The 57,671-nt window shown below is 60.4% G+C and carries 41 protein-coding genes, 1 tRNA gene and 1 pseudogene (2 of these 43 cut by a window edge); 15 read left to right on the top strand and 28 right to left on the bottom strand.

The window, feature by feature from the left end; translation table 11 throughout:
- The 10 genes and pseudogenes from IC235_RS02905 to IC235_RS02855 form a co-directional block, all read right to left on the bottom strand.
- Nucleotides 1-305: the 5' portion of a hypothetical protein gene (locus tag IC235_RS02905; protein WP_191003658.1), read on the bottom strand. The gene continues 118 nt to the left of window position 1, outside the view; only the first 305 of its 423 coding nucleotides appear in the window; the start codon lies at nucleotides 303-305; its stop codon lies beyond the left edge, outside the window.
- A 228-nt stretch (nucleotides 306-533) separates the two neighbouring features.
- Nucleotides 534-884 (bottom strand): annotated as a pseudogene (locus IC235_RS02900) (Tn3 family transposase); the annotation flags it as partial.
- A 276-nt stretch (nucleotides 885-1,160) separates the two neighbouring features.
- Nucleotides 1,161-2,141 carry a class I SAM-dependent methyltransferase gene (locus IC235_RS02890; protein ID WP_191003656.1) on the bottom strand — a complete coding sequence of 327 codons (981 nt, stop codon included), beginning with the start codon at nucleotides 2,139-2,141 and terminating at the stop codon, nucleotides 1,161-1,163.
- A 199-nt stretch (nucleotides 2,142-2,340) separates the two neighbouring features.
- Nucleotides 2,341-2,799, bottom strand: coding sequence for a peroxiredoxin (locus IC235_RS02885; protein WP_191003691.1), 459 nt, complete (start codon nucleotides 2,797-2,799; stop codon nucleotides 2,341-2,343).
- Between the two features lie 665 nt (nucleotides 2,800-3,464).
- Nucleotides 3,465-6,341, bottom strand: a complete 2,877-nt coding sequence (locus tag IC235_RS02880; protein ID WP_191003655.1) for a T9SS type A sorting domain-containing protein — start codon at nucleotides 6,339-6,341, stop codon at nucleotides 3,465-3,467.
- A gap of 317 nt (nucleotides 6,342-6,658) precedes the next feature.
- On the bottom strand, nucleotides 6,659-9,076 hold the full coding sequence (locus IC235_RS02875; protein ID WP_191003654.1) for a T9SS type A sorting domain-containing protein: 2,418 nt from the start codon (nucleotides 9,074-9,076) through the stop codon (nucleotides 6,659-6,661).
- Nucleotides 9,077-9,393: 317 nt separating this feature from the next.
- Nucleotides 9,394-11,832, bottom strand: a complete 2,439-nt coding sequence (locus IC235_RS02870; RefSeq protein WP_191003653.1) for a T9SS type A sorting domain-containing protein — start codon at nucleotides 11,830-11,832, stop codon at nucleotides 9,394-9,396.
- 284 nt (nucleotides 11,833-12,116) lie between these two features.
- Nucleotides 12,117-14,816, bottom strand: a complete 2,700-nt coding sequence (locus tag IC235_RS02865) for a fibronectin type III domain-containing protein (protein ID WP_191003652.1) — start codon at nucleotides 14,814-14,816, stop codon at nucleotides 12,117-12,119.
- A 291-nt stretch (nucleotides 14,817-15,107) separates the two neighbouring features.
- Entirely contained in the window at nucleotides 15,108-17,534 is a 2,427-nt protein-coding gene (locus tag IC235_RS02860; RefSeq protein ID WP_191003651.1) for a T9SS type A sorting domain-containing protein, read from the bottom strand.
- A 287-nt stretch (nucleotides 17,535-17,821) separates the two neighbouring features.
- On the bottom strand, nucleotides 17,822-20,545 hold the full coding sequence (locus tag IC235_RS02855) for a fibronectin type III domain-containing protein (RefSeq protein ID WP_191003650.1): 2,724 nt from the start codon (nucleotides 20,543-20,545) through the stop codon (nucleotides 17,822-17,824).
- A gap of 515 nt (nucleotides 20,546-21,060) precedes the next feature.
- Here IC235_RS02855 and IC235_RS02850 point away from each other — a divergent pair.
- Genes IC235_RS02850 through IC235_RS02840 form a run of 3 tightly spaced genes read left to right on the top strand, consistent with a single transcriptional unit; the run spans nucleotide 21,061 to nucleotide 24,659 of the window.
- Entirely contained in the window at nucleotides 21,061-21,759 is a 699-nt protein-coding gene (locus tag IC235_RS02850; RefSeq protein WP_191003649.1) for a glycosyltransferase family 2 protein, read from the top strand.
- Between the two features lie 57 nt (nucleotides 21,760-21,816).
- Nucleotides 21,817-23,271, top strand: a complete 1,455-nt coding sequence (locus tag IC235_RS02845) for a cellulose synthase family protein (RefSeq protein ID WP_191003648.1) — start codon at nucleotides 21,817-21,819, stop codon at nucleotides 23,269-23,271.
- A gap of 20 nt (nucleotides 23,272-23,291) precedes the next feature.
- The gene (locus IC235_RS02840; protein ID WP_191003647.1) at nucleotides 23,292-24,659 is read left to right on the top strand and encodes a hypothetical protein; all 1,368 of its coding nucleotides are present in this window, start codon (nucleotides 23,292-23,294) and stop codon (nucleotides 24,657-24,659) included.
- A gap of 44 nt (nucleotides 24,660-24,703) precedes the next feature.
- Here IC235_RS02840 and IC235_RS02835 read toward each other — a convergent pair whose 3' ends face one another.
- The 5 genes from IC235_RS02835 to IC235_RS02815 all read right to left on the bottom strand — a co-directional run bounded on the left by IC235_RS02835 (nucleotide 24,704) and on the right by IC235_RS02815 (nucleotide 28,878).
- The gene (locus IC235_RS02835) at nucleotides 24,704-25,597 is read right to left on the bottom strand and encodes a hypothetical protein (RefSeq protein ID WP_191003646.1); all 894 of its coding nucleotides are present in this window, start codon (nucleotides 25,595-25,597) and stop codon (nucleotides 24,704-24,706) included.
- A gap of 374 nt (nucleotides 25,598-25,971) precedes the next feature.
- Complete coding sequence (locus IC235_RS02830) at nucleotides 25,972-26,310, bottom strand: arsenosugar biosynthesis-associated peroxidase-like protein (RefSeq protein WP_191003645.1); 339 nt, start codon at nucleotides 26,308-26,310, stop codon at nucleotides 25,972-25,974.
- A 206-nt stretch (nucleotides 26,311-26,516) separates the two neighbouring features.
- Nucleotides 26,517-27,215 carry a hypothetical protein gene (locus IC235_RS02825; protein ID WP_191003644.1) on the bottom strand — a complete coding sequence of 233 codons (699 nt, stop codon included), beginning with the start codon at nucleotides 27,213-27,215 and terminating at the stop codon, nucleotides 26,517-26,519.
- A 177-nt stretch (nucleotides 27,216-27,392) separates the two neighbouring features.
- Entirely contained in the window at nucleotides 27,393-28,310 is a 918-nt protein-coding gene (locus IC235_RS02820) for an anti-sigma factor (protein ID WP_191003643.1), read from the bottom strand.
- Between the two features lie 7 nt (nucleotides 28,311-28,317).
- Entirely contained in the window at nucleotides 28,318-28,878 is a 561-nt protein-coding gene (locus IC235_RS02815; protein WP_317173520.1) for an RNA polymerase sigma factor, read from the bottom strand.
- A gap of 196 nt (nucleotides 28,879-29,074) precedes the next feature.
- Here IC235_RS02815 and IC235_RS02810 point away from each other — a divergent pair, with 196 nt between their 5' ends.
- Complete coding sequence (locus IC235_RS02810) at nucleotides 29,075-30,469, top strand: NAD-dependent succinate-semialdehyde dehydrogenase (protein ID WP_191003642.1); 1,395 nt, start codon at nucleotides 29,075-29,077, stop codon at nucleotides 30,467-30,469.
- Between the two features lie 166 nt (nucleotides 30,470-30,635).
- On the opposite strand, the gene IC235_RS02805 is transcribed toward IC235_RS02810, so the two are convergent.
- Both IC235_RS02805 and IC235_RS02800 read right to left on the bottom strand, forming a co-directional pair.
- Nucleotides 30,636-31,403: a YdcF family protein gene (locus tag IC235_RS02805; protein ID WP_191003641.1), complete on the bottom strand. Its 768-nt coding sequence runs from the start codon at nucleotides 31,401-31,403 to the stop codon at nucleotides 30,636-30,638.
- Nucleotides 31,404-31,874: 471 nt separating this feature from the next.
- The gene (locus IC235_RS02800) at nucleotides 31,875-33,641 is read right to left on the bottom strand and encodes a DUF885 domain-containing protein (RefSeq protein WP_191003640.1); all 1,767 of its coding nucleotides are present in this window, start codon (nucleotides 33,639-33,641) and stop codon (nucleotides 31,875-31,877) included.
- Between the two features lie 377 nt (nucleotides 33,642-34,018).
- On the opposite strand from IC235_RS02800, the gene aspA reads away from it, so the two are divergent.
- Nucleotides 34,019-35,425 carry an aspartate ammonia-lyase gene (gene aspA, locus IC235_RS02795; protein ID WP_191003639.1) on the top strand — a complete coding sequence of 469 codons (1,407 nt, stop codon included), beginning with the start codon at nucleotides 34,019-34,021 and terminating at the stop codon, nucleotides 35,423-35,425.
- Nucleotides 35,426-35,616: 191 nt separating this feature from the next.
- Here aspA and IC235_RS02790 read toward each other — a convergent pair whose 3' ends face one another.
- The 3 genes from IC235_RS02790 to IC235_RS02780 form a co-directional block, all read right to left on the bottom strand.
- A complete protein-coding gene (locus IC235_RS02790) occupies nucleotides 35,617-36,330 on the bottom strand; it encodes a hypothetical protein (protein WP_191003638.1) in 714 nt (237 codons plus the stop codon).
- 95 nt (nucleotides 36,331-36,425) lie between these two features.
- Complete coding sequence (locus IC235_RS02785; protein WP_317173519.1) at nucleotides 36,426-36,947, bottom strand: Crp/Fnr family transcriptional regulator; 522 nt, start codon at nucleotides 36,945-36,947, stop codon at nucleotides 36,426-36,428.
- 1,068 nt (nucleotides 36,948-38,015) lie between these two features.
- Nucleotides 38,016-39,434 carry an RtcB family protein gene (locus IC235_RS02780; protein WP_191003636.1) on the bottom strand — a complete coding sequence of 473 codons (1,419 nt, stop codon included), beginning with the start codon at nucleotides 39,432-39,434 and terminating at the stop codon, nucleotides 38,016-38,018.
- 416 nt (nucleotides 39,435-39,850) lie between these two features.
- On the opposite strand from IC235_RS02780, the gene IC235_RS02775 reads away from it, so the two are divergent.
- Nucleotides 39,851-40,513: a DUF4159 domain-containing protein gene (locus IC235_RS02775; protein WP_191003635.1), complete on the top strand. Its 663-nt coding sequence runs from the start codon at nucleotides 39,851-39,853 to the stop codon at nucleotides 40,511-40,513.
- 436 nt (nucleotides 40,514-40,949) lie between these two features.
- Nucleotides 40,950-42,254 (top strand): esterase-like activity of phytase family protein, encoded by a 1,305-nt coding sequence (locus IC235_RS02770; RefSeq protein WP_223847041.1) that lies wholly within the window; start codon nucleotides 40,950-40,952, stop codon nucleotides 42,252-42,254.
- 440 nt (nucleotides 42,255-42,694) lie between these two features.
- Here the strand turns inward: IC235_RS02770 and IC235_RS02765 are convergent, their stop codons facing one another.
- The 5 genes from IC235_RS02765 to IC235_RS02745 form a co-directional block, all read right to left on the bottom strand.
- On the bottom strand, nucleotides 42,695-43,219 hold the full coding sequence (locus IC235_RS02765) for a hypothetical protein (RefSeq protein WP_191003634.1): 525 nt from the start codon (nucleotides 43,217-43,219) through the stop codon (nucleotides 42,695-42,697).
- Nucleotides 43,220-43,255: 36 nt separating this feature from the next.
- On the bottom strand, nucleotides 43,256-43,828 hold the full coding sequence (locus tag IC235_RS02760) for a 1-acyl-sn-glycerol-3-phosphate acyltransferase (RefSeq protein WP_191003633.1): 573 nt from the start codon (nucleotides 43,826-43,828) through the stop codon (nucleotides 43,256-43,258).
- Between the two features lie 110 nt (nucleotides 43,829-43,938).
- Complete coding sequence (locus tag IC235_RS02755; protein WP_191003632.1) at nucleotides 43,939-44,703, bottom strand: patatin-like phospholipase family protein; 765 nt, start codon at nucleotides 44,701-44,703, stop codon at nucleotides 43,939-43,941.
- A 201-nt stretch (nucleotides 44,704-44,904) separates the two neighbouring features.
- Nucleotides 44,905-45,753, bottom strand: coding sequence for an MBL fold metallo-hydrolase (locus IC235_RS02750; protein ID WP_191003631.1), 849 nt, complete (start codon nucleotides 45,751-45,753; stop codon nucleotides 44,905-44,907).
- A gap of 98 nt (nucleotides 45,754-45,851) precedes the next feature.
- On the bottom strand, nucleotides 45,852-46,799 hold the full coding sequence (locus tag IC235_RS02745) for an acetyl-CoA carboxylase carboxyltransferase subunit alpha (RefSeq protein WP_191003630.1): 948 nt from the start codon (nucleotides 46,797-46,799) through the stop codon (nucleotides 45,852-45,854).
- A 288-nt stretch (nucleotides 46,800-47,087) separates the two neighbouring features.
- Between IC235_RS02745 and IC235_RS02740 the strand changes: the two genes are divergently transcribed.
- Nucleotides 47,088-47,161: transfer RNA gene (locus IC235_RS02740), tRNA-Asp, on the top strand.
- Nucleotides 47,162-47,327: 166 nt separating this feature from the next.
- On the opposite strand, the gene IC235_RS02735 is transcribed toward IC235_RS02740, so the two are convergent.
- Nucleotides 47,328-49,349 (bottom strand): nuclease-related domain-containing DEAD/DEAH box helicase, encoded by a 2,022-nt coding sequence (locus IC235_RS02735; RefSeq protein ID WP_191003629.1) that lies wholly within the window; start codon nucleotides 49,347-49,349, stop codon nucleotides 47,328-47,330.
- Nucleotides 49,350-49,644: 295 nt separating this feature from the next.
- On the opposite strand from IC235_RS02735, the gene IC235_RS02730 reads away from it, so the two are divergent.
- Together IC235_RS02730 and IC235_RS02725 are read left to right on the top strand one after the other, a co-directional pair.
- Nucleotides 49,645-49,947 carry a response regulator gene (locus IC235_RS02730; RefSeq protein WP_191003628.1) on the top strand — a complete coding sequence of 101 codons (303 nt, stop codon included), beginning with the start codon at nucleotides 49,645-49,647 and terminating at the stop codon, nucleotides 49,945-49,947.
- Between the two features lie 150 nt (nucleotides 49,948-50,097).
- Nucleotides 50,098-51,501, top strand: a complete 1,404-nt coding sequence (locus tag IC235_RS02725; RefSeq protein ID WP_191003627.1) for a chloride channel protein — start codon at nucleotides 50,098-50,100, stop codon at nucleotides 51,499-51,501.
- A gap of 74 nt (nucleotides 51,502-51,575) precedes the next feature.
- Here IC235_RS02725 and IC235_RS02720 read toward each other — a convergent pair whose 3' ends face one another.
- Both IC235_RS02720 and IC235_RS02715 read right to left on the bottom strand, forming a co-directional pair.
- Nucleotides 51,576-52,934, bottom strand: a complete 1,359-nt coding sequence (locus IC235_RS02720; protein WP_191003626.1) for a DUF389 domain-containing protein — start codon at nucleotides 52,932-52,934, stop codon at nucleotides 51,576-51,578.
- Nucleotides 52,935-53,076: 142 nt separating this feature from the next.
- The gene (locus IC235_RS02715; protein WP_191003625.1) at nucleotides 53,077-53,343 is read right to left on the bottom strand and encodes a hypothetical protein; all 267 of its coding nucleotides are present in this window, start codon (nucleotides 53,341-53,343) and stop codon (nucleotides 53,077-53,079) included.
- A 285-nt stretch (nucleotides 53,344-53,628) separates the two neighbouring features.
- On the opposite strand from IC235_RS02715, the gene IC235_RS02710 reads away from it, so the two are divergent.
- From IC235_RS02710 to IC235_RS02690, 5 genes are all read left to right on the top strand, one after another.
- A complete protein-coding gene (locus tag IC235_RS02710) occupies nucleotides 53,629-53,805 on the top strand; it encodes a hypothetical protein (protein ID WP_191003624.1) in 177 nt (58 codons plus the stop codon).
- Nucleotides 53,806-54,383: 578 nt separating this feature from the next.
- On the top strand, nucleotides 54,384-55,367 hold the full coding sequence (locus IC235_RS02705) for an aspartate carbamoyltransferase catalytic subunit (RefSeq protein WP_191003623.1): 984 nt from the start codon (nucleotides 54,384-54,386) through the stop codon (nucleotides 55,365-55,367).
- A gap of 79 nt (nucleotides 55,368-55,446) precedes the next feature.
- Nucleotides 55,447-56,724 carry a dihydroorotase gene (locus IC235_RS02700; protein ID WP_191003622.1) on the top strand — a complete coding sequence of 426 codons (1,278 nt, stop codon included), beginning with the start codon at nucleotides 55,447-55,449 and terminating at the stop codon, nucleotides 56,722-56,724.
- Nucleotides 56,725-56,868: 144 nt separating this feature from the next.
- Nucleotides 56,869-57,396, top strand: coding sequence for a 5-(carboxyamino)imidazole ribonucleotide mutase (purE, locus tag IC235_RS02695; RefSeq protein WP_191003621.1), 528 nt, complete (start codon nucleotides 56,869-56,871; stop codon nucleotides 57,394-57,396).
- On the top strand, nucleotides 57,393-57,671 hold the start of the coding sequence (locus IC235_RS02690) for a 5-(carboxyamino)imidazole ribonucleotide synthase (RefSeq protein ID WP_223847040.1). The gene runs 972 nt beyond the window's last position; 279 of the gene's 1,251 nt are visible here — the first part of the coding sequence; the start codon lies at nucleotides 57,393-57,395; its stop codon lies beyond the right edge, outside the window. Before purE ends, IC235_RS02690 begins: the two co-directional genes overlap by 4 nt.

Raw genomic sequence — 57,671 nt, 5'->3', positions numbered from 1 at the left:
GCATTCACCGGACTTAGGGTCTTGGCTACACCAAGTTTAGCCAGTTCTTTGGCCGAGGCAGCTTTCGTCATCGCATCGGTTAGGTCATTGGGGACGAATACAATCGCTTTGTTCGTATAAGTGGGCATGATGCTCATTACCCGCTGGCCGTTGGCTTTGCAAATGGCACACCAATTGGCGCGGTTGATGACGCCAATTACTTTGGGGCTCGGCTTGTCACCAGACTTAGCGAATACGTTGTTGGTTAACAAGTTGCTTATGAACAAAATGGCCAGTGCTGACAAAACTGTTTTGAGGGTTTTCATGTGGAATGGGGCTAAACGTAAATTTTAAAAAGATGAGGTTACGCCTTTAATACCCACTCGGCCGGCCGAATCACCCAGCACTTCCTAGTATTTTGTTGATCTAATTTAAGAGAGCCTAGAGTAAGAAAGTTATGTTTATTACGCACAACTGTTTACGCAGCCTACAACTCATCAAGTCGCTCTATTAACTCCTGATTCTTGGGGGCTGTTAAAACCTGCGACTCAGCCCTACCCGGGTTTAGCCGGTGCCCAGGCGATAATCAACTCCCTATTAAACGGGGCTTCGGCCGGCAGTCGGGCCAAGTGCGGGGATAAGTGCAGGTAGTTCCGGCAGATGATGGCGTTCAGCAGCGGGCGCTTGCAGGTATCGGCTACCAACTGCTCGGAGCGGGTGGCGGCGTGAACCTTCTGGTTGCGCCTGTGCCAGACGGCGTGGGCTAGGCGGTGGGTGCTCTCGCCCTTATTGAGCTGCTTCTGGATGGGTTGGCGCAGCTCCACCTAGTCGATGTAGCGCAGCAGGAATTCGGTTTTGACCAGCCGGCCAGGTTCTTTCAGGGCGCGGTAGAGCAGGCGCCGGCGGGCGTAGGAACTGCATAAGTAATGACCTCTATCAGCACGTCCTGCTCATCTGGCGTCCGCGAAGCCGAAGCCTCTCTAGCGCTTCGTAGCACAACGCTGGCCAAGCAGTAGAGAGGCTCCGCTCGGTAGACCTTTTTCTAGACTAGTACTTGTGACCGGCTTTAGTCGCCTAAGGCAAATAGAATGCCTCAGTCCGCAGCGGATTACCCCAAAGTCAAGCGCCGGCAAAACGCAAGTTCAAACAAATGCTTTCCGAAACCGGGGGCTATTCCGCCCTCAGCCGGGCAGCGGCCGGTACACGCCGAACAGCAAGTCGCTGGGGTGTTTTTCCAGGAAAGCGTCTTCCAACTCGCACAGGGTGGCCAGCAGTTGCTGCGTTTCAGGGTCGTCGTCACGCATAAAATGGTGGGCAATGTCCTTGAGCACCAGCGTAAGAATGTTGCCGCCCAGCGCGACTTCTTCCAAGGGAGCGAAGTGCTGATGCAGCCCGGGCACGATGCGGTCAGACTCGGCTGCTTCCGACGGATCGGCCAGACGCATGCGCCACAAGCCGGGGCCGCTCACGCCCGTTTTAAGCTGCCGCGACAGGTAGCGGACCCGGAACCGGGCGGGCACCACCTCTCGCAGAATGCGGTTGGCTTCGGCCAGTTGGGCGGCCGTCCACTGCAGGCGGGCGGGGCCCACGTAGTCGTTGAGCACCAGCAAGCCATCGGGCCGCAGGACCCGTCGCATGCGCGCCAGCACCCCGGTCACGTCGTTAAAATGGTGCAGGGCCGAATGAAAGAGCACCACGTCGTACGAGGCCGGTGGGAGGTCGAGCGTGTTCACGTCGGCCACTTCCGGGCGGAAGTTGGTGAGGCCCTCGCGCTGGGCCGTCGCCGCGGCCTGGGCCAGCAAGCGCGCCGCGATGTCGACGCAGTGCACCTCGGCAAAGTGGGGAAGCCGGGCAAACGCCAGTTCGTGCGAGGCCGCCCCACTGCCCAGCGACAGCAGCCGGAGCCCGGTGCGGCCGGCCAGGTATTTTTCGGCCACGTAGGCCTCATAGGCTCGGGCTGGCTGGCCGGTGATGCGCTGGTTCCAGCGCCGCCGCACGATGGGCACCTGCCACCAGTTGGCCGCCCGCAGGGTGGGGTCGTCGAAAGCCGAGCGGGTGCGGGCCAGCGCATTCAGCCGCAGTTTCGAGAGCAGAAACGGCAGGCCCCGCTGGCGCAGCTTGGCCAGGGTTTCGAGCAGGTCGTCGGAGGTGAGAAGCGGCATGGATGGGCCGACAGAAAATTCGGCCCGCAAACTTAAGCCGCGGTTTTCTGAACAGGGTATGTGGCGCGGGACCTCACGTGACTCCTACGGGTCAGGTTCCCGCCTGCACTACATATGCGGCTTCTGCTGTAAACCGCCAGGGGGCTTCGAGCGGTTGAAGCAATTTTCGACTTTGGTGCGGGCCCCTAATGCTGCCAAACTAGGCCGGCAGGCCTTGCAGCACCTGCTTGGCGTTGCGCACGTGGTCGGTGGCCCCACTCAGGGAATTGAAGACGTACTGGATGATGCCGTTTTTATCAATCACGAAAGTGACCCGGCCGGGCAGCAGGCCCAACAGGGCGCGGGGCACCTCATACAGTTTGCGCACCTGGCCGTCGGCGTCGGCCAGCAGCTCAAACGGCAGGCGATGCTTCCCGGCAAATTTTTGGTGCGACTGCTCACTGTCGGAGCTGACGCCCACTACTTCGGCGCCTAGGTCCTTAAAATCCTCGTACTGGTCGCGGAACGAGCACGCTTCGGCCGTACAGCCCGGGGTGTCGTCTTTGGGGTAGAAATACAGAACGATGGATTTCTTGCCCCGCTGCTCGGATAGCCTGAAAGTGCTTCCGTTGGTTGATTTCAAAGAAAAATCCGGGGCTTTATCGCCTACTTTGAGCATGAGCATTTGAGGTTAAGATAAAAATGAGACTGCTACCCGAGCCGGCTCTTGGATCAACCCTGTACCATTTTCCCATTTGGCATGGGAACCGGGCGGGAATGGTGCAAATAACGAAGGGAGTGGCAATCCACCGCAACGCCCCCTACCCTGATACTGACGAACCTTCAGTGGAAACGGGGTTTGGCAGTACTCTCCCCGTACGAAAAAGTGGACCTTTACTACGGAAACCGAACCTCCACAGTGCTAAGCACGAAATGTACTAGCGTGAAAAACCATGGGAGCAGCAAGCGCCTACGGGTGTGCTCCCCTCAACCATGCCACATGAGGGGTTTTGCAATGGGGACGTGCTACAGCACCAGCACCTGAGCCGGCTAAGGCTGTCACGTTGGCTTCCACGCTGCTCTTTGCGGCTGGCGACACCAGTGCAGGACTACGCTTCCAAACGAGGTTGGATAAGCTGCCCGAACGCCCTGTGATATTCAGGCGCTGCCGTGGAGTACTGGCCGCAGAAACGGGTCCGAAATGCAGGCCCGGCAAAGCCACTCCTACCGGAACTATCCGCTTGGCAAGGTGACTAGCGGGCCCCGCGGCGTAAAAGAAAAAGTCCCCGCCTTTTCGGGGCGGGGACTCTTTGTCTGTCGTATGGTAGCACCAAGTGCGCCGCCTTACTTCGTGAGCACTAGCTGGCGCAGGGTGTAGGCCGAGCCGGCCTGGACGCGCACCAAGTACATGCCCGCAGCCAGGGCCGACAGGTCCAGCGGATTCTGAGCGTTGTCGCGCACGGTGGCCGTGTGCACAACCTGGCCCAGCAGGTTGGTGACTTGCACCTGCAGCGCGCCCGCGGCCTTGGCCTCGCGGATTTCCAGCGTCACCTGCCCGCTGCTGGGATTGGGAAACAAGGAGACGGCTTTCGACAAGGCGGGGCTGTTGCTGGCCAGAATAATGTTTGTTTCAGCTTCCAGGACCAGAACCCCAAAGTTGTTCGGGGCCAAATCTTCGAGTACTCCCCCCGTAGACGCCGAGAAGGGGACAATCCTGAAGAAGGTCCCGGGTCGGGTCGGGTTTTCGGGCAGAGTTGCCAGTGGGGAGTATTGGCCACTGGCAGACGGCGTCTGCACCAGGCCCACGTAAAAGTCGCCGGCGGCAAGGGGAAATGGCGTAGCCAGAGGGAAAGTTTTGCGTCGATTGATGTCGGCCGCCGTGACCACGTAATTGGGTGTGCGGGCCAGCACCGCGCCGCCCGAGTTCACGACCACGCCGTACAGAGTCCGGCCGACGGTATTATTGTCGGCCAAGGCCGCCGTGATCCCCGTCAGCGACCGGGCGACCGGTGTGGTGTACCGCGCCACGAAAGCCGCGGTGCCGAAGGGACCAATCCCAACATTATCGCCAGGATCAGGCGCCGTATTATTCGCGTAGCTGAACGTGTTAGCCGTGACGAGCTGCGTGTATACGCGGCTGTTATTGGTCGGGACGTCATCCGCCGACAGTGTCACCGTCAGCGTGTTCGTGCCGACGGTGTTGGGCGTGTAAGGCGGGAAAAATACCGTAGCGGAGGCGCCGGGCGCGAGGGGCGTCGTCACTGTTTGGGTATTGGTAAACGTGGTGGCGCCGGTAACGTTCAACGTCACGGATAGGCTCGTTATCGGCAGCCCGCCGGCGTTGGTGACGACGGCTCGTACTGCCTGGGGAACCCCGGTAGGCAGTTTGCCCATCGAATAGATCGTTTGCACGGCCGCGTCATTAGCGGGCACGGGCACCGCGCAAATGCCAAACTGCCCGGTGGGCGTGGTCCTGTAGCTCCACACCCGCACGTAGACCGTGGAGCCCGGCGTGAGGCCGACAACACGGGTGCTGGAGAAAGAATCCTCATCCGTATCATCACTACAGGCTATCTCCGTCAGCGCCCCGCAGGTGCCCGTGTACACGATCAGAGCGGTATCCTCTACATCTGAACCCGGCACGGGGCTGGTCGTCACCGTGAACCCGCCGGAAGCGGGTACGACGATGCGATACCAAACGTCATTATTAATGGGCGTATTAACCGCGAAGCACCCCGTATCGGACGAGGTTGGCGGCGGCACTCCCGTGGAAGGGGTAGCCCCGAGGTTGGTGGTAATAGTCGGCGTACACGTGGCCGCTGGAGTCAAGACGGTGGCAGTAGCGCATTCATTATTAGACGGCGGCATGAGGTTAGGGACCGCACAAATGCCGAACTGCCCGGTCGGCGTGACCCCGAAGCTCCAGGCCCGCACATACACGGTGGAGCCGGGCGGGAGGTCATTAACCTGGGCGCTGGCGAACTGTCCGTCCCCGGTGTTATCATCACAAGCGACCTCCGTCAGCGCGCCGCAGGTGCCCGTGTACAGGGCTAGGTCCACATTGTACACGGGGGAGCCCGTCACGGCGCTGGTCGTGACGGTAAACCCGCCGGAAGGGGGCACGACGACGCGATACCAGATGTCATTGCTAACAAGATCACCGGCTTCAAAACACCCACCCATCGTGTAGAGCCTTAGCGGGGGCACCCCCGTGGAAGCGGTAGCCCCGAAGTTGGAGGCAGTCGTGGGCGTACACGTGGCCGTGGTGGCCAGCACGGCGGCGCTGGCGCAGTCGTCGTTGGCCGGCGGCGTGATAAAGTAGGTGGGTGCCAGGGGAGCGGTGGTGCCGCCCGTGCAGTTACCGGCAATAGCCACCGTGTAGGCAGTTGCTTCCGTCAGCCCGGTCAGGTTCACGGGGGAAGTGGTGGCCGGCACCGTGATGGGCGCGCCGCCCACGGGGGTGTACGTGACCGCATAGCTGGTGTTGCCGGCCCCGGGCGTAAACGATACCTGCGCCGAGGTGGCGGTAACATTGCTCACGCTCAAGCTGGTTACGGGCGGACAGGCCAGAGGCGCCAAGCCCGTGAGCCGGATATTGGGGCGGATCAGGCTCAGCGTGCCCACTCCGGCGGGAGCCGTGAAATCGCTGTCCCAAAACTGGGCCGGATTGCGGCTCACCCCAGTTAAAGAGTAGCGGAAAGCCTTCGATGCAAAGCCTTCATTCCCCTGGCTCGTGGCATTGGTTTCGACGATGACCTCCAGGTTCGACGTGCCATTATAGGTGAAGGGCGTGGTCAAGGGCAGGGTAATCCAGGTATTGGCCGTGAAGGAAGCGGCCGGAATCGTGGCGTCGTACACCAGCGTGGCCCCCGCTTCCTCGGCCGCCACCGTGGTAGGGGCCGCGAAAGAGGTGTTGCTCACCGTTTTCAGATACACTTTGGTCGGCGCGGCCCCCGCCCCTCCCACCGCGTTGAGGTAGAAGGCTAGTTGGGTCAGAGTGCCGCTGGTGGCAATCTCGGCCGCCGTGTAAATCAGCGCGCTCCGCTCGTAGCCGGAATCGGTTCCCAGCGGTTTGCGGCCAGTGTCGACGTTGGGGTTGCCGGCCGGCACCTGAATCTGAGCCCAGGCCCCCGGGGCCAGGAGTAACCCCACTGCTAGCGTCGCCAGCCGTCGCCACTGGCCCGAGCGGGACGCAGTGCGTGTGTAAAACTGTGTAGTCATGCGAAATGAATGAAGGGGTGAGAAGTGAAAAGGCAACGTCTTAACCTAAATGCTCAATAAAAGCTCAATATAGTTTAAGGTCAGCAAAGCACTAGAACTCCCTCGGCCGCCGTTTGTTGGCCACGCACCCGGCAATACAGCAAGGAGAAGCTTCTTTCAGCCGCCCCTTCCCGGACGCAACGGGTCGTGAGATAGAAAGAGAGAAACAGAATGATAGAGCTGGAGCCAGCGAAGTCCTTGGCCGAAGCCAAAGCGCCCTCGGCCTTCCGGGCTGGAGATGCTTTGGCCTTCGGCGGCGCAGGACACCGCACCACGGCTTACTTGGTAAACACAAGTTGACGGATGGTGTATTCCGAGCCAGCCTGCACCCGCAGCACGTACACGCCCTCAGCCAAACCCGATAGGTCCAGCTTATTCTGGGCGTTGTCGCGCACGCGGGCCGTGTGCACCACCTGCCCGAGCAGGTTGGTCACCTGCACCTGCAGCGAGCCCTGGGACTTGGCCTCGCGGATCTCCAGCGTGATCCGACCCGGGCTCGGGTTCGGGTACACCGAAATGGCCTGCGACAAGGCCGCGCTGGTACTCGACGACACCGTGCTGAAGGTCACCTCGATGCCCAGACGGGCTTTTATTGACGTGGTGTTTATATCCCGCCAGGGGGCAGTAGCCGATCCCTGGAAGTAAAAGGTAGCCGGGCGCAGGGGGTCTTCCTCCTGGTAGCCAATGCCCACGTTGCCGGAAACCTCCTTTACGCCCACGAAGAACGTGCCCGGGACGCTCGTGCCCGTCAGGGGCACGCTCACCACGCCCGCGGCAGTAGGCCGAGTCAGGGTCGGCGAAGTAAACACGACTGCCCCGGGCTGGCCGGCCGCCGTCGCGCTGAGCACCACCACCTGATACGTGGGCGTCGTGCCGTCACCAGCCAGGAAGCTCAGCTTTGCCTCCCCCAGGGTGGCGGCCATGCCCGTCTCGTACTTGACCGCCAACATCCTCTCGGGATCCGTACCACCCAATCCTACGCTCCCCGTCACGGGCTGGCCATCGCTGAGATAGGCCAGCGTGTTGGCCGTCACCAGTTGCGCATAAGTCTGCGCGTTGTTCGTCGGCCCGTCATCGGTGGGCACCGTCACCGTCACGGTGTTACTGCCCACGGCGCTGGGCGTATAGGGCGCGAAGGAAACCGTAGCGGAGGCCCCGGGCGCGAGCGTGGCCACGAGTTGCGTATGGGTGAACGCGCTGGCCCCGCTCACGCTCAGCGTCACCGGCAGGTTGGTTAGCGGCTGAAGACCCCCGTTGGTGACGACGGCTTGTACTACCACGGGCGCCCCAATGCGCACTTTACCCAGCGTATAGACGGCTTGCACGGCCGCATCATTAGTGGGCACGGGCACCGCGCAAATGCCGAACGGCCCGGTCGGCGTAGTCCCGTAGCTCCACACCCGCGCGTAGACCGTGGAGCCGGGCGGCAGACCAACCGCCCGAATGCTCGAGAAGGCATTTCCCGCCCCTTCATCATCACTACACGCCACCTCCGTCAGCGCCCCGCAGGTGCCCGTGTAGAGCGTCATGCCGGTATCGTTTGCACCTGAGTCAAACGCGTCGCTGGTCGTTACCGTAAACCCGCCCGAAGCGGGTACCACGATACTATACCATACATCGTTACTAACGGGGGTACCAGCCGGAAAGCACCCACCCATCGCGGAGGATTTGGGCGGGGGCACTCCCGTCGAAGCGGTCGCCCCCCGGTTAGTGGCAATAAGGGGCGTACAAAGGGCCGCGGGAGTCAGGACGGTGGCGGTCGCGCAGTCGTCGTTGGCCGGCGGCATGGTCAGGGAGGTAGTCGACACGGGCGAAGCACTCGTGCTAGTGCAGTTACCCACGACAGTAATCACGTAGGTAGTTTGGGGCGTCAGCCCGGTCAGGCTCACGGGGGCAGCGGCAGCCGACACCGTCGTGGTCGTGCCACCCACGGGGGTGTACGTGACCGTATAGCTGGTATTGCCGGCCCCGGGTGTAAACGATACCTGCGCCGAAGTTGGGCTCACGCTGCTCGCCCTCAGGCCAGTTACGGGCAGACAGGTTAAAGGCGTCAGGCCCGTGAGCCGAATATTGGGCCGGAATAAGCTCAGCGCGCCTACTCCAACGGGAGCGGCGTTATCGGCAGACCAAAACTGGGACCGGCGGATACTCGCGCCAATTGAAGCGTAACGAAAGGATTTGGCGGCGATGCGTTCATTCCCCCCGCCCGTGGCATTGGTTTCGACGATGACTTCCAGGTTCGAGGTGCCGTTATAGGCGAAGGGCGTGGTCAAGGGCAGGGTAATCCACGTATTCGGGGTAAAGGAAGCAACCGGAATAGTGGCGTCGTAGACCAGCGTGGCTCCCGTTTCCTCAGCGGCGACCGTAGTAGGCCCTGCGAAAGAGGTGTTGCTCACCGTTTTCAGGTATACTTTGGTGGGGACTGCTCCGGCCGCACCTACCTCGTTGAGATAGAAGGCTAATTGGGTCAGGTTACCACTGGTGGCAATCTCGGCCGCCGTGTAAATCAGCGCGCTGCGCTCGTAGCCGTAATAAGTGCCCAGTGGGCGGCGGTCAGAGGCCTCATTGGGGTTGCCGGCCGGCACCTGAATCTGGGCCCAGGCCGCGGGAGCCAGGAACAGCCCCGCCGCCAGGGCCGCCAGCCGCCGTCGCTGGCCGGAGGCGTTGGAAGGGTGCGCGTAAAAGCTTGTGTTCATGCAAAAGGAATTAAGGGATGAAAGGAGGTAAGACAGGAACGATTTGACCTAAATGATCAATAAAAGCTCAATATAGTGTAAGTTCCCGAAATGCCCAAACTAGCTTGTCGGCCCCTACCCGCCCTTGCCCTCCTCACACCAGCAATCCGGCCAGGCGTAGCCCTTGCAGCGGCCTTCTCCTCAACGCGACCGGCAGTGATGTTAGCGGAAATGATCCCAAGGCATGCACCCCCCGTCCCCCGGCCGCAATCAAGACCGCCTCTTGTGGGCGAGGCGGTCTTGATTGCGGCCGTGCAAGACGCGCGCCCTCTTCCCTCCTACTTGGTGAGCACGAGTTGGCGGATGCTGTAGGCCGAGCCAGCCTGCACCCGCAGCACGTACACGCCCGCAGCCAGCCCCGATAGGTCCAGCTCGTTTTTGGCATTGTCGCGCACGGCGGCCGCGTGTACGACTTGGCCCAGCAGGTTGGTCACTTCGACCCGCAGCGGACCCACGGCCTTGGCCTCGCGAATAGCTAGCGTGGCCCGCCCCGTGCTAGGGTTGGGAAACAGGTCGATGGCTTGCGACAAGGCCGCGCTGGTGCTCGCCAATACCATGCTCGTTTCAGCTTCCACAATGAGAACCCCTGAGCTGCTCGAGGAGGCATCAACGAGGGTTCCCCCCGTAGCAGCCGAAAAAGGAGCAACAGCGAAATAAGTACCTGGGCGGGTGGGATTTTCTGGGAGTATACTCAGCGGAAAGTAACGCGGGCGGCCAATGGAAGCAGCGGTCTGCACCAAGCCCACGTAAAAGTCACCGGCGGCAAGGACGAGCGGCGTAGCCAGGGCAAACGTTTTGCGTTGATTGATGTCGGCCGCCGTGACCACGTAATCCGGCGTGCGGGCAACGACCGCACCGGTCGAACTCACTACCACGCCGTAGACGGTTTGGCCGACGCTGTTATTGTCGGCCAAAGCCGCCGTGATGCCCGTTAGGGAGCGGGCGACCGGGGTGGTGTACCGCACCACAAAAGCCCCGGTGGTCGTAGCGCCGAATCCAACAATTTGGCTGGGTACCGTAGTATTCGCGTAACTGAACGTATTGGTCGTCACGAGCTGGGTATAGATCTGCGAATTATTCGTGCTGACACCATCCGCCGGCACGCTCACCGTCAGCTGGTTATTGCCGATGTCGTTGGACATATAAGGCGTGAAGGATACCGTGGTGGAGGCCCCGGGCGCGAGCGTGGCTACCGTTTTGGTTTCCGTAAGCACCGTGCCGCCGATAATGTTCAGCCTCACGGGTAGGTTAGTTAGCGGCAGCCCGCCGGTATTGGTGACGAGGGCTTGTACCACCTGAGAAACCCCGGCCGGCACCCGGCCCAACGCATAGATGGCGCGCACGGCCGCATCGTTAGCGGGCAGAGGGGCCGCACAAATGCCAAATTGCCCAGTAACTCCATAGCTCCATACCCGGGCGTAGACCGTGGAGCCGGGCGTCAGGCCGCCGACACTGGCGCTGGCGAAGAAATCGGTAGTGCTTTGGTCCTCATTACACGCCACTTCCGTCAGCGCCCCGCAGGTACCCGTGTACAGAATCAGCCCGGTATCATCTAAGGAAGAACTCGCCACGGCGCTGGTCGTTACCGTAACTCCACCGGAAGCGGGTACCACGATACTATACCAAACGTCATTAATAATGAGCGTACCAGTCAGAAAGCACCCTCCCATCTCGGTGGATTTGGGCGGCGGTACCCCCGTTGAAGCGGTGGCCCCGCGGTTGGTGGTAATAAGGGGCGTACAAAGGGCTGCGGGAGTCAGGACGGTGGCGGCCGCGCAGTCGTCGTTGGCCGGCGGCGGACTGGCCGTGGTGAAGGCAATAGTCGACACGGGGGAAACACCATTACTCGTGCAGTTGCCGGCGACGGTAACCGTGTAGGTCGTTTGGGGCGTCAACCCCGTCAGGGTCACGGGGGAAGCGGCGGCCGGCACCGTGGTGGTGGCGCCGCCCACGGGGGTGTACGTCACGGTATAGCTGGTGTTGCCAGCTCCGGGCGCAAACAATACCTGGGCCGAAATCGAGGTAATGCCGCTCATTCTCAGATTCGTTACGGGCAGACAGGTTAAAGGCGTCAGGCCCGTAAGCTGAATATTAGGCCGGAGCAGGTTCAAGACGCCCATTCCGGCGGGAGGCGTGTTATGACTCTCCCAGAACTGGGCCCGACGGCTACTCGCGCCAGTTGAGGAGTAACGGAATATTTTAGCGGCCCCGCCTTCACTCCCATTGCCCGTGGCATTGGTTTCGACGATGACCTCTAGGTTGGCGATGCCGTCGTAAGCAAAGGGCGTGGTCAGGGGCAGGGTAATCCAGGTATTCGCGGTGAAGGCGGCGGCCGGAATCGTCGCGTTGTAGACCAGCGTGGCCCCCGCTTCCTCGGCCGCCACCGTGGTGGGGGCCGCGAAAGCGCTGTTGCTCACCGTTTTCAAGTACACTTTGGTCGGCGTGGCCCCGGGCAGGCTCGCCCCGTTGAGGTAGAAGGCCAGCTGGGTCAGAGTGCCGCTGGTGGCAATCTCGGCCGCCGTGTAGATCAGCGCGCTCCGCTCGTACCCAAAATTGGTGGCGAGAGGCTTGCGCCCGGTGCCAGCGTTAGGGTTGCCGGCCGGCACTTGAATCTGAGCCGCAGCCGCCGGGGCCAGCAACACCCCCGCCACCAGCACCACCAACTGCCGCCACTGGCTGGAAATAGCGAGAGGGAGTGCGTAAAAGTTTATTTTCATGTGAGAGGAATAAAATGATAAAAGGAAGAGAGGGAACGCCCTGACCGGAATGGCCAACAAAAGATCAATATAGTGTAAATTACCAGAACCCCAAATCCTGCGTACCTGCTGGGGCCGCTCTGGCACTCCCCCTCGCCAAACAAGCAGCCGTCTGCTCAACGGCCAACTGCTCCAGCTAACCGGTAATGGCCCCTCCCGCCCCTGACTGGCCAAACGCAACGCATCCCCGCCTTTTCGGGGCGGGGATGCGTTGCTTAGCCTTTAGCGGCCAAAACCGCGCGGGCTTACTTGGTAAGCACGAGTTGGCGGATGGTGTACTGCGAGCCGGTCTGCACGCGCAACACGTACACGCCCTCGGCCAGCCCCGACAGGTCCAGCTTATTCTGAGCGTTGTCGCGCACGGCCGCCGTGTGCACCACCTGCCCCAGCAGGTTGGTTACCTGCACTTGCAGCGGGCCTTGGGCCTTGGCCTCGCGGACCTCGAGCGTGACCCGTCCCGGGCTCGGGTTCGGATACACCGACACCGCCGCCGACAAGGCCGCGCTGTTGGTCGCCAGGATAATGTTCGCTTCAGCCTCCAGGATAAAAGCCCCAAAGCTGTTCGAGGCTAAATCGGCGAGGGTGCCCCCCGTCGTAGGCGAGAAGGGAGAAATCTCAAAAAAGGTGCCGGGGCGGGTGGGGTCTTCCGGCACTGTACTGAGGGGGAAATAAGCCGCGCCCCCAGCGGGAGCGGGCATCTGCACCAGGCCCACGTAGAAGTCACCGGCGGCAATGGGCAGCGGCGTAGCCAGGGCGAAGGTTTTGCGCCGGTCGATGTCGGCTGCCGTGACCACGTAATCCGGGGTGCGGGCCAGCACCCCACCGCTCGAGTTCACCACCACGCCATAGACGGTCCGACCGACGGTAGAATTGCCCCCCAAACCAGCCGTGATCCCGGTCAGCGAGCGGGCGACCGGGGTGTTGAACCGCGCCACAAAAGCCCCGGTGGTGCCAGCAGGAAATCCAACCCTGCTGGTAGGGGCGCTATTATTCACGTAGCTGAAGGTATTAGTCGTGATGATCTGCGCATACGTCTGCGCGTTGTTCGTACCCACGTCATCCGTGGGCAGGCTCACGGTCAAGGTATTAGTGCCGACCGTGGTGGGCGTATAAGACGCAAAGGAGACCGTCGCGGAGGCACCGGACGCCAGGCTGGCCACGGTTTGGGTGTTGGTAAAGGTCGTGGCCCCGGTCACGGCCAGCGTCACGGGCACGTTCGTGAGAGCTTGAATACCGACGTTGGTGACGACGGCTTGGACCACCTGGGCAACCCCGATCGGCACCCTGCCCAACGTGTAGATGGCCCGCACGGCCGCGTCATTAGTGGGGATGGTTACGGCACAAATACTGAATGGCCCGGTCAGCGTGGTTCCTTTGCTCCAGACTCGCGCATAGACCGTGGCGCCGGGCGTGAGGCCAAGAGCCCGAATACTAGCGAAGGGATTGGTGGAACTCGGGTCATCACTACAAGCGACTTCCGTCAGCGTTCCGCACGTGCCCGTATACAACGTCATCCCCGTATCCGTTAAAACGGAACCCGTCACGGCACTGGTCGTCACGGCAAGCCCGCCGGAAGCCGGCACGACGATGCGATACCAGACGTCATTACTGACGGGGCTACCAGCCGGAAAGCACCCGCCCATCGCGGTGGAGCTGGGCGCGGGCACTCCCGTCGAAGCGGTCGCTGAGCGGTTGGTGGTCGTAATGGGCGTACACGTGGCCGTGGCCGTCAGCAAGGTGGCCCCGGCGCACTCGTCGTTGGCCGGCGACGTGACAAAGGCAGCAGTAGTAGTGGAGGAAGTGGTGCCGCCGGTGCAGTTACCCACGACTGCCACTGAGTAGATCGTTCCAGGCGTCAGTCCCGTCAGGCTTACGGGCGAAGCCGGGGCCGGCACCGTGGTGGTGGTGCCTCCCGTCGGCGTATAGCGCACTGTATAGCTCATGTTACCGTTGCCGGGCGTAAACGATACCTGGGCCGAAGTGAGGGTGATATTGCTCACACTCAAGGCCGTGACGGGCGCACAGGCCAACAGCGTACTAAAAAAAGCAGTCACCTCCGGGGCCGTGGTGCTGCCGCTGCAGCTACCCACGACCGTTACCCTGTAGGCCGTTCCCTGCGTGAGCCCCGTCAGGTTCACGGGCGAAGTTGGGGTCGTCACCGTCGTGGGCGTGCCTCCGGCCGGCGTGTACGTGACCGTGTAGCTCGTATTGCCGCTGCCCGGCGTAAACGATACTTGCGCCGAAGTAGCAGTAATATTGCTCACACTCAAGGGCGTAGCTGGCAGACAGGTCCAAGCCGCCAGGCCCGTAAGCTGGATATTGGGCCGGAGCAGACTCAGTATGCCGTTGCCAGCGGGAGCCGTGTTGTCGGCAGACCAAAACTGGGCCCGATTGTTACCCGCGCCAGTTGTGGTGTAGCGGAAGGCCTTAGTAGTGCTGCTTTCATTCCCCGAGCCCATGGGATTAGTTTCGACGATGACTTCCAGGTTCGAGGTGCCGTTATAGGCGAAGGGCGTGGTCAAGGGCAGAGTAATCCACGTATTGGCCGTAAAGGCGGCGGCCGGAATCGTGGCGTCGTACACCAGCGTGGCCCCCGCTTCTTCGGCCGCCACCGTGGTGGCCGCCGCAAAAGTGCTGTTGCTCACCGTTTTCAGGTACACTTTCGTGGGGGCTGCTCCGGGCGTACCCACGGTGTTCAGGTAGAAGGCTAATTGGGTCAGGGTGCCGCTGGTGGCAATCTCGGCCGCCGTGTAAATCAGCGCGCTGCGCTCGTAGCCGAAATAAGTCCCCAGCGGGCGGCGGGCAGCGCCATCATTGGGGTTGCCCACCGGTACTTGGATCTGGGCCCAGGCCGCCGGGGCCAATAATACCCCCGCGGCCAATGCCGTCAGCCGACGCCACGGGCCCGAGGCCTTGAGAGAGCATGCGTAAAACCTTGTTTTCATGTAGGAGGAATGAGATGATAAAATGAGGAAGCGAAACGCCTTGACTGAAATGGTCAATAAAAGCACAATATAGTATAAATCATTAACACTCCAATATTTATCCGCTTGCTGGTGCTGGCTGGACATGCCGGGAAATACCGCCAGCCGTCTGTTCAAGCGCGTGCTGCTCCACCTAACGGAGGATGAGCTACCACGCCAACGCACCTCAGCGGCCAAAAACAAAACATCCCCGCCTTTTGGGGCGAGGATGCGTTGCTTTGGGTTATTGAGGCGCAAGCATTGCGCGATGGCTTACTTGGTGAGCACGAGCTGGCGGATGGTATACTCCGAGCCGGTCTGCACGCGCAGCACGTACACGCCCTCGGCCAGTCCCGACAGGTCCAACGGGTTCTGGGCGTTGTCGCGCACATAGGCCGTGTGCACCACCTGTCCGAGCAGGTTGGTCACTTGCACCTGCAGCGGACCCTGGGCTTTGGCCTCGCGGATCTCAAGCGTGACCCGTCCCGTGCTCGGGTTCGGGAATACCGAGATGGCTTGCGACAAGGCCGCGCTGCTACTCGCCGACACCGTGCTGAAGGTCACCTCGATGCCCAGACGGGTTTTTAGCGGCGTGGTGTTTACATCCTGCCAAGGACCACCAGCGGATAATTGGTAGTAAAATATACCCGGGCGCAACGGGTCTTCTACTTGGTAGCCAATGCCTACGTTGCCGGAAACCTCCTTGAGGCCCACGAAGAACGGGCCGGTGACCGTCGTGCCCGTCAGGGGCACACTCACCACGCCCGCGGCAGTAGGCCGAGTCAGGGTCGGCGAAGTAAACACGACCGCCCCGGGCAAGCCCGCCGGGGTCGCGTTAAGCACCACTACCTGGTACGTCGAGGGCGTGACCGCAGTAGCCAAGAAGCTCAGCTTGGCCTCGCCGAGGGTGGCAGTAGTGCTGTTCAGGTACTTGACCGCCAAGGTGCCGCCCGGGGTGGAGCCATCCACTCCTACGCTCGCCGTCACGGGCTGGCCGTTAACAAGATAGGAAAGCGTATTGGTCGTTACCAACTGGGAATAAGTCCGCGCGTTGTTCGTGGCCACGTCATCCGTGGGCAGCGTCACCGTCAGCGTGTTCGTGCCGACCGTATTGGGCGTATAAGCCGCGAAGGAGACTGTAGTAGAGGCGCCAGGAGCGAGCGTAGCTATCGTTTGGGTGTTGGTAAAAGTCGTGACGCCGGTCACGCTCAGCGTCACGGACCGGGCGCTGAGCGGCAGCCCGCCGGTGTTGGTGATGACGGCTTGTACTACCTGAGAAGCCCCGTTGAGCACCTTGCCCATCGCATAGATCGTTTGCACGGCCGCGTCATTAGCGGGCACGGGCACCGCGCAAATACCGAACTGCCCGGTTGGGGTGGTTCCGAAGCTCCACACCCGTGCATAAACCGTGGAGCCGGGCGTCAGGCCAATAGCCCGAGCGCTGGAGAAGAAATTAGTGGAACTCTGATCATCACTACAAGCCACCTCCGTCAGCGCCCCGCAAGTGCCCGTATACAGGGTCATCCCCGTATCATTCAGAGGGGAACCCGTCACGGCGCTGGTCGTCACCGTAACTCCGCCGGAAGCTGGTACCACGATACTATACCAGACATCATTAGTAACGGGCGTATTAGCAACAAAACACCCCGTCGCGCTGGAGTTTGGCGGCGGGACCCCCGTGGAAGTAGTTGCCCCACGGTTAGTAGTAATGGTGGGCGTACAAGCGGCCGCAGGAGCCAGGACGGTAGCGACCGCGCAGTTGTCGTTGGCTGGCGGAGTGATGGCCGTGGTGAAGGAAGTAGTCAGCAAGGGGGAAGCCCCACCACTACAATTGCTCACGATAGTCACCGTATAGGTAGTTCCTTCCGCCAGCCCGGTCAGGCTCACCGGGGAGGCCGTCGGGGCCGGCGTGATCGTGGTGGTAGCCCCGCCCACGGGCGTGTACGTCACGGTATAGCTGGTGTTGCCGGCCCCAGGCGTAAACGATACCTGCGCCGAAGAGGTGGTAATGTTACTCACGCTCAAAGCAGTTACGAACGGACAGGTCAAAGGCGCCAGGCCCGTAAGCTGGATGTTAGGCCGGAGCAGACTCAGTATGCCGTTGCCAGCGGGAGCCGTGTTGTCAGCGTTCCAAAACTGGGCCCGGTTGCCGCCCGCGCTAGTTATAGTGTAGCGGAAGGCCTTATTTGTAAGGCCTTCGTTCCCCCCGCCCGTGGCATTAGTTTCGACGATGACTTCCAGGTTCGAGGTGCCGTTATAGGCGAAGGGCGTGGTCAAGGGCAGGGTAATCCACGTATTGGCCGTAAAGGCGGCGGCCGGAATCGTCGCGTCGTAGACCAGCGTGGCCCCCGTTTCCTCGGCCGCCACCGTGGTGGCCCCCGCAAAAGTGCTGTTGCTCACCGTTTTCAGATACACTTTCGTGGGCGCCGCACCCGGCGTGTTCACCGCGTTGAGGTAGAAGGCCAGTTGGGTCAGGGTGCCGCTGGTAGCAATCTCGGCCGCCGTGTAAATCAGCGCGCTCCGCTCGTACCCATAATAAGTCCCCAGCGGGCGGCGGCTAGTGCCATCGTTAGGGTTGCCGGCCGGCACTTGGATCTGGGCCCAGGCTGCCGGAGCCAGGAGTAACCCCGCGGCCAGAGCCGTCAGTCGCCGCCACTGGCCGGAAGTCTTGAGAGAGCATGCGTAAAACCTTGTTTTCATGTAGGAGGAATGAAAAATGAAAAAAATGAGGAAAAGAAACGCCTTGACCGAGATGGTCAATAAAAGCCCAATATAGTTTAAATCATTAATACTCCAACATTTATTCGCTTGCTGGTGCTGGCTGGATACGCCGGGGAAATACCGCCTCTGTTCAAGCGCGTGCTGCTTAATCCAACGGAGGATGAGTTGCAACGCCAACGCACCCCAGTGGCCAAAACAAAACATCCCCGCCTTTTTTAGGCGAGGATGTTTTGTTGACTTCAGACGCGCAAGCATTGCGCGCGGGCTTACTTGGTAAGCACGAGTTGGCGGATGGTGTACTGCGAGCCGGTCTGCACGCGCAACACGTACACGCCCTCGGCCAGCCCCGACAGGTCCAGCTTATTCTGAGCGTTGTCGCGCACGACCGCCGTGTGCACTACCTGCCCGAGCAGATTAGTTACCTGCACCTGCAGCGGACCCTGCGCTTTGGCCTCGCGGAGCTCGAGCGTGACCTGCCCCGTGCTCGGGTTCGGGTACACTGATAGCGCGGCCGACAAGGCCGCGCTGCTGCTGCTCGAGATCACACTGGTTTCCGCTTCCAGGACAAAAGCCCCCAAGTTGCTTGAGGCCGCATCGCTGAGCGTCCCTCCCGTCGTAGGCGAGAAGGGGGCTATACCGAAAAAGGTACCGGGGCGGGTGGGGTCTTCTGGCAGCGTCGCTAACGGGAAATACCGCACGCCACCGCCGGTTACGGCCGTCTGCACCAGGCCCACGTAAAAGTTGCCGGCCGCGATGGGCAGCGGCGTAGTCAGGACAAAGGTTTTGCGCCGGTCGATGTCGGCCGCCGTGACCACATAATTGGGCGTGCGGGCCAGTACCCCACCGCTCGAGTTCACGACCACCCCGTACACAGTTTGGCCGACGCTGTTATTGTCCCCCAAGCCCGCCGTGATGCCCGTCAGCGAGCGGGCCACCGGGGTGTTGTACCGCGCCACGAACGCCCCGGTCGTGGTCGCACCAAATCCAACACTTTCGTTAGGATCAGGCACCGTATTATTCACATAGCTGAAGGTATTGGCTGTGACGATCTGCGCATACGTCTGCGTGTTGTTCGTGGCCACATCATCCGCGGCCAGCGCCACGGTTAAGGTGTTGGTGCCAGCCGTGTTGGACGTATAAGGTGCGAAAGAGACCGTCGTGGAAGCGCCGGGGGCCAGGGTGGCCACGGTTTGGGTGTTGGTAAAGCTCGTCGCCCCGCTAACGGTCAGCGTCACGGCGACATTGGTTAGGGCTTGGGCACCAACGTTGGTGACAACGGCTTGTGCCGCCTGAGCAACCCCGGTGGGCACCTTGCCCAACGTGTAGATGGCTCGCATGGCCGCGTCGTTATTGGGGGTGCTTACGGCACAAATGCCGAACGGTCCGGTCGGCGTGGTCCCGAAGCTCCATACCCGCACGTAAACCGTAGCGCCTGGGGTCAGGCCAACGGCCCGAGTGCTCGAGAAGAAATTACTGGCGCTCTGATCATCACTACAAGCGACTTCCGTCAGCGCCCCGCAGGTGCCCGTATACAAGGTCATCCCCGTATCATTCAGAGGGGAGCCCGTCACGGCGCTGGTCGTCACCGTAAACGCGCCGGAAGCCGGCACGACGATGCGATACCAGACGTCGTTAGTAACCGGGGTATTTGCCACGAAGCAGCCCCCCGCCGCCGAGCTTGGCGCAGGTACTCCCGTCGAAGCGGTCGCCCCGCGGTTGGTGGCCATCATGGGCGTACACGTTGCCGCGGTAGCCAGTAAAGTGGCCCCGGCGCAGTCGTCGTTGGCCGGCGGCGGACTAGCCGTGGTGAAAGTAGCAGTTGCCACGGGAGAGGTGGTGCTGCCCGCGCAGTTGCCTACTACGGTCACCGTGTAGGTCGTTCCGAGCGTGAGGCCCGTCAGGTTCACGGGCGAAGCGGTCGGCGCCGGCGTCACCGTCGTGGGCGTGCCCCCGGCCGGCGTGTAGGTCACCGTATAGCTCGTGTTGCCGTTGCCCGGCGTAAACGACACCTGGGCCGAAGTGAGGGTGATATTGCTCACGCTCAAGGCCGTGACGGGCCCACAAGTCAACGGCGTGGTAAAGGTAGTAGTTGCCACGGGAGCCGTGCCGCCGCCGCCGCAGTTGCCCACGACCGTCACCGTGTACCCCGATCCGGGCGTGAGGCCCGTCAGGTTCACGGGCGAAGCGGTCGGCGCTGGCGTCACCGTCGTGGGCGTACCCCCGGTCCGGGTGTACGTGACCGTATAGCTGGTATTGCTGGCCCCGGGCGTAAACCCTACCTGCGCCGAAGTCGGGGTAATGTTGCTTACGCTCAAGGCAGTTACCGGCAGACAGGTCAGCGGGGCCAGGCCCGTGAGCTGGATGTTGGGCCGCAGCAGGCTTAGCGCCCCTGTTCCAGTGGGAGCCGTGTTGTCGGCCGCCCAAAACTGCGCCCGGTTGTTACCGGCCCCAGTTGACGCGTACCGGAAGGCCTTACCCGTACTGGGTTCATTCCCCCCGCCCGTGGCATTGGTTTCGACGATGACTTCCAGGTTCGAGGTGCCGTTATAGGCGAAGGGCGTGGTCAAGGGCAGGGTAATCCACGTATTGGCCGTAAAGGCGGCGGCCGGAATCGTCGCGTCGTAGACCAGCGTGGCCCCCGTTTCCTCGGCCGCCACCGTGGTGGCCCCCGCAAAAGTGCTGTTGCTCACCGTTTTCAGGTACACTTTCGTGGGCGCCGCACCCGGCGTGTTCACCGCGTCGAGATAGAAGGCAATTTGCGTCAGGTTGCCGCTGGTGGCAATCTCGGCCGCCGTGTAAATTAGCGCGCCGCGCTCATAGCCGTAGTAGGTTGCGAGCGGTCGGCGGCTAGTGCCCTCGTTGGGGTTGCCGGCCGGCACCTGGATCTGGGCCCAGGCCCCCGGGGCCAGGAGTACCCCCACCGCCAGCGCTGTCAGCCGCCGCCACTGGCCGGAAGTCTTAAGAGAGCACGCGTAAAAGCTTGTTGTCATGGTAGATGATTAAAAAATGAAAAAAAATGAAACAGAAAGCACTTATACTGTGCTAACAATCAGGTAAGGGCAAATATAGGAGCATTCTACAGGAATATCACTCCTATGATATTAATTCATTATCATCTTATTTTATTGAAATAATAAGGTCTTTCCCAGGGGCCAGTCGAGGCCCTGAATTGAACCTGAAGCTTCTGGCCTTGAAGCTCAAGAGATAAAAATCCGGCCTCCTTGGGTTGATATTAGCTGCAAGAGCCAATCTCTTATTAATAAAGCAAAGCATTGCCCCTACCTAACCTATGGTGAAATCATAGCCGGCTGGCCCGGCAGGACGAAGCAATCGTATGGCTGCCCCCAGGTTAGGATCGGTAGCGAACTGGCGAATCGAAAGCATTGTGCAGGGATGGCCCGGCATACTGGGTGGCTTTACAGCGACGGCGGCATCTTTGTGGCCCGGTTAGCGGTTGCTGCCGGGCTTAACTCCCGTGCCACTACTCGGCTCCTTACCCGTTTTCATGCCCCCGCCCCGCATCAGTGTCATCATTCCGGCTCACAACGAGGCTCAGGCCATTGGGTTAGTTCTAGCGGAGATTCCGGCGGGCTTGGTTCAGGAAGTCATCGTGGTGGATAATAACTCCTCGGACGACACCAGCACCGTGGCGCGAGCCGCCGGGGCCACCGTGCTCCGCGAGCCGCGCCCGGGCTATGGCTACGCCTGCCTGGCGGGCATGGCTTACGCCTTCGGTAAAGCCGCCGCGGTGCAGCCTGAAATCGTGGTGTTTCTCGATGGCGACCATTCCGACTACCCCGAACAGTTACCGGAACTACTGGCTCCCCTGCTGCACGGAACGGCCGATCTGGTTATCGGCTCCCGGGCCCTGGGCGAACGGGAGCGCGGTGCGCTGCTGCCGCAGCAGCGCTTCGGCAACTGGCTGGCCACCCGCTTACTGCGCTTGCGCTACGGTGGCCATTTCACCGATTTAGGCCCCTTCCGAGCCATTCGTGCCCCGGCCCTGCTCGGCCTGCAGATGGCCGACAAGACCTACGGCTGGACAGTGGAAATGCAGATAAAAGCGGCCCGGCAAGGCTTGCGCACCGTGGAAGTGCCGGTGCGGTACCGCCGGCGCATCGGCACCAGCAAGGTTTCGGGCACGGTGCGCGGCACCCTGGGCGCGGGGTACAAAATTTTGTGGACCATTTTCCGGTATTGGTAAGCCGCCAACCCGGCGGCTACGCTTGCTCATGCTTTTCACCTTCCGTCTCCGCGCCTGATGTCGTTGCTGCCCCTTTTGCTGGTGGTGATATACGGCCTGTGCCTGCTGTTCATTCTATGCTTCAGCGGAGGGCAATGGCAGCTTACCCGCCTCGCCTTGCGGGCCTACGCCGCTCCCCCCCTGCCCCGGCCACCAGTGCCCGCCGCGTGGCCACGCGTAACGGTGCAGCTGCCCCTCTACAACGAGCAGAACGTGGTCGAACGCGTCATTGACGCCGCAGCCGCGCTCGACTATCCACCGGAGCTGCTGCATATTCAGGTACTGGACGACTCCACCGATGCCACCGTGGCCCTGGCCGCCGAGCGCGTGGCGTACCATATCGCGCGGGGACGACGTCTGAGCCACGTACGACGCCCCTCCCGGGAGGGCTACAAAGCCGGAGCCCTCCGCCACGGCCTGGCCGCCAGCGACGGGGAGTTTATCGCCATTTTTGACGCCGATTTCGTGCCGGCGCCCGACTTTCTGCGCCGCACCATCCCCTTCTTTTTGCAGGACGAAAACATTGGCGTGGTGCAAACCCGCTGGGGCCACCTCAACCAGGCGGAATCGCTGCTGACGCGCCTGCAAGCCTTTGGGTTGGATGCCCACTTTCTTATCGAGCAGGTGGGGCGCACGTTCGCCGGGTTCTTCATCAACTTCAACGGCACCGGGGGCGTGTGGCGCCGCCGCTGCATCGCCAACGCCGGCGGCTGGCACACCGACACCCTCACCGAGGACCTCGACCTGAGCTACCGCGCCCAGCTACGCGGCTGGCGCTTCGTGTACCGCCCCGAGATTGTGGTGCCCGCCGAATTGCCCGCCGCCATGGACGCCCTCAAGTCGCAGCAGTTCCGCTGGACCAAAGGCGGGGCCGAAACGGCCCGTAAGCACCTGGGCGCCCTGTGGCGCTCGGCGCAGCCGCTGGTCGTTAAGCTGCAGGGCACGTTTCATCTGCTCAACAGCAGCGTGTACGTGGTGATTTTGCTCATGGCCCTGCTGAGCGTGCCGCTGGTGTTCGTGCGGGAGCACTACCCGGAGTACAAGCTCGTGTTCCGGCTGGCTTCGGTGTTTTTGGTGGGCTTTGCACCGCTTGTTTATTATTACTACACGGCCTGGCGACTCGCCTGGCCCACGGGCAAAGCCCGCTTTTACCCCGGATTTTTCCTGCTGTTTTTGTCGGTTTCGATGGGGCTGGCCCTGCACAATGCCCGCGCCGTGGCCCTGGGCTGGCTGGGCCAGCGCACCCCGTTCGTGCGCACGCCCAAGGCGGGCCCCGGCGGCCGGGGCCCGCGGCGCTACCGCACCGGCGGCGTGGGCCCCTGGGAAGTGCTGGAAGGCCTGCTGGCCCTGTATTTTGGGTTTGGCTTCGGGGCCGGGCTGTATTTCGGCGATGCCGGTCTGCTGCCGTTTCACCTGCTGCTCACGGTCGGTTTTGCGGCTATCTGCTATTATTCGGGGCGCCACGCCCGGTAAAGACGCCCGGTTCTGCCCCCATGCCATTGCCATTGCCCGCTAAACGTCCTTCCCCTTCCCAATTTGCCGCCTTGGCGCTTTCCGGCGCGGCCTATGCGGGCGTAGCGTACGCCACGCCCCGGGCGCAGTTCGGCCAGTTGCTGGGCTTGCTGGCGGTGGCCCTGCTGGCCTACGCCTGGCTGCTGCGCAGCCGCTTGCCGTGGCGCTGGGGGCTGGCGGCGGCGCTGGGCTTCCGGCTACTTTGGCTGCCCGCCCTACCGGCCCTGTCCGACGACGTTTACCGCTTTCACTGGGACGGCCTGTTGGTAGCCAACGGGGTTAATCCCTTCCAATTTCGGCCCGATGAAATCATTGCCGACGGCGCCCGGGCCAGCATCAAGGATGAACAGCAGCGCAACCGGGTTCTGCCCCGGCTACAGCAACTGTACCGGCAGTTGAATTCGCCGCACTACTACTCGGTTTACCCCCCGGTCTGCCAGTACATTTTCGGGGCCGCGGCCCGCTGGTTCCCCGATTCGGACCTGGGCTTTGCCGGCGCCTTGCGGGCGGTGCTGCTGGCCGCCGAGATAGGCAGCGCGGGGCTGCTGCTGGCCTTGCTGTCGGCCAGTGGCGCGCCCTTGACGCGAGCGTTGCGCTACCTGCTGCATCCGCTGGTTATCGTGGAGCTGACCGGCAACCTGCACTTCGAGAGTGTGGTACTGTTCTTTCTGCTGCTGGCTGGTTGGCTGCTGAGCCGGCAGCGCGGGGCGGCTTCGGCCCTGGCCCTGGGGCTGGGCATCGCCACCAAGCTACTGCCGATACTGGCGCTCCCGCTCCTGCTGCGGCGTTTGAATGGGCGGCCGCTGGCGGCCTACCTGGCCATTACCCTGGGCACGCTAGCGGTGCTTTTCAGCCCCTTTCTCGCAGTTGATTTGCTGACTAACCTCGGCCGCAGCCTGGCCTTGTATTTCCGCAGCTTCGAGTTTAACGCGAGCATCTACTACGTGCTGCGGGGCCTGGGCTACTGGCTCACCGGCTACAACGAAATTGCCATTCTGGGCCCGGCCCTGGCACTGGGGAGCGGCCTGCTGGGGCTGGTTCTGGCCAGCCGGGAGCGCCGCCCCACGCTGGCATCGCTGCCCCAAACGCTGCTGCTGCTGTTAACGGCTTACTACGCGCTGGCCACCACGGTGCACCCCTGGTACCTCACCCTGCTGATTGGGCTGAGCGTGCTGTCGCGCTTCCGCTATCCGGCGGTGTGGGGCGGGTTGGCCGTCCTCTCCTACGCTGCCTACCGCAGCAGTGCCTACACCGAAAACCTGTGGCTCGTGGGAATAGAATACGCCGTTACCGCGGTTGTTCTGAGCGCGGAAATACTGCGCCCGCGGGCAACGGGCAATGAGCCGTGAGTCTTTTTACCCGGCGCACCTATTCTTCCCGCCCCGGCGGGGCATTACTGCGGCCAGTAGGCGTAACGCCGGACTCCTTTCAGTAGCAGGCGGCGGCCGTCCCAGGTGGTTTGGCGCAGCAGGATGTTGGGGTAGCTTTTAGCGAACCAGTACACGTTTTCCTTGCCGGGGCCCAGGCCCACCACCACCCGCCACGCCGCCTGGGCCACTTCCGCGGCCGGTGCTTCGGCCGTGGTGAGGTGGGCCTGATAGTACACGGGGGGCGCGACTTTGTTGGTTTGCTGCGATTCCAGCACCACCAGGTTGAAAGCGGGCCGCTGCTCAAACTTCAGGCTGCGCAGCGTGTAGGAAAGCGCATCTTCCAGGAACACGTCGCGGCGCAGGTTGCGGCGGCCGGCTCCCTGCTGATCCCAGTACGAGTTGAACGTTTGCTCGAAATTGACGCCGTCGTCGACCATGCTTTTAAACGTGTTGCCGCACCACTCCTGCGACGACGTGGTCATCTTATACAGCGCTACGGGCTGGTCGCGCCGAAAAAAGAGCGAGGTCAGAAAATGGTACGGGTACTGGTCGGTCGGAATCTGGCAGAACTGGTTTATTTTCATCACGGGAAATAAATCGTCCCGCTTATAATCGTCGGTTTTAACGTTAAACTGCTGATTAAACTCTTCTTTAACGGTAATCTGCGTGTACGAAAACGTTCGGTTTTTCTTGTATACCACGCGCTCGGCGTCGTACGTAGCCACTTCGGCCAAGCCATCTTCCCACAGCTTGCGCATGGCCCACTGCTGGTCGAAATAGGGCATCACCTGCTGCAAAGCCGGCGCGGCAACCGGCACCTGCCCGGCGGCCTTTCCGTGCTCCGACACCGGGCAGCCCGCCAGCCCCGCGCCCAGGCCCAGGAAAAGTAAAACAGTTCGAGTAGACAATGACGGCATGAAACGAAGGAAAGGAAAGTAGGGGACGAAAGTAAGCGGGTACCGGCCAAGTCTGCTAGGCATACTCTAAAGAATGGCATTGGCCCTGGGTGGTGCTGGCGCGCATTCCAGACGCGCATCAGCACCACCCAGGGCCGTAAATCGGTACCGACATTATCGGAAAGCGCCCTTCATTTCAGGCACCGGGGAAGCTCGCTAACTCCAATGGTGGCGTTGCCACGCGGGCAATGCATGCTACTGAGCCCGCCGCAATTTCATTAATTGATGAGCTGACTGTCGGATGGGCTGCGGCGGAACAAGCTTAAATCAGCAGAGGAACAGGGCGCAAAGACGCTCTACCCCGTTCTTCCTTAGGCTCCCCTTCTCGCCTTGCATTACATCGATAATTCCTTGGCCTTGTTCATCATCATGGTCGCGTGCACCAAGGTTGCGCCACCTTTGATGGCGGCGGCCACGTGCACGGCTTCCATCATTTGCGCTTCGTCGGCTCCCTTTTGCAGGGAATCGGCGGTGTACGCATCGATGCAGTACGGGCACTGTACGGTATGGGCCACGGCCAGGGCAATGAGGGCTTTTTCCCGCTCCGAGAGGGCCCCCTCCTTGAATACCTCGCCGTAGTAATCAAAAAATTTGCGCCCCATCTCCGGCTGCCATTCGGAGATGTTACCAAATTTGGCCAGGTCGGCGGGGTTGTAGTACGAAGCGTCGTTCATGGTAGCTAGATTAATTAAGCAAAGAATGGAGGAGAGAAATTATTGATGATGGTAGCGGCGCGGATGAATTCGAATCTGACGGGCTGGTCAAACACTAAAACTACCGCCGACTGGAGAATACTGGACGATGCTATTTCTTAAAGCACTGTATTTGCCTCGTGCAATTGAAAAACAGCTAACGATCCTTTCACGGGGAACATCCTGAGTTATCCCCAGGAAGTTCCTGGTAAAAAATGAAATGTATCCATCATAAACATACAGGCATATTGCGAGTCGCTCCATGTTGAAATATCCGTTTTTGAAGCGATGCCATCTATTTTTAAACAAGCTGCAGCCAGGAAAACAAGTAAAAAGCTTTTGTCTAAATCCAAAAAATTAGACACTTTTTCATAAACAGATCGTTGCCAATATATATCTATCAGGGTGCATGATCTAATATAGATCAAAGCAGCTAGGTCATACTTATTATCTATTCCGGGTTCAGCCCATCCATTAGCCAGCTTTTGTAAACCTTCAGAGAAGGGAAGCTTCTTTAAAAAGAATCGGACTTTTTCTACACACTGGCCAAGTTCCGGGTACACTGAAAAAATTATCCTATAAAACTGTTCCCATCCACTTTCTAATACCTCACGCAACATAATTAAGTACGACAGCAGTAACCATTCGTCTACAGATATTTCCGCATCGGTTTTTAGCTTATTTCCCAGTCCCAAAATAATTTGTTCCTCTTGCAAAAACTGTTCGACTGTATGAAGAAGCATCGGAGCAGTTTCTGCCGGCTCAGACTGTATGCTTTCAGCATATTTTAGCAATTGATAAATTCTCTCCAGCCTTTGGGCTTTCATCTGATCAGCCAGAGAAATAGTGAGATCAACATGTATTAAGTTTAAAACGCGAGTCCACATACAAGCCTTTTAAATACTTATTCTACGTAGGTCAGTTTGCCAATAATCTGCTCAACATTTGAGATAAAACTCTTATTTACTCTACCGCCAGTCGGTTGACAAGCGGTAATTATTCCAAGCTTTCAGCGACCAGACTCAGAGAAGTCGGGCGTTACGTTTCCGTTCCAGGCCGCCGCCTCAAATGTTCCCCACCACCGTCATTGTGCTCAGGGTGGGGTTGACGCTGCCCCCCTCGGGCTCCACCGTCATGGCGAAGGTTTGGGCGCTGGCAATGTCTTTCATGGGCTGCAAGCCTTCGCCCAGAGCGGTGGCGGCGGTGAGTACCCCGGCGTCGACGGGCTTGCCCTTGTCGAGGGCCCAGAGCTGGTACTGCTTGCCGGCGGGCAGCGGGGGCAGGCTTCGCACGTCGACGTATACCTTGTGCGTGGCGGCGTTGAACAGCACGCGGGCGCGGGCCGTTGGGGCGGTTTTAGTGCCCGCCAGGGCCACGGCGCGAAACTCCTCGCTGCGCAATACCTCGTTTTCCTGGCGTAAGCCGCTGAGTCGGCGCTCCACGACCTGCGAGGTTTGCGCAAAACGAGCCTGGTCGTTCTGCAGGGCCACCAGACTCGCGCTGGCGTCCTTCCAACGGGAGTAGAACAGGGCATTGGCCCCGAGGCTCAGGATGAGGGCGACCGAGGCGGCCAGGGCCCAGGTCGACCGCGGGGCGGATTCCGAGGCGACTGGGGCCGACGACAGGGGCCGGACCACCGCTTCCTGGGCGGCCGGGTGGGCCGGGGCCATTGTAGCAGCGGGCTCGGGCGCAGGGGCATTGGCCTGGGCCACGGCATCGACTTCGGCGCGCAAGGTGCTGGTGGGCGCCGCAATTTGGGCCAGGACGTTACCCAGGACGCGTTCGCGCATGCCGGTGGGCGGAGTCAGCGCGTGGGCTTCGGCGTAGAAGCCCAGGGCTTCTTGTACGCGTTGCAGCTCCGCTTGAATTTCGGGATGGCGGGCCGCCTGGGCTTCAACGGCGGCTTGCTCGGCCGCCGAGAGCTCGCCGAGCGCGTACTGCTCGAGGATGCCCGATTCTATATAGTCTTGAATCTTTTCCACAATTGATTTAGCGAATGAGTTTGCTAAGGACTTTGATAGCGGTCCGGGCCCGGGTTTTCACCGTGCCCAGGGGGATGTTCAGCTCCTCCGCCACCTCACTTTGCGTGAAGCCCTCGAAATAGAGCAGGTCAATAATTTGACGCTGTTCGGGAATCAATTTCTGGGTGATTTCCTGCAGGCCGATGTGCTCGGGGCGGAAGGTAGCCGGCGCGGCTTGACGCAATGCCGTCAGACTATCGTCCAATCCCTGAGTACGGCTACCTACGCGATGCTGCCGCGAGCGGATTTTGTCGATGCTTAAATTTCGGCAAATATTAACTACCCACGTGAAGAGCCGGCCCTTAGACGAATCGTAGCTGGCAAAGGCGTGCCAGATTTTAACCAGTGCTTCCTGCAGCACATCTTCGGCCTCGTCTTCGGATTTCACGATGCGGAAGATCACGCCGTAGAGCGCCGACGAATACCGTTCGTAAAAGAGGGTCATGGCCGATTCGTCGCGGGCCTGAAGCCGCCGCACGAGGTCGGCCTCGGCGGCGGGAGGTAGAGAAATAAGGGGAGTATCGGACACAGCAGGAAGAGAAGTAGGAAGAATAGGGAAGTCGGAAAGGGTACTAGGTCAGGCGCACGAAAATACGGTAACCTGAGCAATCCGGCCCGGCCGCGCCAGCGCGCCGCAACCGAAGCTGCCTTCCCGGAGTTGAAGTCGCGGGGCTCAGCGTAATTGCGGAGCTCGTTCCGCCTCGTTTTCCCTGATCGGTTGCCTCATGCCCATCGAATCGTATAACCCCCATACCGGCCGCGTTCTGCGCCGTTTTACCGCTTTTAGCTGGGCTAAAACCGAGCGCGTTCTAAGCCAGGCCCACCGGGCGGCGGCCCCGTGGGCGGCCACGTCGTTTGCCGAGCGCGCCGCCGTGCTGCGCCGGGCCGCCGCCCTGCTGCGCGAGCGCCAAGCTGACCTAGCCCGCCTCATGGCCCTGGAAATGGGCAAGCCCGTTACCGACGGCCGGGCCGAGGTCCTGAAATGCGCCGCCTGCTGCGAGTTCTACGCCGAACACGCCGCCGGCTTCCTGGCCGACGAAGTCATCCAGACCGACGCCCGGCGCAGCTTCATCAGCTACCAGCCCCTGGGCGTGGTGCTGGCCATCATGCCCTGGAACTTCCCGCTCTGGCAGGTGGTGCGCTTCGCCGCGCCCGCCCTGATGGCCGGCAACGTGGGCCTGCTCAAGCACGCCTCCAACGTGCCGCAGTGCGCCCTGGCCCTGGAAAAAATATTTCACGACGCGGGCCTGCCCCCGGCCTGCTTCCGCACCCTGCTCATCGGCTCCGATTTGGTCGAGCGGCTACTGGCCGACGACCGGGTGCGGGCGGCCACCCTCACCGGCAGCGAGGCCGCCGGAGCTTCGGTGGCCGCCATCGCGGGCGCTCAAATCAAGAAAACCGTGCTGGAGCTCGGCGGCTCCGACGCCTTCGTGGTGCTGGCCGACGCCGACCTCGAGCGGGCCGCGAAAACCGCTGCCCAGGCCCGCATGATCAACGCTGGCCAGAGCTGCATCGCGGCCAAGCGCTTCATCGTGGAAAAGCCTATTATCCGCGAGTTTATCCGCCAACTGAAAAACCATCTGCTAGCCCTGCGCCCCGGCGACCCCCTCGACGACACCACCCAGTACGGCCCGCTGGCCCGGCCCGACCTGGCCGATGAGCTAACCAGGCAAGTAGCCGACTCCGTGGCGCAGGGTGCCCGCGTGGAGCTGTTCGGGGGGCAGTCCAAGCCCGGCACGGCGCTCTTTCGGCCGATGATTCTGTCGAACGTCAAGCCCGGCCAGCGGGCCTACGAGGAAGAGCTGTTTGGGCCCGTGGCCCTGGTGCTCGAAGCCAAGGATGCCGACGATGCCGTGCGCCTGGCCAACGACTCGCGCTTCGGCCTCGGGGCGGGCATCTGGACGGCCGACCTGCGGCGGGGCGAGGCCCTGGCCCGGCGAATTGAAAGCGGAGCCGTTTTCGTGAATGGCCTGGTGAAATCCATGCCCGAGCTGCCCTTCGGCGGCATCAAGAAGTCGGGCTACGGGCGCGAGCTGTCGTACCTGGGTATCCGGGAGTTCGTCAATCAAAAATCGATCTGGATTGGCCCGGAGGCCAACATCCCGGCCAAGGTGGAGTAAATTCGGTGCCGGGTCGAAATCATCCCCCGCCCCGCCGGTATTTATTCGGGACTCCGAACGCGGCTCGCGCCGCGCGGGCGGCCAATGGCCCGCAGGCGGCCGTTGAAGCAGGGCCATCAGGTTGGTACGGCGCCCCCGGATAGTGCCGAAACGCGGCGCGGGCTTGCTACAAATACCCCACGGCCCGATACGTCACCCACCCGGCTAGCTCGTGCACCAGCAGGCTCCACAGCGCCAAGGCTTCGGGGCTGGGCACCAGCCAGTAATTGGGCTTGAGCGAGCGGTCGACGGTTCGAAAGTCGGCCGGAAAAGGAATGGGCCGCAAGCCCGCTTTCGCGAAGCAGCCCAGGGCCCGGCGTTGGTGAAAGGCCGAGGTAACCAACACCAACGACCGGATGTCGGGGTGAGCGGCCAGGAGCTGCTTGGTGAACAGCGCATTTTCGCGCGTGTTGCGGCTGCGTTTTTCCAGCAGGATGTCGGCGGCTGGCACGCCGGACAGGCGGAGCAGCGTGGCCATCTCGTCGGCTTCGGTGGGGCCGGACGAAAATACGGCGCCCGACCCGCCCGACACGATGATGCAACGGACTCGCCCGGCCCGGTACAGCCAGAGCGCATTGGTGAAGCGGTCGGCACCGGGCCCGAGGTAGACCCGGTCGTGGGGCGATTTGCTGCCCTTCGTAACGCCGGTGAGCAGCACGGCCGCGTCGGCCTGGGCAGGCAGGTCCGCCAGGGGCACCGGCGGCCGCTCCCAGGCCAGCAGCGCTTCGTTCACGAGGGCCGAGTTCGTACCGAGCAGCACCAGCCAGGCTGCCGCCACCAACCACCGCCGCTGGTTACGGGGCGGCCGTGCCACCAGGGCCGCCAGCAGTAAGGCCAGCAGCCACACCGTGGGCAGCAGCACGAGGTCAAGAATCTTAGAGAGAAAGAAAAACACCGATTACCTGATAGTCTGCGAAGAGTTAGAACCCGGCTCGACCGGGCTGCTTTCTGGAATGGGGCAGCCACCAAGGCAGTGGTTGCGCCGGGTTAAGTTAACGGCGGTGGCCCAGAGTACGGCTTGGGAAGGCCCCAGGTTAGTTTAATGAAACTCAAATAATCCTGAATTAAATGACAAATTTAAAAATAAGACTACGGTCATGCTGACCACCTAGTCGATCTGGGCACTTAGAGCCTATTCGGAAAATGTCTGTCCTAGAAAAACAAAACGTCCTGCTGCGACTTCGCGGACACCTGATGAGCAGGACGTTCTGGTTATTTTCCGGATAGGCACTTAGAACAATTCTCAAGTCAGGGTGCCGTTTTTTAGGAATTAAAAATGAAGAATTAAAAATCGGCTGGTCCATTTTTTAATTCTTCATTTTTAATTTTTAATTCTTTTCTCCTATGCGAAAACTGCTCTAATCAGCTATTTAGCCTCTTCTTCTCCTAGCATTAGCTCGCGGATGTATTTCACCGGGGCGCTGCCGTAGCTGAGAAACTTTTCGTGGAAAGATTTCAGATTGAAGCGCTTGCCCTGCTGCTGCCGGAGCTCTTCCCGCAAGGCATAAATCTCCGAATAGCCGGTAAAATAACTGCTGAGCTGCACTTGGCTGAGCGTGGCCCGCAGCCACTTACCGCGGGCCTCGGCCTCCTCCTGGAAGCCGTCACGGCGCAGCAGGGCCACGGCGTCCTGCTCGCTGAGGTTGTCGACCTGAATCGCGTGGTCGATGATGGTATTGAGCGTCACGCGCATGTTCCACTTGTCCCACAGCAGCCACATCTCGTCGGACTGGTTGCCGTAGCCGTTTTCCAGCATCATGCGCTCGGAGTACACGGCCCAGCCCTCAATCATGGCCCCGTTGCCGAAAATGCTTTTCACCAGCGAGGGCGAGCGGTTGGCGTACACCAGCTGGGTATAGTGGCCCGGAATGGCCTCGTGAATGTTGAGGATTTGCAGGGTGTAGTCGTTGTACTCGCGCAGGTAGCTCTCGGCCTGGGCGGGCGTCCACTCGGCCGGTAGGGGCTCCACGTTGTAGTAGGTGTTGGCGGTTTTGTCGTAGGGGCCGGGGGCCGACACGCTGGCGCCCGCCCCGCTGCCGCGCATGTAAAGCGGCGTTTCGCGGACGATCAGGGGCTTGCTGGGGTCCTGGGTCAGGAGCTGGTGGTCGTTCACGAAAGCCACCAGCGTCGGAATCTGGCGCTTCACGGCATCCACAAACCCCTCGCGGGGCGCGTGCTTTAGGGTGAGCTGGTGCACCACGGCGGCAATCAGGGCCAGGGTGTCGGCGGGCGCTTGCTGACCGGGGAAGTACTTGGGGTAGAGCCGCGCGGCGCGGCGGCCCATGTCGTGCAGCAGCTCGGCCTTGTGCCGGAGGGCTTGCTGATAAATTTCGGCGGCCGAGAAGTGCGACTGGATGTCGTAGGCGAACTTCTGGTTGAACAAGTCCCGACCGATGCGAAACGAGCGGTACTTGCCCGCGGCGGGCACTTCGTTCTTCAGAAAGTCAAGGTATCCCTGCACAGCCAGCCGGGTAGCGGCAATGCGGGCCGTGAGGGTCTGCTTTTCCGCCGGGCTCAGCCCTGATTTCCGCACGGAATCGGCCAGGGCCGCGCCGAACACCGCCAGGCCGCCGGCATTTTGCTTGATGGCCAGCTCGGTGTGCTCACGAGTGGGGCTGCTTAAGCTGGCCCGAGCCGCCGCGTAATAGTCGGCCGCGTGGCTGATTTTGTCGGAGATATTGCGCAGGCGCCGGTCGAGGCGGTAGTGGCGGCCATTGAGCAGGTCGCCCACTACGGCCCCCAGGTTGTAGGCGGCGGGGTTCCACTGCCAGCTCTTGAGCGTATCGGCATACCAGCGCTGGGCCCGCAGCTCGTTACGGAGCAGGCGCAGGTCGATCTGGTTGCCGGGCGAGAGGCTGTCGAGCGCAAACCGGCCGAGGGCGGCCAGGTGCTGCTCCACGAAAGCAGCATCGCGGCGGCGCTGAGCAGCGTCGGGAATGACCAGCAGCGAGTCGTACTTATGGTAGCCCTGCGCCGCCGCGTACTCGGGATTTTGCCGCCACAGGGCTTCAACGAACTGGTTTTTGTAGGCCTCGAAGCGGGCATCGGGCCCGGTAGCCGTGGTGCCGGATTTGTCGGCCGGGGAGCAGCCGGCCACCATTAGGGCCAGAAGCGGTACGTAGCGGAGTTTCATGTCAGCGGGAGGGAAAAGCAGAAAAGAATAGCTTAGCAAGGAAACAAAAGAACGTCACACCGGGCGTAGTGCAGCGTCCCGCGTACCGGGAGACCTCGTTCGTTTCAGGCGCGAAGCCTCAGCAGAGAGGACCCGGAAGCCGGGCGACTTCACCAGCGCAAGACCGGTGCTCCCCCTCCACGGGAGCAGGGTTAGGGAGTGAGGTTCCGGCGAATGACATACTTTGTTCGGAGGACAGGCGGGCACGACGAGCAGGTGGGCCGGAGCCTTAAAGGAACGCCGCAAAACCTGCTCGTTGCAAAGCGCTGCCGTAGGTTTGTTCTGGCCCTCGGGCCCATATCGTAATCAAGCTCCACCCTCCCACTCAAAATTCCCCCATGAACACCTCTCGCATCGAACACGATTTTCTGGGCGAGCGCATCCTGCTCGACTCGGCCTATTACGGCATTCAGACCCTGCGCGCGCTCGAAAATTTTGGTATTACGGGCATTCCCATCAACACCGAGCCGCTGTTTGTGCAGGCCCTGGCCTTCGTGAAGAAAGCCGCGGCCCTGGCCAACTGTGAGCTCGGCGTGCTGCCGCGCCACCTCGGCGAGGCCATTGCGGCGGCCTGCGACCGGGTGGCGGCCGGGGAGTTCGACAACCAGTTTCTCACCGACATGATTCAGGGCGGCGCGGGCACGTCGGTGAACATGAACGCCAACGAGGTTATCGCCAACGTGGCCCTCGAAATCATGGGCCACCCCAAGGGCGAGTACCAGTTCTGCCACCCCAACAACCACGTCAACTGCTCGCAGAGTACGAACGACGCCTATCCGACCGCCTTCCGCATCGCCCTCAACAACAAGCTCGTGGGCTACCGCGAAACCTTGCATAACCTGGCCGACGCCTTCGCCCGGAAAGGCGAGGAGTTCCACGACGTTCTGAAAATGGGCCGTACCCAGCTCCAGGACGCCGTGCCCATGAGCATGGGCGACGAGTTCCACGCTTTCGCCACCAACCTGCGGGAGGAACTGCTGCGCATCGACGACTCCCGCCGCCTCATCGACGAAATCAACATGGGGGCCACGGCCATTGGCACCCGGGTGAACGCGCCGGCCGGCTACCCCGAGCTCGTCACCGAACACCTGCGCACCATCACCGGCCTCAACCTCAGCCTGGCCGGCGACCTCTTCGAAGCTACTTACGACACGGGCGCCTACGTGCAGCTCTCCGGCGTACTGAAGCGCACGGCGGTGAAGCTGTCCAAAATCTGCAACGATTTGCGCCTGCTTTCCTCCGGCCCGCGCTGTGGCTTCCACGAAATCAACCTGCCCGCCTTGCAGCCGGGCTCCAGCATCATGCCGGGCAAGGTAAACCCCGTGGTGCCCGAAGTAGTGAATCAAACGGCCTTCTACGTCATCGGCGCCGACCTCACCGTGACCATGGCCGCCGAGGCCGGGCAGCTGCAGCTCAACGTGATGGAGCCGGTGATTTCCTTCGCTCTGTTCACCAGCATCAGCTACATGACCAATGCCTGCCGCACCCTGCGCGAGAAGTGCGTGGTGGGCATCACGGCCAACAAGGCCCACGCCGAAAACCTCGTGCGCAACAGCATTGGCATCGTCACCCAGCTCAACCCTGTCATCGGCTACGAAGCCTCGGCCGATATTGCCCGGGAGGCCCTAAAAACCGGTAAGTCGGTGCACGACATCGCCGTAACGGAGCGCGGATTATTGAGCGAAGAGAAGTGGAATGAGATTTTCACGTTCGAAAACCTCATTCGCCCCGTCTTTATTAAATAACGGGCGTTCTGCGGGGAATCAGGCGGCTTGCCGGCCGAAGTCGCGCGGGCCCGGAGCCGGGGCATTCGGCCTATTCTGCAGGAGAGCTCCCCGCCGCGCCTGGCAACGGCGGCCTTGGCGGTGGTGTTTATGATGCCTATGGGTCGGGAGAAGTAAAACCCGGCCATCAAACGGAGCGGGCGGCCACCGTTTCATCCGCTGACGGAAGGGGTAGCGTATTGGCCAGCTTGATTTTTAATCAGTAGTTGCCGTAACGAGGCCAGGTGCGCCAACAATACCAAGGGCACCACGCAACCAGGCAGCCAGACAAATGGGAAATGCAGGATTGCCACGTTGGGCTGCTCGAAAGCAAACCGCTGCACCGGCGAGGGCGCCGAGAATATCGCAATCACTACAATGTTAAGCAGCAGCGCCAGGCCGACGAGCTCCCACACGAGCAGCAGCTTATTGGCCGAGGGCTGGTTTCTGAATACGTGGTAGTAAACAAGTGGGGCGCTTAAGCCCGCCAGTATATCCCAATTCCGGCCTTCAAAGGTCATCAGCTGAGGTATGACCTTGTGCAAGAACAGCGCGTATAAAATCAGCTCCACGGGGATTCTGACCACGTGCAGCAGTAGCAGGGCCTTTGTTTTCAGGCGGGAGTCCAGATACGCTCTACCCCGGGTGGTGAGGAACAACGCGACGATGACCAGCGTAGGCGGTACTACCACCAGCAAAAACCGGGGCGGAACGGCATCGGTGACCAGATAGAACCCGCTTAGCGCCAAGGCCCCCTGCAACAGCAGCCACGGCAGCAGCAGGGCTAGGAAACGCCAGGAATTACCCGTTGCCCGGTAGAAAAGTGCTACGGCCAAGCCGGTGATTAGCCCAAAAGCAGTGCTGATGTAAGCCAGTACATTTTCCATTGCGTTAGACTTTACATAGTCGCTACGCAAATAAACCAGGTTCGACCAAGCTGATACTTGCCAAATGACAATAATTTATGCCAAATAATTACAATTCACGAATTCCCCTTGGGCCTGGCTCGTATGCGGCTCAGAGAGGTATTGGTTATGCCCAGGTAGGAGGCGATATTTTTCAGTGGCGCGTGCTGCATTATTTGAGGAGCCTCCCGTAGCAGGTGTTCATATCGCTCCGTGGCCGAGTCCATTATCATGGACAACATTCGGCTTTTGAGCGACGCGATGATTTTTACCAGCACGGACCGGACAAATTCACGGAACTCATTTCGCGAATGGAACAAGGCGTTCATTTGCTGGTGAGTAATAAACCAGCCCTCGCAATCGGTTAGCGCTTGGATGTTTTCTGCAGAAGGAGTACGCCTGAAGAAGGACGAGTACTCGAAAACTATTTGCTCGGCGGTATAAAAGGCCGTAGTTACGTCGTTACCGTCCTTATCGTAGGAGAAGGCTCGCATAAGGCCGGTACTCAGGAAAAAATACTCGTCGCTCACCCAGCCTTCCCGAAGCAAAAAATCGTGCTTACCGATGGCTTTCGGCCTGAAATGAGCCGCAATTTCCACTGCCTGCGATGGGCTGATGAATCCGGAGCTTTCCAGGAATTGAAGCAGTGTCTCATTTGCCATTTCTTACCTCGGACCGCTACGGGGTGGGGTGAGTTTAAACTGCTTGAGCACGAATAGCGGGTTCAAGCTCTTTATAAGAAGAGAGTTATATAAAAATTTATTTCACTGATTCATTGGGCATCCCCTCATTGGTGAGGCGAAATGGGTTGTCTTATTGCAGATGGGCATGTTTTCCAGTGCGTTGCACTTTATGTAGGTGCCACACAAAGAAACCAGGCCGGCGCTGGCTGCTGCTTGCCAAATGACAAGAACTTACGAATTCCCCTTTGTCCCGGCTTCTATTCGGCTCAGACAGGATCAGTTACGCTTGGGTAGAAACCGATATTTTTTAGCGGCGCATACTTGCATTATTTGCTCATTAGCGTAAAAGGGCGTAGTCACGCAGTCACCGTCCATAGCATAGGAGAAGGCTCGCATAAGGCCGGTACTCAGGAAAAAACACTCGTCGCTTACCCAGTCTTCCCGAAGCAAAATCGTGCTTAACAACGGCCTTCGGCCTGACATAAGTCACACTTTCTACTGCCTACGCTGGGCCAACGAATCTGGAACTTTCCAGGAATTGAAGCAGTGTCTCGTTCGCCATTTCTACTGAGACTGCTATGGGGTGAGTTTAAAAATCTGAGCACGAACGTGACCTGCTCAAACAGTTTTAGAGCGGTTTTCAGATCAGTGTACGGGGTTCAGTTGGTGAAAACCCAGCCCCGGTTCGCTTCAGGCGCGAAGCCCCAGGGAGGGGAGCCAGACGGTAGGGACACGAACCGAAAAACGGCTCTAAGAGGTGAATTCTGTAAAATTTATTTCGGGGTTGGCAGGCATCGTCTCATTGGCGAAACCGGTTGTCTGGCTGCAGAAGCCTGCCGCACCAGTGTTCGTATCGCTGCGTGGCTGAGGCTAGTGTGATGCACCATATTCTTTTAGCGCCACAAAGCCTTTTGCCGTCGTATAGTGGGCACTAGCCAAGCACCGCTGAGAGCACTGCGGCACCTGATAGTACATACCCCCTTCTTACTGCGCATCGGAGCCGGCGGCCGCTTGGGCAAGCAATGCCGCGGCCTTAGCTAGCTTTTTCTTGCGCCAGGGGGCATCCTGCTCCCAGTCGCCGGCCATGATGCAGCCGTAGGGCCTAACCTCATCGATAATAGCGGCCAGGTTGAAATGCGAAATCTGGCGCTTTACTTCCTCGGCATTTTTATACGCGCTCGGCAGCTCGGAAATATCAATTCGATTAAAGTAAAACCGCGCGTCAATCCCCCGGGTTTCTTCGGCAAAGACGTCGTCTATCGACTGGCTTACTTTGCTGTACTTGTGCTTGGTGCGGCTCAGGTTGCGGCCGGCGCCGTGGGGCGCGAACCCCAGGTTATTTTCGTTGGTAGCGCCCTCCACTATCAGAATAGGCTGGGCCATATTCAGGGGAATAATGCGGGGGCCGGTAATGTCCGGCATGAACTTCGGATCCAGGGGCGTGGCGCCTTTGGCGTGGTAGAATAAATCACCGTCTTTGAACACGAAGTTATGCTCGTTCCAATACCGTTGCTGCACCGTAGCAGCTAGCTGGTGCGCGATGGCGTCGTGCAGGCACAAGTGGTTGTGCTTGGTCCATTTGCGAATGGTTTGCAAGGCATCCCAATAGTGCTGGCCTTCGACCGACTCGCTGGGCAACCAGGCATTCTGCGGAGCAGTTTCCGGTGAAATCTCCCTTCTGAAATTCTCGGCTACTTTCATTCCGTTGCCATACAGCACGGCCCCGACTCCCCGCGAGCCGTGGTGGGTGACGAGCATGGTGTCGCCGGTATTCCTGGAAACCCCGACGTACAAAAAGTGGTTGCCGTCGCCCTGCGTGCCCATGTGCTCCCGGGCCAGCTTCAGGCTACGCTCAGAGTTCAGGAAAGGATTGGCTTGCAGCTCGGCCAGGATTTCCGGGGGCACCGGCAATTGATTTTCCGGGGGCCGCCCGCCGGGGCCAAAGTGCGTAAGCTGCTGGGCAACGTCCAGCACCGTTTTAGGGTCAGCTTTGCCCAGGTTGGTCAGCATCACCGAACAGCAAATGTCGGCGCTGTGCATACCGGGATGAATGGCGTTTTTGGCCACTACCACGCCCCCCACCGGAATCGTGCCCAGGGGGCCCGCCGGGCAGGCATCGGGCATAATGGCGCCCTTAACCACGGTGGGCGTACGCATGAGCTGGCTCATTGACTTCTTTACGTAGTCAATGTTTTCCTGCTCGACGGCGGTATCGGCGCTGATGTTCTCGTAGAACTCGGCGGGATTTTCCAGCAGCGGAATAACCGGCCCCGGCTTCACGGTATCCAGGTAGGCTAACATCGTTTCACCGGCCAGGTCATGGGCATTTATATGCTCCAAAGCCTCCTTAAACCATTTTCCTGGTTTTAGGCCGAGGTTCAGCAAATCCTTACCGGTTACCATTGGTTGTGTAGTTTAAGTATTAAAGTACTGCGAACTAGGTTAGTTCTGATGGATAAGCAACGTAAACTTACGCGTAGAACCCGACTCGTCCCCCTGCTTGTCAGGCGTTTTGCTAAGCGATAAGCTCGCTTCAACAACGCAATGGTTTGAAGCCCACAAAACGCCTTCGCCAAATTGCCGGGCTTTTTAATTAAAGAATAAATTTAAATAAAGTATTATTCCAAAACTTTTTCACCAGCCAGTAACCCGCGATAGCTTGTTTCGAGCGGTGGGGAATTAAAACCGGGGGTTGCATACTTTGCAACCCAGCGGCAGTACCGCCCCGAAGCCCGGCGCTATTCCCTGAAAACCGCCCTGAACTTTCCTGGCCACCCGTTACTTTGCAACAGGACCGGCTCCGCCGGCTGCTATTCCCTATGCTCAAACACCTGCTCCTAGCCACTCTGCTGCTGCTGTCGCTCACGGCGGCCGGGCCTACCTACAGCTTCAAAATAGCTAAGCTGCACTACGGCGGCGGGGGCGACTGGTACGCCAACAAAACGTCGCTGCCCAACCTCATCAGCTTCTGCAACCAGACGCTGAAGACCAACATCGCCCCCGATGAGGCCACCGTGGAGCTCGATGCCCCCGAGCTGCTCTCCTACCCCTTCGTGCACATGACCGGGCACGGCAACGTGAGCTTCACCGCCACTGAGGCTAAAAACCTGCGCCGCTACCTCACCGGCGGCGGCTTCCTGCACATCGACGACAATTACGGACTCGACAAATTCATTCGTCCGGAGATGAAGAAGGTATTCCCCGAGCTGGAATTCGTGGAGCTGCCCTACTCCCACCCGATTTACCACCAGAAATACGCTTTCCCGCAGGGCCTGCCCAAGGTGCACGAGCACGAGGGCAAGCGGGCCCAAGGGTTCGGCCTGCTCTACAAGGGCCGCCTGGTGTGCTTCTACAGCTACGAGTGCGACCTCGGCAACGGCTGGGAAGACGTGGGAACCTACCCCGAAGACTCGCCCGCCACGCACGAGGCCGCCCTGCGCATGGGAGCCAACCTGATAGCCTACGCGCTGACCCAGGATTGATGCCGCGGAAGCTTTACCGGCATAGCAACATTCAAACGACCATTGGCTACCAAGCCCATTTTATGACCAAAAGCGCTGATGATGCGCTGGGTACGGGGCTAGAATTTTAGTGACCTAGAGCCGTTTCCTGGTCCGTGTACCCGCCGTCAGGCTCCCCTCTTGGGGCTTCGCGCCTCCCGCGAACCGGGGTCGTACCCGGTAGGGTTGGCCCCGTAGGGGTCTCGTGAGGTTTTCCCGGCTGCGCCCGGTACACGGAGCTGAAAACTGCTATTTTAAGGTGTAGAATCGTTCGGCGCCGCGGCGAAAGTTATTTTCCGGTGGCCTGATCGGTCGAAAGCTTCGCTGATGCTCCCCGCTAAAAAATAGCTTTTCCGCAATGATGAGGTAATGTAGCTGGTCAAGCTTTGCAGAATAATCCTTGCCTATTTCTTGCAAAATGCTTAACCGATACGTACTGGCCCTGCTGGCTGGCGGCATGGTCTTCCCTGGCTGCCATAAGGATGAGGAGACCCCGGATGCCGCGGTAACTTACCCGGCCTATGCGGAGGCTGCTAGCCCCAGGACGCTATCGACGGCTCCCAATGGCACGGTGCTCTACAACGGGGGGTTCGGCTCCGCGCTGGCGGCCGATCCGAACGATGCCCGCGTCTTTTACTTGCTCACCGACCGCGGACCTAACGCTGCTGGTACCGCGGCCAGCTCTATTATCTTCGGCAAAGCGGATTTTACGCCCCAAATTGGCAAGTTCCGGCTGAAGGACAATCAGTTGGTCCTGGAACAAACCATTCTGCTAAAGAACGCTGCTGGCCAACTCCTCACGGGCCTGCCCAACCCGACTGGCCAGGGCAATACCGGCGAAATTGCCTACGACATCAACGGCCAACTGCTGGGTACCAGCGCCGACGGCCTCGATTCGGAAGGGCTGGTGCTGGCCGCTGATGGCACGTTCTGGATAAGCGATGAATACGGGCCGCACATCGCCCACTTCGACGCGACGGGCAAGCAGCTGGAACGCATCAATCCCTTCGGCACTGGGCAGGGTGGACGGGCCCTGCCGTTGGTGCTGGCCCGCCGTCGCCCGAACCGGGGCATGGAGGGCCTCACCCTCACCCCCGACGGCAAAACGCTGGTTGGCCTAATGCAATCGCCGCTCCACAACCCCTCGGCGGCGGCGGTAAACGGTTCAAGGGTGCTGCGCGTCCTGCTGTTTGACCTCGCCACCGGCGCTACTCGGCAGTATGCCTACCTGATGGAAAACGCCAGCCTGACGGGTTGCAGCGAGATTGCAGCCATCAGCAGCACGTCGTTTCTGGCTCTGGAGCGCGACGGGCTGTACGGCGGCAACAGCACCTCGCCGGCCACCTTCAAGCGCGTGTACCAGTTTGACCTGGCGGGCGCAACGGATATTTCGGATGCCGCCAACACGACCAGCGGCAAGCTCTACAACGGCCTGACCGTGGAGCAGCTGAAGGACCCAGCGGGCCTGACAGCCGCCGGCGTGGTGCCGGTAAGGAAAACGTTGGTGCTCGACCTGCTTTCCGCTACTTCCCCGGTGTACCCGCACGACAAAGCCGAGGGCCTAGCCCTCATCGGCCGGGACTTGCTAGCCGTGTCGAATGACGACGACTTTGGGGTGGTAGACAATGGAGCTAACAGCTTCGCTCCTAAGACCCTGCCCGCTACAGGTAAAGTCGATGTTAACCGTATCTACTTCTTTAAGTTGCCTACGCCGCTGCGGTAGCCTTCACGCAGCCACAGCAAGACCTAGAGCGGTTCTCAAGTCCGTGTACCGTTTTTTAGGAATTAAAAATGAAGAATTAAAAATCTGTTGGTCAATTTTTTAATTCTTCATTTTTAATTTTTAATTCCTTCTCCTATGCGAAAACTGCTCTAGGTCAAGCAAAACCGGCACAGCCTCTTGCCGGCTGCACGTAAGGCTAGTAGCATAAGCACTAAAATGGGCCGCCCGGGCTTAGGACAGAGGATGTCGGGCAAGTCCGTCCGGATAGGCTAAGCACGATTCTTAAGTCAGTATAAAGAGAGCAACTGCTGAAACCTCGCCGGGCCTACGGAGCCGGCCCTACCGGGTACGACCCCAGTTGGTTTCATGCGCGCAGCCGCAGGAGGGGAGCCAGGCGACAAGCACACGGAACTGCTTACTACCCCGACTTGGAAACTGCGCTAGTATTTGCGCTGCAGTATCTCGCTGAGCACAAAAGCCGCGCGCACGCTTTCGGGCCGACGCAGCAGCTGGCGCACGGTTTGGTTCACGGACGGGGTGGAGACGGGGGCGGAGGGCCCAGTCGGGGGCAGTATGGGAGCCTTGGCCGAGGCCCGGGGCAGGCCCGACGACCGGCGGGCGGGGGGCGCGGGCGCATTGTGCGGCTTGGCGGTGGCGGGTGCTTCCAGGGAAGTTTGCCGCAGAACGGTTCGTTCCTGCGACTGCGCGGGGCGGGCTACCTCGTGCGGCATGGAACGGCCCCCCGGAGTACGTTCGACCGGAGCCGGGGCGGGGGCGTTGCGGGCCTGCATCTGTCGGAGCAGTTCCTCGAAAGTGGCCTTGGGCAGCTCGGGCACCGCTCCACCCGGGCGCCGGGGCCGCTCCTGGCTTTCGCGGACGCTGTTTTCCCGCATCTTTTTGATTATGCGGAATACGACGCTGCCAATGGCAAAGAGTATCCAGAATAGGGGGATTAATTTATCCATGACCGGAAGATAAGGCCAGCCGGCGAACACGCGGGGTTAACGCACGCCCTGCTCGGGAAAGCGCCCGGTTTTGGTGCGGTAGTAGGCCTTGATTTTGGCTTCGTCGGCCTCGTAGTCGCCAGTCGGGTACACGGGAGCGCCAATGCCGGCTTCCTTGAGGCGGTAATCGAGGTAGCCCAGGCGGATGGGCACGTGCGCGCCCAGGGCGGCGTAGTAATAGCCCTTGCGCCAGCGCGGCTGGTAGGCCCGGGTACCTTCCGGGGTGATGAGGATGACGAGCTCGTCGTGCTGGTCGAAGAGCTTCACCATGCCGTCCACGAGGCTGTTGTTTTTGCTGCGGTCGACGGGCAGGCCGCCAATGGCGCGCACCAGCCAGCCGAGCGCCCAGTGCTCGGTCCACTCCTTTTTCACGGTGAAGCGCACGTCCACGTCCATGAGGTAGAAGGCGGCCCGGGCGATGATCAGATCCCAGTTGCTGGTGTGCGGGGCCGCAATCATCATGCTTTTCCTGATTTCCGGGTTGGCAATTTCGCCCAGGTGCCAGCCGCCCACCCAAAATACGAATTTGGCCATGTAGTACCAGAAAGTAGAAGTCTTGCGGGCGGGCATCGGAGCGTAAGGAATGAGTTAAGGGGAAAGAGAAATGAGTTACTCGCTCGCAAACCGCGGCAGCGAGGCACAAAGATGGGCTCTGTCGGCGAAGCGCCAGCCCACGCGCGCTAAAACAGCGCGTGCAGGGCCGCGGCCTGGCCCAGGGTGTAGCGATAGCCGATGTCGAACAGCTCGGCTCCGTGCTTGTAGCTCAGGGGCCGGAAATGACGCAGCTCGGGCGGTTCGAGCAACAGGTGGCACTGGCTTTTGCGGGCGGCCGTGTTGGCATTGATGGCCAGCTGCAGCGTGCGCTCCACCAGCCGCCGGAAGTTGGGAATGTGGGCTTCGGGGTTGACGGGGTTGCAGTGCACGCCTACCACGCGCAGGTCGTCGTGGCCCAGCAGGGGCTCCACCGGCAAGTTGTTGAGCAGGCCGCCGTCGACCAGCTGCCGGCCCTGGTAATCCACGGGCCGGTACACGATGGGCACCGCCGAAGAGGCCAGCAGCGGCGGCACCAGGGGCCCGGAGCTGAAGTAGACCGACTCGCCGGCCAGCAGGTCGGTGGCCACCAGCGTAAGCGGCCGGCTCAGGTCTTCGAAGTTGGCCGTGGAGCCCAACTGCCGGGTAATCAGCTCGGCCACTGCATCGAGGTGCAGCAGGCCAAACCGGCTGAAGGCCGGCCGGGTCAGGCGAAACAAGTTGGTGGACAGCAGCAGGCGCAGCACTTCGCGGGGGGCGAAGCCGGCCGCGTAAAACACGCTCGCAATCGCCCCGGAGCTCACGCCCGCCAGCTGGGCTACCGGCAGTTGCAGCTCGTCGAGCGCGGCCAGCACGCCCAAATGCGCAATCCCGCGTGCTCCTCCCCCAGATAATGCCAACCCAAGCTGGACCATGTTGTTCGGTGTTTAAGGACGCCGCCAGCAATAAGCAGCCGGCCGAATGGTAAGCGGTTGCGGCCGGGGAGCCCTCTCCTACTCCCGGCCGATGTTCGTGAACCAATTACTTCGGTTCGGGAACACTGGTTGCCGGGCGGGCCGCAAGCGGCCCCCGCATTTCGCCATACGCAAAAACGGCCGCCACAACCAATTCCGGGCTTACAAATCGGCCAGGCGCAGGGTTTCGGCCAGGCGCACGCCTTTGTCGGTGTGCTGCACGGTGCAGGCTTCGTGGGTGGGGTCGTGTTCGAGCAGCAGCACCCAGTTTTCGTCGGCCGCACGGCGGAGCACGGCTCCCTTTTCAGCCATGGTAACGAGCGGGCGCATGTCGTAGCTCATCACGTAGGGCAGCGGAATGTGGCCGGCACTAGGCAGCAGATCGGCCATGAACGCCAGCGTCCGGCCTTTATACCGCATCAGCGGTACCATCATCTTCTCGGTGTGCCCGTCGGCCCGGATGATTTCGCCGAACTGCGGCAGGGCAGCCGGCACGCCCCCCTGCGCCTCCACGAACTGCAAGTGGCCGCTTTCCTGGATGGGCAGGATGTTTTCCCGCAGGAAGCTGGCTTTCTCGCGCGGGTTGGGCGTTACGGCCCAGTTCCAGTGGTCCTCGTTGCTCCAGTACGTCGCGTTCGGAAACGCCAGCTCCAGCCCCCCGTCGGGCCGGCGCCGCACCGAGCCCCCGCAGTGGTCGAAATGCAGGTGGGTGAGGAAAACGTCGGTGACGTCGGCGCTGGTGAACCCCCGCTTCCGCAGCGACTTTTCCAGGGTATCGTCGCCGTGCAGGTAGAAGTGCCCGCGAAACTTCTCGTCCTGCTTGTCGCCGATGCCGTTGTCGATCAGCAGCAGCCGGCCACCGTCTTCAATCAGCAGGCAGCGCAGGGCCCAGGTGCACATGTTGTTGGCATCGGGCGGGTTCAGCTTCTGCCACATGCTCTTGGGCACCACGCCGAACATGGCGCCGCCGTCGAGCTTGAACAAACCGGTGTCGAGGGTATGGATGGTCATTTTATTAATTAAAAATTAAAAGTGAAAAATTAAAAAGGATGATTGCGGGCATCACACCACGCTGTCTATTTTTAATTTTTAATTCCTAATTTTTAATTTCATTCCACCACTACGCCCATTGCCGAGAACTTGTCGATGCGCTGGCTGATGCGGTCCTCGGCGGGAATGGTATTGAGCTCCTTCAGGGTTTTGAGCAGGGTGGTTTTCAGGGTGGAAATCATTTGCTCGGGGGCGGTGTGGGCGCCGCCCAGGGGCTCTTTCACGATGCCATCGACCAGGCCGGCGCGGTGCATGTCGATGGCCGTGAGCCTGAGGGCCTCGGCGGCCTGCTCCTTGTAGTCCCAGCTGCGCCACAGGATACTGCTGCACGACTCGGGCGAAATAACCGAGTACCAGGTGTTTTCCAGCATCAGCACCCGGTCGCCGATGGCAATGCCCAGGGCCCCGCCGCTGGCGCCTTCGCCGATGATGACGCAGATAACCGGCACCTTCAGCATGAACATCTCCTTGAGGTTGCGGGCAATGGCCTCGCCCTGCCCTCGCTCCTCGGCCTCGAGGCCGGGGAAGGCGCCGGGCGTGTCGATGAGCGTGACCACGGGCACGTTGAACTTCTCGGCCAGCTTCATCAGGCGCAGGGCCTTGCGGTAGCCCTCGGGGTTGGGCATGCCGAAATTGCGGTACTGCCGCTGCTTGGTGTTGTGGCCCTTTTGCTGGCCCACGAACATCACGGTCTGGCCGTCGAGCTCGCCGAAGCCGCCGACCATGGCCTTGTCGTCGCCCACGGTGCGGTCGCCGTGCAGCTCCACGAAGGTGGAGGTCATGCCCTCGATGTAGTCGAGGGTGTAGGGTCGGTCGGGGTGGCGCGAAAGCTGCACCCGCTGCCAGCGGGTAAGGTTGGCGTAGGTTTCCTTTTTGAGGGCTTTGATTTTGGCTTGCAGCGCCGCCACGGCCTCGTTCACGTCGACGCCGCTCTCGTCGGCCAGCTTTTGCATTTCGAGGAGCTTGCCTTCGAGGGCGGCAATGGGTTGTTCAAAATCGAGGAGCATGAACGAGGGTCTTTTCAGATGGAAGTAAGGGTAGAATCACGGCGGGCGGCGGGCCGGGCGAGAACCGGCGACCCGCCACCAGGAGCCGGAGCCAAAGCGGGGCGCAAAGGTAAAACATCCGCCGTTGGGGCGCGGCGTAAAAATTAATCACCCTGAAAAACAACCCTCAAGCCTCCCCTACCGGTGGTTTTCAGAAAAAACTTCGGCCCTGGCTTGCAGGCCGCGATTTTTCTCCCCTACCTTTGCAGCACCAAAACGGAAAACAGTCGCGTTTTTCGTCCGGCAAACGGTTTGGTAGTTCAGTTGGTTAGAATGCCGCCCTGTCACGGCGGAGGTCGCGGGTTCGAGTCCCGTCCAGACCGCGAATCGTTTGTGAAAACGCCCTGTAAGTCAAGTACTTACAGGGCGTTTTTTGTTGTCGGGGGCGCCAACGGGGACAGATTTCATTATCCCAGCTATCGCTCCCCTGGCAGGAGCGATAAAGTTACTTTAGGCAGGACTTGGTGTTGGTATGTTTTCACTGAGTTTCTACTGCTTATTCCAATGTTTTGGTAAGTTCTCGCCAAACTCCTGATAGAGATGGTTAGAATTCAGTACTATTAAATTCTCACGGGTTCGGGTTAGCGCAGTGTACACAATACTATGCAGCTGAGCATTTGACTCAGGGGCGTGTTCGGGAATAAATAGCACAATATTCTTTAATTCCCACCCCTTAAAACTGTGAATGGTAGACATTTTAAGTCGGCTATCACCGGGCCAAAAGGCCTTCTTATTCGGATGAAAGCCCTTTTCGTCCTCCCTTTCGAAGACGTGATTGACTTGAATTTTCTTCTGATTAAAGAAATCCACAGCCTCAAAACCAAGCTCGTGAGATGGAAGCAATATTACTATATCTGATGGATGATATTCAGCATGCTTGAGCCGCAGAAATGCAAAGTAGATATATTCAAGCCACTGGAAAGTTTTGATATTGAGCCATACAATATGCTGCGTATTGAGGAGCGTAAGCTGCTCAGTTGACTTTATAGCCCGAAGGTCCTGGTTAAGGTTGAAGGTTACGCTGAATTCATTTGTAATTTCCGCGATCGATTGAGGAAGACGGTAAGACGTTTTCAGGTCAATGTAGTTCTCACGAAATTTGTCTAGGCCGCCGCTACGATTTCCTCGTTTGTCAAGCCACAGCAACTCTCGCTCATAGATATTCTGCTTTTTATCGCAAACAACAAGAAGCTCGTCGCGAGAATCCAGGAAGTACTGAGTAAGCAGTTCGTACCATTCAAAATAATAATCTTGGCCTTCGTCGATGAGTACCGCGCTGTATTTAGGCAATGATTTTATTAATTCTTCTGATGCATTATTTATGGCTTGAATAACTGCATTAGGTACGCCTGTCTGAAAGAACTGTTGAATATCATCGTACCCTTTTGATTCAGGCCATTTTTTGCCGAGCTCGTTGAGACGGTCTTTGCAAAAGCCGTGAAAATGAACCAGAGTAAACCGCTCCATTGAAAACGCGAAGGGTGCACGTTTTATCATGTCGTGGATATAATGCCAGAGCGTGATATTATAAGTGATTATTAGCACCTCGTGGTCCTGCGAAGCAAGTTTGGCTGCACGATATGCTAACGCCTGCGTTTTGCCGCTGCCAGCTACTCCGCGGGCGCGATGATGGCCGGAGCGAGGTTCTGCCACCTTATATTGATTACCTCTTAGCGTAAGGGGGGTGCCTTGCTCGATGCTATGATATGGCGGCCGCATCCAAAAAATCACCTCTGCATTCCAACGAGGCTGCCAGTAGGAGCTACCGGTACGAGCAACATCAGGAACAATTTGACTAAGTTGAGACGAGGTCAGGCTGTCGAACCCAAACACTGGCTCATTCTTGAAAAACTTAGCTCGGTCAATAGATGCTTGGTGGTCGGTTTGGTCCTTTCGCTTGGGCGGGGCAAACATTATTTGAGCCGTCAGTGTGGTGCTCTTGTGAAAGTAGACGGCCGTTTTAATTAAGCCAAAGCTTGGCTGATTGGATTGTTTTTGTTCCCGGTCCAATTGTTCGCCTATTTCTGGCACCAACTGACTGATGAGTTTTTCGCGGTAATGCCGAGCTTGTTTCAGCGGGCTTTTTACTACTTGATATCCTTTTGGTGTGGTAACGCAAAACTCACCATTTCGCCAGGAGTAAAGCTCTAAATCCCAATCCTTGACCTCGTAAATCACCATTCCGACCGAAGGGTTGAGGATTACTATATCGGGTCGGGTTCCGTTGAAATACGGTTGGGCGAATATGAGCCAGCCCCCATAATGAGCAAGAGGCATTTTATCGTTCCACTGCAAATCCGAAGGAAGATGCTGGTCTAAATAACGAATTAACGCCTTCTCCCCGGGAGTCAGGGGGTTGTGCATTTTATCCAGTTGCTCCCATGAAGGATACAGTCGGTTACTCATTACCTTATCATTGATAGCCAGTATGTAAAATTGGCTATCAATGATAAGGCCTGCGTAACCTTTTTTAGCGCCAGGGCTCGATAAGTACGTAGTGCCGGCGTGCATTTCTTGCGGGTGGTGGGCAAGCCACCGGGATTTAATTTCTCAGTCATGGGCAGTGGAAGATAAGACTGCCCTCTCTCGTTTCAGCTGGACCGCCTTACAGATTCAACCTTTGCGGCCTCCACTTGGCTGTCGTTTGGCATACCCAAGGAATCCATGTAGCTCACCTTTTAATCTGCGAGCCATATTCGCCGTTGGTGAAGTATAACAACAACGCCTTAGGCTACCCCAGCAACCTAACCGTAGCGGCTGAGGTATTAGCCGATATACTTGCGCTTCGGTTCTGAGGCTATCTTGAATGAAAATACTATTGGTGGAAGACGAGCCCAAGCTGGCCTCGTTTGTCAGGAAAGGCTTCGAAAATGAGGGGTACGACTTCAGCGTGGCTTTCGATGGACGCATGGGGTTCTCGCTGGTGCAGCAGGGGTACTACGACCTGGTCATTTTAGATGTGAACCTGCCCTACATCAACGGATTTGAACTGTGCCGCTTAATCCGGGCCGACTATCCGCAGCTGCCGGTGCTGCTGCTCACGGCACTGGACAGCCTCGACGACAAGGTGACCGGCTTTGAGAAAAGCTGGGCGAGGAGGATTTGCTAGAGGAGGTGTCCCCTATACGTTTTTCAACGTACCTCTACCCGGGAACTCACCCCAGCTTCATTCCCAGTTTGTTTTCTTGCTTGAGGTTAGCCCGTTGTCTCTCCGTGCTGAGGGAATTGGCTGACCTGCCTGCCCGCTTATTCCCCCCGGATGCCCTTCTTCCCTTCGCGCTATGCCCAGGCCCTGGCCTGGCTGGACCAGCAGCTCCTCCAACGGCTCTATACCGACCGGGTGCGCCGGCTTATCCTGCAGAGCTTCCCGTTTTGGTTTGCCTCCGTGGTGGTGGGCCTGGTAGCCGTGGGCTACGAACGGCTGTTTATCTGGGCCGAGCTGGTCAGTTTTGCCTGGCTCCGCCGGGAACCGCTGCTGGCCTTCGGGCTCACACCACTGGCTTTCCTGGTATCCTGGGCGCTGGTGCAACGCTGGGCGCCGGCGGCACGGGGCAGCGGCATTCCCCAGGTTATGGCCGGCATCGAGTTGTCGAACCCAGCCCAGCACCACCGCACGGGCTACCTGCTCAGCTTGCGGGTGGCCTTCGTAAAGGTGCTGAGCAGCGTGGCCCTGCTGCTGGGCGGCGGAGTCATCGGGCGAGAGGGGCCCACCATTCAGGTTGCGGCGGCCATTTTTCGGGCTATCAATAAGCTGCAGCCCGCCGGCTGGCCGCAGCTCTCCCGGCAGATTGCACTGGTCACGGGCGGGGCGGCCGGTTTGGCCGCCGCCTTCAACACTCCGCTCGGCGGCATCGTCTTCGTGGTGGAAGAGCTGACCCAGATGCACATGGCCCGCTTTCGCATGGCCGTGTTTTCGGCCGTCATTGTGGCGGGCCTCACGGCCCAGTCGCTGCTGGGGCCGTACCTGTACCTGGGCTTTCCAAAGGTTACCTCCCACGCCGGTTGGTTTCTGGCCACGGTGGCGCTGGTGGCGGTCATCTGCGGGCTGGCGGGCGCCGTATTCGCGAAGGCGCTGCTCTGGCTGGGTAATTACCGCAAACGCTTCACGACCTGGGGCCGGCAGGCGGCCTGGGTAGCCGGCTGCGGCCTGCTGCTGGCCGGGCTGGCGTACGCCGTGGGCCAGGAGGGCGTGGGCACGGGCAAGCCCATCATCAACCGGCTACTGTTTCAGAATGACGGGCAGACGCCCTGGTACCTGTTTCCGGTGCGCTTTGCCGGCATGGCCCTGAGCTACAGCGGCGGCGGGGCGGGCGGCATCTTCGCCACGTCGCTCAGCGCCGGGGCCGTGCTGGGCGACGGGCTGTGCCGGCTGGGAGGCGTGTCGCTGGAAGACCGCAACCTGCTGATTCTGGTGAGCATGGTTAGCTTCCTAACCGGCGTGGTGCGCTCCCCGTTTACGGCCGCTATTCTAGTGCTGGAAATGACGGACCGCCACTCGGCCATCTTCCAGTTGCTGCTTAGCGGCATAACGGCCCAGGCCGTGGCCTCCCTCGTCGACCCGCATTCCTTCTACGAGCACCTGAAAGCGGGCTTTATGCGCGAGACCCTGACCGAGTCCTCGCTGCCGGCGCCGCGACCGGCCGGCAGCCCGACCCAGGAGTAAACGGGGCGGCGCCGAATAGCTGAAAGCCCGGCGACCGGGGGCCTCCGCCGCAAGAAGGCCTGAGCAAAGCCCTGCTACCGGGTTAGTAACAACTGCACGGCCTGCTTCCCGCCGGCTCGCAAGCTTAGCCACCGACGCAGGCGCTGCTGCTCGGCTACCGGCAGCGGCCGCGCGGTGCGGACCGACACGATGATGGTTGTATCGGCCCGCAGCGAATCGGCCGCCGGCCGCACTACGCGGCTCAGGCCCAGTTGGCGCACGGCCGGGTGCTCGACCTGCAATTCCCGCAGCAGGGCCGGGGCGGCGGGCAGCCCGGTTAGGGCCGGGTGGTCGGGGTGGGTGAGCATCTGCTGGAGTTGAGCCAAGCGGGCGTCGTAGCCGGCCAGCGTCTGCTCATTGCGACTGCGCACGTCTTCGAGCAGGCTGTTGCGCATGGTTTGGGCATCGGCCGAGTCCAGCTGCGCCAGTCCTTGGCGCACCGTGAGTTGGGCGTTGGGCAGGCGGTAGCGGGCCAGGTTATTCCGGGCTCGGTTCAACTGCGCCCGCGTGAGCGGCTCGCCAGTCAGCAGCACGTTGATGGTGCGCGTATCCGTTGCGATGCGGCGCGTGACCACGAACGTACCGGGCAAGTTTAGCTGCTCGTCCACGAAGCGCTGGGCGTTGTGGGCAAACACCGTGCGTTGCACGATGCGCGATGCGAGGTAGACGCTGGGTCCCCCCGTAAGCAGCGCCACCGCCCAGATGGTGAGCTGCACCCGCCGGGCCCGCTGGTGGTTGACGAACGTATGGTGCGGCAGCGGCAGGATGCGGGCCACCAGAAACGTCGCCAGGCTGATAAACACGCCGTTGATAAAAAACAGGTACAGCGCCCCGAACAGGTAGCTCCAATGGGCCGTGGCCAGCCCGTAGCCGGCCGTGCACAGCGGCGGCATCAGCGCCGTGGCAATGGCCACCCCGGGAATGGTGTTGCCCCGCGAGCGGCGGGTGAGGCCCACGGCACCGGCCGCCCCACCGAACAGCGCAATAAGTACGTCCCACGTCGTGGGTTGGGTGCGGGCCAGCAGCTCGGAGCCCGCGTCGGTGAGCGGCGTGAGCCGGAAATACAGAGCCGAAACCAAGAGGCTGATGCCCGCCGCGATGAACAAGTTTTTTACTCCCCGGTGTACCATCTCCACCTCGGCCGTGGCCGCCCCGAAGCCAATGCCCACGATGGGTCCCATGAGAGGGGAAATGAGCATGGCCCCGATGATGACGGCCGTAGAGTTGACGTTGAGCCCCACCGAAGCCACCAGGATGGCGAAGATGAGCACCCACAGGTTGGTGCCTTGGAAGGCTATTCCTTCTTCTACTCCGGCCACGATGTGGTTCGGGTCAGCCATGTCATGGGAAAGGTCGAAGCGCTGGCGAAGCCAGCGAAGAAGGCGCACGAGCATAGCAGAGTAATCATTGGTGAATGCGCTCCATACGCATCCTTCCGCACAACAGTCGCAGGCGTGCGACCAAGCACAAATCACAGATGAGGAAGCAAGGTAAGAGCCGCCAAAAGTACCCGGCCCTTAGCTTACCCGTCGTTTTTTAGCTGCCAAACAACGGAGCCAGGGCCTCGTGCAGGCCCTGGGCTATTGCCTCCGTGTTGGCAAACTGCCCGGGCGCGATGCGCCGCTGTATTCGCTGCAGCTGCTGCCGGCCGTAGTCGATTTCGGTCTCCAACGCGGGCCGGATGCGGATGATGTTGTCGAGGTAAGCGGGCAAACTCGCCAGCAGCTTGCGCAACGCCGCCTCACTTGGCGGCTGGCGGAGCAGGGACCGGTGCAAGATGCGCAGTCGTTCGTACGAGGTCACGGGCATGGGGGTGATGATGTCCCCGGGTTCAAGTCGTGGCCTGGGAGGTGAGGCAGGCGTGGGGCGCCCAGCAGCGTTCGCTGGGCGAAGGAGCGTCAGGGGGCAATTGGCCGCCTTGTCTTGGCCCCATCCAGAGTGGGTTTGCTGGCCGGAGCAGGCAGCAAAGGAGCCGGTCGAAGATTAAAACGAGCTGAACAAGGCATTAAAAAACATTAACGGCCCGACTCAGTGAATTATAAACTGGGCCCTTCACCGCAACGGCGGCTCAGCCCCGCCGCCTTCTTGATGAAATTATACAACACCCTGGTGCTGCGCATTGCGCTAGCTGCCGTACTTGGCTACGCCCCCTGCTTCGTCAAGCAGCCGGGTACCACTGGGGTGCTTCCCCCTCGTCATGGGCACACCCTACGGTTTAGTAGCAACTGCACGGCCTGCTTTCCGCCAGCCGAGGCTGCGGAATAAAGAGCCAAAGTTAGGATGGATTGTGCTTGCGAAGCAATGGGTTACGCGAGCCACAATTTTTTTGATGGCAGAAAGAATGACAAAAAGTGCGTCGTTTAGCCTGTTAGGTCGAAAATAAAACTTGCGAAAAGCGGTGCGAAAAAAAATTAACATTGCCGATGAATTGCCGGGCGTAACAATGCCGTAATTTTGCCTCATGCTTCAACCAAAAAACTTGTTGATGAAGCGTGGGACCCTGCTCGGCAGGGAACCGCGAGTGGACCGGAAGGTCTTCGCCACCATCGGTTCTCCCGATTTTGCCGCTGGCATTTCCGTTGTTTTTCCTTGGTATTGCCCCGCCACCGTTTCGGATTTCGAAACGGTTTTTTTATGCCCATTGAGTTCGTCGGCTGCCGCCCCGCGGCCCATTCATAACTCAAACCCATACCTCCCCTGGACGCCAACATCCTCTCCCCCACCGGGGCGGCTGCCATCGCCTCGGCCCACCCCGGCAGCCAGTTGCTCCGGCATGGGTAGTGGCAGGTAAGCCTTCACCCTGTCCGTTTTAGCTCGACGACCTCACTTTTCCCAACTCTGGTATGGCACGTAAAGACCTGCTCGACATCGCATCCCTTCACCGTGAGGAAATCGAGTTCCTGCTCGACCAATCCACGTCTTTTAAAAAATTATTCACCCGTTCGGTGAAAAAAATCCCCGCCCTCGAAGGCAAGTCCGTGCTCATGCTATTTTATGAGGCCAGCACCCGGACGCACTCCTCCTTCGAGGTTGCCGCCAAACGCCTCTCGGCGGAGGTAACGAATTTCAACGTCGACCATTCCTCCATCACCAAGGGCGAGTCGGTTCGCGAAACCATCGAGACGCTCCAGGCCATGCGCACCGACTACATCGTCGTCCGCCATAGTCACTCGGGCCTACCCGGCATGATTGCCCGCCAAACCACGGCGTCGGTCATCAACGCCGGCGACGGGGCGCATGAACACCCGACCCAGGCCCTGCTGGACGCCTTCACCATCAAGGAGAAATTTCCCGACCCCCGGGGCAAGAAGGTCCTCATCATTGGGGATATTCTCCACTCCCGGGTCGCGCGCTCCACCAGCACCCTGCTGCAAAAGCTGGGCATCGAGGTCGCCTACCTCGGCCCGGGTTCCCTGGTGCCCAAGTACGTCCCGGCAAGCATTCGCCGCTTCACCGACTACGAGGCGGCCATGGCCTGGGCGCCCGATGTGGTGTACCTGCTCCGCGTGCAGCTGGAGCGCCAGGACGTGCAGTTTTTTCCCAGCGTGCGCGAATACCACCGGGTGTACGGCATCACCAACACCCGGCTGGCGGAAATCCGCGACCGCGGTCTCTACATCATGCACCCCGGCCCCGTGAACCGGGGGGTCGAGCTCTGCGACGCCGTTATGGACTACGAGCGCAGCCTGATCACCAACCAGGTCGAAAACGGCATTTCCATTCGCATGGCCGTGCTCGACTGGCTCACGCCGGGTGGGGAATTCCCGCGGCAGGAATCGACCTACGCCGCCCGGCAGCGGGCTAGCTCGCCGGTGGTTATGCCCTGACCGTCGGGCGCGGCGGCTGACTCCGCTTCCTACTTTACACCTTCACTAATTCTTGCCAGTTTACCGAAATTATCACTTCATGATTCTCCTTCAAAATGCCCGCATCGCCTCCGAAAATTCACCCGTGCTGCTCGAGGGCGATGTCCTGATTGTCGAAGGAAAAATTCAGGACATCGGCAGCAACCTGACCGTTCCCAAGGGCGCCCGCGTCATCGACGCGCGTGGTCGCGTACTTATGCCGGGCATGTTTGATGCCCACGTCCATTTTCGCGCACCGGGATTTGAGAATAAGGAAACCATCACCACGGGGAGCGAGGCGGCCATCAACGGCGGCGTTACCGGGGTGGTCATGATGCCCAACACCCGCCCGGCTCTCGACTCGGCGACGGCGGTGGCCACCGTGCTGGAAAACGCCAAGGACCGGTCCCGCATCCCGGTGTACACCTCCGGCTGCGTCACCAAGGACCGCCAGGGCAAGGAACTGGCGGAAATTGAGGGCATGCGCGAGCTCGGGGTGAAAATGCTCACCGACGATGGCGACACCACGGCCGACCCGGCGGTGCTGCTGCGCGCGATGCAGTACGCCACCGAGTTTGGGATGTTTTTCGCCAGCCACTGCGAGGTGCCGGAGCTGGCCGGGCCGCGCGCCCTGAACGAAGGAGTGATGAGTTACCGGCTCGGCATCAAGGGCTCGCCGGCCTGCGCGGAGGAAATCATCATCGACCGCGACATCCGCCTGGCCCACGCGGCGGGCGCGCACGTGCACATCCAGCACGTTTCCAGCAAGCTCGGCATGGAAACCATCCGCTGGTGGAAATCGCGCGGCGACGTGCGGGTCACGGCCGAAGTGGCCCCGCACCACCTGCTGTTCACCGACGAGCACATCGGCGACTACGACACGAACTATAAAATGAACCCACCGCTGCGGACGCAGGCCGATTGTGATGCCCTGCTCGAAGGGCTCATCGAAGGCGTATTCGACCTCATTGCCACGGACCACGCGCCGCACACGCCGTTCGAAAAATCCCAGGATTTCATCAGCGCGCCCAATGGCATCACCGGCCTGGATACGGCCCTGGTGTCGCTCTATCACCACTTCGTGCGGCCCGGAAAATTCGGGTGGGACTTGGTGGTGAAACGCTATTCGGCGGAGCCCCGCCGCCTGATGGGCCTGCCGGTAGCCGCCATCGAAGTCGGCCAACAAGCCGAGTGCGTCTTGTTCGATCCCGAAGCGGAAACAACCTTCACGCGGGAGTTCATGAAATCCAAATCCCAGAACACGCCCTTCATCGACCAGACGTTGAAAGGCCGGGTAGACCTGGTGATTCTGGGTACGGAAATCCTGCTGGAGCGCTGAGTAGAAGAGCCTGTCGTCCGTCATACTTCGACTCCGCTCAGTATGACCGCCCTTTTGAGCAGTTCTTACTTTTCGGATAGCACGCCCGAAATCACGTTTTTTCGACCATCAGGGGCTGCCTAACCCCATCCACAAGGCCCATCCATGAGTACCCTCTCAACCTCCGACACCCCCAGCGCCGCCCCGGGCAATCCCCTGGTCGGCGTGGTCATGGGCTCCAGCAGCGACTGGGACACCATGCAGCACGCCGTACAGATGCTCGCGCACTTTGGCGTGGCCCATGAAGCGCGCGTGGTGTCGGCCCACCGCATGCCCGACGACTTATTTGCCTACGCCGAACAAGCCGGCCCGCGCGGCTTGCAGGCCATCATCGCCGGCGCGGGTGGGGCCGCCCACCTGCCGGGCATGATGGCCGCCAAAACCCCGCTGCCCGTGCTGGGGGTACCGGTGACCAGCCGCCATTTGCAGGGGGTGGACTCGCTGCACAGCATCGTGCAAATGCCCAAAGGGGTGCCCGTGGCCACGTTTGCGATTGGCAACGCCGGGGCGGCCAATGCCGCGCTGTTCGCGGTCAGCATGCTGGCGCTGCACGACCCGAGCCTGGCGACCAAGCTGCGGGCCTTTCGCGCCGAACAAACCGAAGCCGCTCGCGCCATGACGCTGCCCGTATGAGCGCCGGTATTCACGTTGCGGCCATGATCCCGGTTTTCCCGGGCAGTGAGGACGCCGCGGGCCAGCGGGCTACCCTGGGGGTGCTGGGGGGCGGCCAGCTAGGCCGGATGTTTGTGCATGCCGCCCAGCGCCTGGGTTACTTCACCGCCGTGCTGGAGCCCGACGCGCAAAGCCCGGCCGGGCGGGTAAGCCACCACCACATCCGGACCGACTACAACGACCCGGCCGGGCTGGCGCAACTGGCTCAACTGTGCCAGGCCATCACCACCGAGTTT

Origin of the sequence: Hymenobacter montanus (assembly GCF_014699115.1) — a bacterium.
Classification (GTDB): domain Bacteria; phylum Bacteroidota; class Bacteroidia; order Cytophagales; family Hymenobacteraceae; genus Hymenobacter; species Hymenobacter montanus.
This window is presented reverse-complemented; position numbering and strand designations above follow the sequence as displayed.

What these genes read in the sequence shown, in the direction of transcription:
- aspA (WP_191003639.1), top strand. Translation starts at nt 34,019, where the DNA reads ATGAACACCTCTCGCATCGAACACGATTTTCTGGGCGAGCGCATCCTG.
- IC235_RS02745 (WP_191003630.1), bottom strand. Translation starts at nt 46,799, where the DNA reads ATGCTCCTCGATTTTGAACAACCCATTGCCGCCCTCGAAGGCAAGCTC.
- IC235_RS02770 (WP_223847041.1), top strand. Translation starts at nt 40,950, where the DNA reads ATGCTTAACCGATACGTACTGGCCCTGCTGGCTGGCGGCATGGTCTTC.
- IC235_RS02725 (WP_191003627.1), top strand. Translation starts at nt 50,098, where the DNA reads ATGCCCTTCTTCCCTTCGCGCTATGCCCAGGCCCTGGCCTGGCTGGAC.
- IC235_RS02855 (WP_191003650.1), bottom strand. Translation starts at nt 20,545, where the DNA reads ATGACAACAAGCTTTTACGCGTGCTCTCTTAAGACTTCCGGCCAGTGG.
- IC235_RS02705 (WP_191003623.1), top strand. Translation starts at nt 54,384, where the DNA reads ATGGCACGTAAAGACCTGCTCGACATCGCATCCCTTCACCGTGAGGAA.
- IC235_RS02885 (WP_191003691.1), bottom strand. Translation starts at nt 2,799, where the DNA reads ATGCTCAAAGTAGGCGATAAAGCCCCGGATTTTTCTTTGAAATCAACC.
- IC235_RS02790 (WP_191003638.1), bottom strand. Translation starts at nt 36,330, where the DNA reads ATGGAAAATGTACTGGCTTACATCAGCACTGCTTTTGGGCTAATCACC.
- IC235_RS02850 (WP_191003649.1), top strand. Translation starts at nt 21,061, where the DNA reads ATGCCCCCGCCCCGCATCAGTGTCATCATTCCGGCTCACAACGAGGCT.
- IC235_RS02825 (WP_191003644.1), bottom strand. Translation starts at nt 27,215, where the DNA reads ATGTGGACTCGCGTTTTAAACTTAATACATGTTGATCTCACTATTTCT.
- IC235_RS02710 (WP_191003624.1), top strand. Translation starts at nt 53,629, where the DNA reads ATGAAATTATACAACACCCTGGTGCTGCGCATTGCGCTAGCTGCCGTA.
- IC235_RS02810 (WP_191003642.1), top strand. Translation starts at nt 29,075, where the DNA reads ATGCCCATCGAATCGTATAACCCCCATACCGGCCGCGTTCTGCGCCGT.
- purE (WP_191003621.1), top strand. Translation starts at nt 56,869, where the DNA reads ATGAGTACCCTCTCAACCTCCGACACCCCCAGCGCCGCCCCGGGCAAT.
- IC235_RS02700 (WP_191003622.1), top strand. Translation starts at nt 55,447, where the DNA reads ATGATTCTCCTTCAAAATGCCCGCATCGCCTCCGAAAATTCACCCGTG.
- IC235_RS02845 (WP_191003648.1), top strand. Translation starts at nt 21,817, where the DNA reads ATGTCGTTGCTGCCCCTTTTGCTGGTGGTGATATACGGCCTGTGCCTG.
- IC235_RS02880 (WP_191003655.1), bottom strand. Translation starts at nt 6,341, where the DNA reads ATGACTACACAGTTTTACACACGCACTGCGTCCCGCTCGGGCCAGTGG.
- IC235_RS02730 (WP_191003628.1), top strand. Translation starts at nt 49,645, where the DNA reads ATGAAAATACTATTGGTGGAAGACGAGCCCAAGCTGGCCTCGTTTGTC.
- IC235_RS02835 (WP_191003646.1), bottom strand. Translation starts at nt 25,597, where the DNA reads ATGCCGTCATTGTCTACTCGAACTGTTTTACTTTTCCTGGGCCTGGGC.
- IC235_RS02755 (WP_191003632.1), bottom strand. Translation starts at nt 44,703, where the DNA reads ATGGTCCAGCTTGGGTTGGCATTATCTGGGGGAGGAGCACGCGGGATT.
- IC235_RS02720 (WP_191003626.1), bottom strand. Translation starts at nt 52,934, where the DNA reads ATGCTCGTGCGCCTTCTTCGCTGGCTTCGCCAGCGCTTCGACCTTTCC.
- IC235_RS02840 (WP_191003647.1), top strand. Translation starts at nt 23,292, where the DNA reads ATGCCATTGCCATTGCCCGCTAAACGTCCTTCCCCTTCCCAATTTGCC.
- IC235_RS02780 (WP_191003636.1), bottom strand. Translation starts at nt 39,434, where the DNA reads ATGGTAACCGGTAAGGATTTGCTGAACCTCGGCCTAAAACCAGGAAAA.
- IC235_RS02750 (WP_191003631.1), bottom strand. Translation starts at nt 45,753, where the DNA reads ATGACCATCCATACCCTCGACACCGGTTTGTTCAAGCTCGACGGCGGC.
- IC235_RS02760 (WP_191003633.1), bottom strand. Translation starts at nt 43,828, where the DNA reads ATGCCCGCCCGCAAGACTTCTACTTTCTGGTACTACATGGCCAAATTC.
- IC235_RS02860 (WP_191003651.1), bottom strand. Translation starts at nt 17,534, where the DNA reads ATGAAAACAAGGTTTTACGCATGCTCTCTCAAGACTTCCGGCCAGTGG.
- IC235_RS02800 (WP_191003640.1), bottom strand. Translation starts at nt 33,641, where the DNA reads ATGAAACTCCGCTACGTACCGCTTCTGGCCCTAATGGTGGCCGGCTGC.
- IC235_RS02830 (WP_191003645.1), bottom strand. Translation starts at nt 26,310, where the DNA reads ATGAACGACGCTTCGTACTACAACCCCGCCGACCTGGCCAAATTTGGT.
- IC235_RS02775 (WP_191003635.1), top strand. Translation starts at nt 39,851, where the DNA reads ATGCTCAAACACCTGCTCCTAGCCACTCTGCTGCTGCTGTCGCTCACG.
- IC235_RS02735 (WP_191003629.1), bottom strand. Translation starts at nt 49,349, where the DNA reads ATGCACGCCGGCACTACGTACTTATCGAGCCCTGGCGCTAAAAAAGGT.
- IC235_RS02870 (WP_191003653.1), bottom strand. Translation starts at nt 11,832, where the DNA reads ATGAAAATAAACTTTTACGCACTCCCTCTCGCTATTTCCAGCCAGTGG.
- IC235_RS02765 (WP_191003634.1), bottom strand. Translation starts at nt 43,219, where the DNA reads ATGGATAAATTAATCCCCCTATTCTGGATACTCTTTGCCATTGGCAGC.
- IC235_RS02890 (WP_191003656.1), bottom strand. Translation starts at nt 2,141, where the DNA reads ATGCCGCTTCTCACCTCCGACGACCTGCTCGAAACCCTGGCCAAGCTG.
- IC235_RS02865 (WP_191003652.1), bottom strand. Translation starts at nt 14,816, where the DNA reads ATGAAAACAAGGTTTTACGCATGCTCTCTCAAGGCCTCGGGCCCGTGG.
- IC235_RS02875 (WP_191003654.1), bottom strand. Translation starts at nt 9,076, where the DNA reads ATGAACACAAGCTTTTACGCGCACCCTTCCAACGCCTCCGGCCAGCGA.